Annotated in this window: 23 protein-coding genes (2 of these 23 cut by a window edge); 14 read left to right on the forward strand and 9 right to left on the reverse strand. The window is 62.9% G+C overall.

The window, feature by feature from the left end:
• From CKW11_RS18710 to CKW11_RS18725, 4 genes are all read left to right on the forward strand, one after another.
• A protein-coding gene (locus tag CKW11_RS18710) for a non-ribosomal peptide synthetase (protein WP_095138689.1) crosses the window boundary here: on the forward strand, positions 1 to 11,499 show its 3' portion. It extends 822 nt beyond the left edge of the window; only the last 11,499 of its 12,321 coding nucleotides appear in the window; its start codon lies off the left edge, out of view; its stop codon occupies positions 11,497 to 11,499.
• Positions 11,499 to 26,495 (forward strand): non-ribosomal peptide synthetase, encoded by a 14,997-nt coding sequence (locus CKW11_RS18715; RefSeq protein WP_095138690.1) that lies wholly within the window; start codon positions 11,499 to 11,501, stop codon positions 26,493 to 26,495. Before CKW11_RS18710 ends, CKW11_RS18715 begins: the two co-directional genes overlap by 1 nt.
• Before the next feature lie 67 nt (positions 26,496 to 26,562).
• On the forward strand, positions 26,563 to 27,522 hold the full coding sequence (locus tag CKW11_RS18720) for an alpha/beta hydrolase (protein WP_095138691.1): 960 nt from the start codon (positions 26,563 to 26,565) through the stop codon (positions 27,520 to 27,522).
• 688 nt (positions 27,523 to 28,210) lie between these two features.
• Positions 28,211 to 28,408, forward strand: a complete 198-nt coding sequence (locus CKW11_RS18725; RefSeq protein ID WP_095138692.1) for a hypothetical protein — start codon at positions 28,211 to 28,213, stop codon at positions 28,406 to 28,408.
• A gap of 328 nt (positions 28,409 to 28,736) precedes the next feature.
• Here the strand turns inward: CKW11_RS18725 and CKW11_RS18730 are convergent, their stop codons facing one another.
• From CKW11_RS18730 to pvdM, 5 genes are all read right to left on the reverse strand, one after another.
• Positions 28,737 to 31,199 (reverse strand): TonB-dependent siderophore receptor, encoded by a 2,463-nt coding sequence (locus CKW11_RS18730; protein ID WP_095138693.1) that lies wholly within the window; start codon positions 31,197 to 31,199, stop codon positions 28,737 to 28,739.
• A gap of 116 nt (positions 31,200 to 31,315) precedes the next feature.
• Positions 31,316 to 32,965: a cyclic peptide export ABC transporter gene (locus CKW11_RS18735; protein ID WP_095138694.1), complete on the reverse strand. Its 1,650-nt coding sequence runs from the start codon at positions 32,963 to 32,965 to the stop codon at positions 31,316 to 31,318.
• 147 nt (positions 32,966 to 33,112) lie between these two features.
• Positions 33,113 to 34,021: a formylglycine-generating enzyme family protein gene (locus CKW11_RS18740; protein ID WP_095138695.1), complete on the reverse strand. Its 909-nt coding sequence runs from the start codon at positions 34,019 to 34,021 to the stop codon at positions 33,113 to 33,115.
• 37 nt (positions 34,022 to 34,058) lie between these two features.
• Positions 34,059 to 35,339 (reverse strand): aminotransferase class V-fold PLP-dependent enzyme, encoded by a 1,281-nt coding sequence (locus CKW11_RS18745; protein WP_095138696.1) that lies wholly within the window; start codon positions 35,337 to 35,339, stop codon positions 34,059 to 34,061.
• Positions 35,336 to 36,706: a pyoverdine-tailoring dipeptidase-like protein PvdM gene (gene pvdM / locus CKW11_RS18750; protein ID WP_095138697.1), complete on the reverse strand. Its 1,371-nt coding sequence runs from the start codon at positions 36,704 to 36,706 to the stop codon at positions 35,336 to 35,338. Before pvdM ends, CKW11_RS18745 begins: the two co-directional genes overlap by 4 nt.
• 254 nt (positions 36,707 to 36,960) lie before the next feature.
• Here pvdM and CKW11_RS18755 point away from each other — a divergent pair, with 254 nt between their 5' ends.
• The gene (locus CKW11_RS18755) at positions 36,961 to 38,580 is read left to right on the forward strand and encodes a PvdJ/PvdD/PvdP-like protein (protein WP_095138698.1); all 1,620 of its coding nucleotides are present in this window, start codon (positions 36,961 to 36,963) and stop codon (positions 38,578 to 38,580) included.
• Between the two features lie 163 nt (positions 38,581 to 38,743).
• On the opposite strand, the gene CKW11_RS18760 is transcribed toward CKW11_RS18755, so the two are convergent.
• From CKW11_RS18760 to CKW11_RS18770, 3 genes are read right to left on the reverse strand one after another with little or no spacing between them, the layout of a single operon-like run.
• The gene (locus CKW11_RS18760; RefSeq protein ID WP_095138699.1) at positions 38,744 to 40,135 is read right to left on the reverse strand and encodes an efflux transporter outer membrane subunit; all 1,392 of its coding nucleotides are present in this window, start codon (positions 40,133 to 40,135) and stop codon (positions 38,744 to 38,746) included.
• A 7-nt stretch (positions 40,136 to 40,142) separates the two neighbouring features.
• Positions 40,143 to 42,116 (reverse strand): MacB family efflux pump subunit, encoded by a 1,974-nt coding sequence (locus tag CKW11_RS18765; RefSeq protein ID WP_095138700.1) that lies wholly within the window; start codon positions 42,114 to 42,116, stop codon positions 40,143 to 40,145.
• Entirely contained in the window at positions 42,117 to 43,289 is a 1,173-nt protein-coding gene (locus CKW11_RS18770; protein ID WP_095138701.1) for an efflux RND transporter periplasmic adaptor subunit, read from the reverse strand.
• Between the two features lie 320 nt (positions 43,290 to 43,609).
• Between CKW11_RS18770 and CKW11_RS18775 the strand changes: the two genes are divergently transcribed.
• The 7 genes from CKW11_RS18775 (at position 43,610) to CKW11_RS18805 (ending at position 54,276) form a co-directional block, all read left to right on the forward strand.
• Positions 43,610 to 44,092 (forward strand): sigma-70 family RNA polymerase sigma factor, encoded by a 483-nt coding sequence (locus tag CKW11_RS18775; RefSeq protein ID WP_095138702.1) that lies wholly within the window; start codon positions 43,610 to 43,612, stop codon positions 44,090 to 44,092.
• A gap of 134 nt (positions 44,093 to 44,226) precedes the next feature.
• Positions 44,227 to 45,564, forward strand: coding sequence for a lysine N(6)-hydroxylase/L-ornithine N(5)-oxygenase family protein (locus CKW11_RS18780; protein WP_095138703.1), 1,338 nt, complete (start codon positions 44,227 to 44,229; stop codon positions 45,562 to 45,564).
• 580 nt (positions 45,565 to 46,144) lie between these two features.
• Positions 46,145 to 48,844 (forward strand): magnesium-translocating P-type ATPase, encoded by a 2,700-nt coding sequence (mgtA, locus tag CKW11_RS18785; protein WP_095138704.1) that lies wholly within the window; start codon positions 46,145 to 46,147, stop codon positions 48,842 to 48,844.
• A gap of 142 nt (positions 48,845 to 48,986) precedes the next feature.
• Complete coding sequence (locus tag CKW11_RS18790) at positions 48,987 to 49,703, forward strand: MgtC/SapB family protein (protein ID WP_095138705.1); 717 nt, start codon at positions 48,987 to 48,989, stop codon at positions 49,701 to 49,703.
• A 135-nt stretch (positions 49,704 to 49,838) separates the two neighbouring features.
• Positions 49,839 to 50,273, forward strand: coding sequence for a chemotaxis protein CheY (locus CKW11_RS18795; protein ID WP_095138706.1), 435 nt, complete (start codon positions 49,839 to 49,841; stop codon positions 50,271 to 50,273).
• Positions 50,274 to 50,416: 143 nt separating this feature from the next.
• Entirely contained in the window at positions 50,417 to 51,049 is a 633-nt protein-coding gene (locus tag CKW11_RS18800; protein WP_095138707.1) for a response regulator transcription factor, read from the forward strand.
• Positions 51,050 to 51,057: 8 nt separating this feature from the next.
• Positions 51,058 to 54,276: a transporter substrate-binding domain-containing protein gene (locus CKW11_RS18805; RefSeq protein ID WP_177440017.1), complete on the forward strand. Its 3,219-nt coding sequence runs from the start codon at positions 51,058 to 51,060 to the stop codon at positions 54,274 to 54,276.
• Between the two features lie 4 nt (positions 54,277 to 54,280).
• Here CKW11_RS18805 and dkgB read toward each other — a convergent pair whose 3' ends face one another.
• Positions 54,281 to 55,084 (reverse strand): 2,5-didehydrogluconate reductase DkgB, encoded by an 804-nt coding sequence (dkgB, locus tag CKW11_RS18810; protein WP_095138708.1) that lies wholly within the window; start codon positions 55,082 to 55,084, stop codon positions 54,281 to 54,283.
• Between the two features lie 290 nt (positions 55,085 to 55,374).
• Between dkgB and CKW11_RS18815 the strand changes: the two genes are divergently transcribed.
• Positions 55,375 to 56,241 carry a pirin family protein gene (locus tag CKW11_RS18815; protein ID WP_095138709.1) on the forward strand — a complete coding sequence of 289 codons (867 nt, stop codon included), beginning with the start codon at positions 55,375 to 55,377 and terminating at the stop codon, positions 56,239 to 56,241.
• Positions 56,242 to 56,450: 209 nt separating this feature from the next.
• Positions 56,451 to 57,671, forward strand: partial view of a mechanosensitive ion channel domain-containing protein gene (locus tag CKW11_RS18820; protein ID WP_095138710.1) — the 5' portion only. Its footprint extends 222 nt past the window's final position; the window shows 1,221 of its 1,443 coding nt (coding positions 1-1,221); the start codon lies at positions 56,451 to 56,453; its stop codon lies off the right edge, out of view.

Raw genomic sequence — 57,671 nt, forward strand, 5'->3', positions numbered from 1 at the left:
TTCGCGGTCGACGGCCAATTGGCCGAGCAACTGCGCAGCACCGCGCAACAGCATCAGGTCACCGTGTTCATGTTCCTGCTCGGCGCTTTCAATACGCTGCTGCACCGTTACACCGGGCAGACCGACCTGCGCGTCGGTGTGCCGATCGCCAACCGTAATCGCGGCGAGATCGAAGGCCTGATCGGCTTCTTCGTCAATACCCAGGTGCTGCGCACGCAGCTGCACGGACAGACTCGGGTCGATGAACTGCTGCGGGCGGTCAAGGAAACCGCGCTCGGTGCCCAGGCGCATCAGGATCTGCCGTTCGAGCAACTGGTCGAAGCGCTGAAGCTGGAACGCAGCCTCAGCCACACACCGCTGTTCCAGGTGATGTACAACCATCAGCCGCACGTGGCCGATATCGCCACCATCAGCACCGCATCCGGCCTGCAACTCGACAGCCTCGACTGGCAGAGCCGCACCACCCAGTTCGACCTGACGCTGGACACCTGGGAGAAGGGCGGCAAGCTGCACGCCGCGCTGACCTACGCCAGCGACCTGTTCGATGCACCGACCATCGAGCGCATGGCGCGGCACTGGCTGCGCCTGCTGACGGCGATGGTCGCTGATCCGTCGCAGCGCATTGGTGAGTTGCCGCTGCTGGAGGCTGACGAGCAGCGCACGCTGGTGCACGACTGGAACAACGTCCATGCGCAGTACCCGAGCGACACGCCGATTCATCATCTGATCGAAGCGCAGGTCGCGCGTACGCCGCAGGCACCGGCACTGGTGTTCGGCGAGCAGACCCTGAGTTACGCCGAACTGGATGCCCGGGCCAATCGCCTGGCGCATCTGCTGCGCGAACAAGGTGTGCAAGCGGACAGTCTGGTTGGCGTGTGCGCTCTGCGTTCGGTGGAAATGGTCGTCGCGCTGCTGGCGATTCTCAAGGCCGGCGGCGCCTACGTGCCGCTGGATCCGGAGTACCCGCAGGAGCGTCTGGCCTACATGATCGAGGACAGCGGCATCACCTTGCTGCTGACGCAACAGGCGCTGCTGGCAGCGCTGCCGACTGACGGCGTAAACGTCATCACCCTGGATCAGCCGGGGCTGCTCGACCATTACCGCGATAGCCGTCCGGAGGTCAGCGTCGATCCGTTGAACCTGGCGTACGTGATTTACACCTCCGGTTCCACCGGCAAGCCGAAGGGCGCTGGCAACAGCCACGCGGCGCTGGTCAACCGTTTGTGCTGGATGCAGGAAGCGTATGCGCTGGACGCCAGTGATTCGGTGCTGCAGAAAACTCCGTTCAGTTTCGACGTGTCGGTGTGGGAGTTCTTCTGGCCGCTGCTGACCGGCGCGCGGCTGGTGGTAGCTGCGCCGGGTGCGCACCGTGATCCGCTGCAACTGATCGATAGCATCAACCGCTATGGCATCAGCACGCTGCACTTTGTGCCGTCGATGTTGCAGGCGTTTATTCACGAGACCGGCGTGGAAAGCTGCAGCGGTCTCAAGCGGATTGTCTGCAGCGGTGAAGCGTTGCCGCTGGATGCGCAGCTGCAAGTCTTCGCCAAGCTGCCGAACGCCAGCCTCTACAACTTGTATGGCCCGACCGAAGCGGCCATCGACGTCACCCACTGGACCTGTGTCGATGAAGGCGCGGACAGCGTGCCGATCGGCCGGCCGATCGCCAACCTGCGCACCCACGTCCTCGATGCCGAATTGCTGCCGGTGCCGAGCGGTGTCGCCGGTGAACTGTATCTGGGCGGCGCCGGGCTGGCGCGCAGTTATCACCAGCGCCCGGCGCTGACGGCGGAGCGTTTTGTGCCGTGCCCGTTCCATGACGGCGCGCGCCTGTACCGCACCGGCGACCGTGTGCGGCAGCGTGCCGACGGGGTGATCGAATACCTCGGGCGTCTCGACCACCAGGTTAAGTTGCGCGGTTTGCGCATCGAACTGGGTGAAATCGAAACCCGCCTGATGCAGCACTCGCTGGTGCGTGAGGCGGTGGTGCTGGTGCAGGGCGGCAAGCATCTGGTGGCGTATCTTGTGCTGGAAAAGGCGCAAGTGGACGAACAGTGGCAGCAAGACGTCAAGGCGTGGCTGCTCGGTAGTCTGCCGGAATTCATGGTGCCGACCTACCTGATCACCCTCGACAAATTGCCGGTCACCGCCAACGGCAAGCTCGACCGCAAGGCCTTGCCACAACCGGATGCCGCACCGCAACAGGCGTTCGTGGCGCCACAGGACGCCATGCAGAAAGCCCTCGCGGCGATCTGGGAAGCTGTGCTCGGCCTCGAACGCGTCGGCCTCGAAGACAACTTCTTCGAGCTGGGCGGCGATTCGATCATCTCGATTCAAGTGGTCAGCCGTGCGCGGCAGGCCGGGATCCGTATCAGTCCGCGTGACCTGTTCCAGTACCAGACCGTGCGCAGTCTGGCGCTGGTCGCGAGCCACGATAATCTGTCCTCGGTGGATCAGGGGCCGGTGACCGGCGACGCCGTGCTCGGGCCGATCCAGCAGGATTTCTTCAGTCGGGCGATGCCGGTGCGCGAGCACTGGAACCAGTCGTTGCTGCTGACCCCGCGTGAGGCATTGAACGCGCAATGGCTCGATGCGGCGCTGACGCACCTGATCAATCACCACGACGCCTTGCGCCTGCGTTTTGTCGAAAGCACCGAAGGCTGGCAGCAAAGCCACGGCCCGCTGCTGAGCAGCGCTGAGCTGTGGCAACGCGATGCCGAATCTGCCGAACAGTTGCAGGCACTGTGCAACGAAGCTCAGCGCAGCCTCGACTTGCAAAACGGCCCGCTGCTGCGCGCGTTGCTGGTGACGATGGCCGACGGCTCGCAACGACTGGCGCTGATCATTCATCACCTGGCGGTCGATGGCGTTTCCTGGCGGGTGCTGCTGGAAGATCTGCAGCAGGCTTACGAGCAACTGGCGGCGGGTGGCGGCATTCAGTTGCCGGCCAAGACCAGCGCGTTCCAGAGCTGGACGGCGCGTCTGGCGCAGGAAGCGTCGCTTTTCGATGAGCAATTGAGTTATTGGAAAGCCCAGCATCAGGGCGCCGAAGATCTGCCGTGCGACCGCCCGGATGGCAGCCTGCAAAATTTGCATGGCGAGAAAATCGAATGGCGCCTCGACGCCGAGCGCACCCGCCAGTTGCTGCAACAGGCGCCCGCCGCCTATCGCACCCAAGTCAACGATCTCTTGCTCACCGCACTGGCGCGCACCATCAGCCGCTGGAGCCAGCAGCCGGGCACGCTGATCGAACTGGAAGGCCACGGCCGCGAAGACCTGTTCGATGACATTGACCTGACCCGCACCGTGGGCTGGTTCACCAGCCTGTTCGCGGTCAACCTGACCGCCAGCGCTGATCTCGACGGCTCGATCAAGGCGATCAAGGAGCAACTGCGCGCGGTGCCGGACAAAGGTCTGGGTTACGGCGTGCTACGGCATCTGGCCGCGCCGGCGGTACGCGCCGAACTGGCCGCGCTGCCGCAGCCGCGTATCACCTTCAACTACCTCGGCCAGTTCGATCGCCAGTTCGACGAGACGGCGCTGTTCGTGCCGTCGGTTGAAACCAGCGGCGTGGCGCAGGATCCTTCGGCGCCTCTGGGCAACTGGCTGACCGTGGAAGGTCAGGTGTATGGCGGCGAACTGTCGATGAGCTGGGGCTTCAGCCGCGAGATGTTCGACAGCGCCACGGTGCAGCACCTGGTCGATCAATACGCCAGCGAATTGCAGGCGCTGATCGAACATTGCTGCACGCTACCCATTGCGCAAGCGACGCCATCGGACTTCCCGCTGGCTCGGGTGACCCAGGCGCAACTGGATGCGCTGCCGGTGCCGGCCGGACAGCTCGATGATGTCTACCCACTGTCGCCGATGCAGCAGGGTTTGCTGTTCCACACCCTCTACGAGCAAGCGGCGGGGGAATACATCAACCAGTTGCGCGTGGATGTGCAAGGTCTTGACCCTGAGCGCTTCCACGCCGCATGGCAGGCTACCGTCGATGCGCAGGACATTCTGCGCAGCGGTTTCGTCTGGCAGGGCGAACTGGCGCAACCGCTGCAGATCGTCCACAAACAGGTGCAGTTACCGTTCAGCGTTCTCGACTGGCGTCAGCGCGACGATCAGCCGGCAGCCCTCGCGGCGCTCGCCGATGCCGAGCGTCAGCAAGGATTTGATCTGAGCCATGCACCGTTGCTGCGTCTGGTGCTGGTGCAGACCGCTGCCGAGCAATGGCACCTGATCTACACCCATCACCACATCCTGATGGACGGCTGGAGCAACTCGCAGTTGCTCGGCGAAGTCTTGCAGCGCTACAGCGGTCGCACCCCGGCCCATGGCGGCGGGCGCTATCGCGATTACATCGCCTGGCTGCAACGTCAGGACGGCCAGCTCAGTCAGGACTTCTGGAGCGCTCAGTTGGCCGCGCTGCAAGAGCCGACCCGACTGGCCCGCGCCGCTACTGGCGGCGAGCGCGACAGTGGCCACGGCGACCATTACCTGACGCTGGACGTGCCGCGCACCCAGGCGCTGGAAGCGTTTGCCCGCCAGCAGAAAGTCACCGTCAACACCCTGGTGCAAGCTGCGTGGCTGCTGTTGCTGCAACGCTACACCGGTCACGAAGCCGTGGCGTTCGGTGCGACCGTGGCCGGGCGTCCGGCGGATTTGCCGGGCATCGAGCAACAGGTCGGCCTGTTCATCAACACCCTGCCGGTGATTGGCGCGCCGCGTCCGGATCAAGGCGTTGGCCAATGGCTGCAAGCGGTGCAGGCACAAAACCTCAGCCTGCGCGACTTCGAACACACGCCGCTGGCGGATATCCAGCGCTGGGCCGGGCAGGGCGGGGAAGCGCTGTTCGACAACATTCTGGTGTTTGAAAACTACCCGGTCGCCCAGGCGCTGGGTCAGGCCGGGCAGGGCCTGCAGTTCGGTGATGTCGGCAACCTGGAGCAGACCCACTACGCCCTGAGCGTGGCGGTCACCCTCGGTCAGCAACTGGCGCTGCACTACAGCTTCGACCGCAGCCAGTTTGCCGGTGAGGTGATCGAAGGCATCAGTGCGCATCTGCTGCAATTGCTTGAGCAATTCGCCGTGTCGGCCGAGCGCAACCTTGGCGAAATCGCTCTGGCCAGCGCGCAAGAGCATGCCCGCCAGCAAGCCGAAAACCAGCCGCAGCCGTACCCGGTGGACATCGCTGTGCATCAGCGCATTGCTGCGCTGGCGGTCGAGCGTCCGCAGCGCACCGCGGTGATCTTCAACGGTCAGCACTTCAGTTATGGCGAGATCGAGCAGCGTGCCAATCAACTGGCCCACGCGCTGATCGCCCGTGGTGTCGGCGCCGAGACCCGGGTCGGCGTGGCCCTGCCACGCAGCGAGGCGGTGATCGTCGCGCTGCTGGCGGTGCTCAAGGCCGGCGGTGCCTATGTGCCGCTGGACACCAGTTATCCGCGTGAACGCCTGGCCTATCTGATCGAGGATTCAGGGCTGGCGCTGCTGATCAGCGATTCGTCGGTGTCGGCGCAATTGCCGGTGGCCGAATCGGTGCCATTGCTGGAGCTGGATCGTCTCGACCTGCGCCAGTTGCCGATCACGGCGCCACAGGTGGCAGTCGATCCGCATAACCTCGCGTACGTGATCTACACCTCCGGTTCCACCGGCAATCCGAAAGGCGTCAGCGTTGCCCACGGCCCATTGGCGATGCATTGCCAGGCCATCGGTCAGCGCTACGAAATGCGCGACAGCGACTGCGAATTCCACTTCATGTCGTTCGCCTTCGACGGTGCCCACGAACGCTGGCTGACCAGCCTGACTCACGGTGCTTCGCTGCTGATCCGCGACGACACATTGTGGACGCCGGAGCAGACCTACAACGCGATGATCGAACACGGCGTGAGCGTGGTCGCGTTCCCGCCGGTGTACCTGCAACAACTGGCCGAACACGCCGAGCGTGTCGGCCACCCGCCGAAAGTGCGGATCTATTGCTTCGGCGGCGATGCGGTGCCGAACGCCAGTTTCGAGCGGGTCAAACGCGCGCTCGATCCGGACTACATCATCAACGGCTACGGCCCGACCGAAACCGTGGTCACGCCGTTGATCTGGAAGGCTGGCCGTGAAGAGCCATGCGGTGCCGCTTACGCGCCGATCGGCAGCCGGATCGGCGACCGCAGCGCCTATGTGCTCGACGCCGATCTGAACCTGTTGCCACAAGGTATGGCCGGTGAGCTGTACCTTGGTGGTACCGGGTTGGCGCGGGGTTATCTGAACCGTCCGGGGCTGACCGCCGAGCGTTTTGTCGCCGACCCGTTCAGCGCAAATGGCGGCTTGCTCTATCGCACCGGTGACCTGGTGCGCCAGCGTGTCGACGGCACGTTCGACTATCTGGATCGCATCGACAATCAGGTGAAGATTCGCGGTTTCCGTATTGAACTGGGCGAAGTCGAAGCGGCGCTGCAAGCCCTCGACGGCGTGCGTGAAGCGGTGGTCGTGGCGCAGGAAGGCAGCGCCGGCAGTGGCAAGCGGCTGGTGGCCTACGTGGTCGGTGATTCGGCTCGTGCCGAGTTCACCGAAGACCTGCGCGCGCAGCTCAAGGCCAGCCTGCCGGCGCACATGGTGCCGGCGTATGTCCTGCGTCTTGAGCGCATGCCGCTGACGCCGAATGGCAAGCTCGATCGCAAGAACCTGCCAAAACCGGACGTCAGCCAACTGCAGCAAACCTATGTCGCCCCCCAGAGCGCGCTGGAGCAGCAACTGGCGGCCATCTGGCAGGACGTACTCAAGCTTGAGCAAGTCGGTGTCAGCGACAACTTCTTCGAACTGGGTGGCGATTCGATCATCTCGATTCAAGTGGTCAGCCGGGCGCGGCAGGCCGGGATCCGCTTCAGTCCCAAAGACCTGTTCCAGCACCAGACCATTCAGGCCCTGGCCGCCGTCGCGCAGACCGGCGAAGTCGTGCAGCCCATCGATCAGCGCGCGCAAACCGGCGAAACCGCGCTGCTGCCGATTCATCAGACATTCTTTGCCGAAGCGATTCCCGACCGTCACCACTGGAACCAGTCAGTGATGCTCAAGCCGACGCAGGCGTTGGACGCTCAGGTACTGGAGCAAGCGCTGGATGCGTTGGTCGTGCAGCACGACAGTTTGCGTCTGGACTTTGTCGAGCAGGCTGCGGGTTGGTCGGCGCATTACCGCGACGTCGCCACGCAAGCGGGGGAAACCATTCTCTGGCAAGTCGAGGTCGCTGATCTCGACGCCCTTGAGGCACTGGGCGACAAGGCCCAGCGCAGCCTGCAACTGAGCGGCGGTTCGCTGATCCGCGCGGTGCTGGCGAACCTGGCTGATGGCAGTCAGCGCCTGCTGCTGATCGTCCATCACCTGGTGGTCGATGGCGTGTCGTGGCGGATTCTGTTCGAAGATCTGCAAAACGCCTATCGCCAGCTCCTCGCAGGTAAGCCCGTGCAATTGCCGGCGAAATCCAGTGCGCTCAAAGCCTGGGCAGCGGCGTTGAAGGACTACGCCCAAACCCCGGCGTTGCAGGCCGAACTGGGCTTCTGGCAGCAGCAGTTGCAGGGCGCTTCGGCGGCTTTGCCTTACGACCATCCGAACGGTGGGCAGCAACACGATCAGGCGCTGACCCTGCGCAGCAAACTCGATCAGACCCTGACCCGTCAGCTGTTGCAGGAAGCTCCGGCAGCCTATCGCACCCAGGTCAACGACCTGTTGCTGACCGCGCTGGCGCGGGTGCTGGTGCGCTGGACCGGGGACGACAATGCGTTGGTGTTGCTTGAGGGGCATGGTCGCGAAGACCTGTTCGAACACATCGATCTGACCCGCACCGTGGGCTGGTTTACCAGCGTATTCCCGGCACGCCTGGCACCGGCTGCGGAACTCGGCGCGTCGCTCAAGCAGATCAAGGAACAGCTGCGGGCGATCCCCCACAAAGGCATCGGCTTCGGCGCACTCGCGCACCTTGGTGATGAGCCGGCGCGTGCCACCCTGCAAGCCTTGCCGGCGCCGCGCCTGACTTTCAACTACCTCGGCCAGTTCGACGGCAGCTTCGACGCTGCCAGCGATGCCCTGTTCGTGCCGACCAGCGAGTCCGGCGGCGCAGAGGTCAATCTGCAAGGGCCGCTGGGCAATCCGCTGGCGCTCAACAGCAAGGTGTTCGGCGGCGAGCTGGACCTGAGCTGGACCTACAGCGGCGCGATGTTCGACACCGCCACCATCCAGCGTCTGGCCGACGACTATGTGCAGGAACTGACCACGCTGATCGGCCACTGCTGCGACACTGGCAACCGTGGCGTGACGCCGTCGGACTTCCCGCTGGCGCAACTGTCGCAAGCGCAACTGGATGCGCTGGTGCTGGAGCCGCAAGGCATCGACGACATCTATCCGCTGTCGCCGATGCAGCAGGGCATGCTGTTCCACACCTTGCTCGAACACGGCAATGGCGACTACATCAACCAGATGCGCCTGGACGTCGACGGCGTCGATCCGCAACGCTTCCGCGCGGCGTGGCAGGCGGCGGTAGATGCCCACGACATCCTGCGCAGCGGCTTCTTCTGGCAAGGCGATCTGCCGCAACCGGTGCAAGTGGTGCAGCGTCAGGTCGAGGTGCCGTTCAGCGTGCTCGACTGGCACGGCAGAACTGATCTGGAGGCAGCGCTGCAAACCCTCGCCGATGAGGAGCGCGCCCTGGGTCTGGACCTGAGCTGTGCGCCGCTGATGCGCCTGGTGCTGGTGCGCACTGCAGCCGAGCGTTATCACCTGATCTACACCAACCATCACATCCTGATGGACGGCTGGAGCAGTTCGCAGTTGCTCGGCGAAGTGTTGCAGCACTACAGCGGCGAAGCGGTCGCCCGTGGCGCAGGTCGCTACCGCGATTACATCGCCTGGCTACAACGTCAGGATGGCGCGGCGGCGCAAGCCTACTGGCGGGCGACGCTGGGCAATCTGCAGGAACCGACGCGCCTGGCCAATGCCATCGCACGGCCGCAGGCCGGTTTGCCGAGCGTGGGTTACGGCGATCATTACCAGGTGCTGGACGCTGAGCTGAGCCAGCGTCTGGGCGAGTTTGCCCGGGCCGCGAAAGTCACCGTCAACACCGTGGTGCAAGCGGCGTGGCTGCTGCTGTTGCAGCGCTACACCGGCAAGGATTGCGTGGCGTTCGGCGCCACCGTCGCCGGGCGCCCGGCGGATCTGCCGGGAGCCGAAGCGCAGATCGGCCTGTTCATCAACACGTTGCCGGTGATCGCCGCACCGCCCGCGCAGCAGAGCGTGATCGCCTGGCTGCAAGCGGTGCAGGCGCAGAACCTCGCCTCGCGCGAGTTCGAACACACGCCGCTGGCGGATATTCAGCGCTGGGCCGGGCAGGGCGGTGACGCGCTGTTCGACAGCCTGATGGTGTTCGAGAACTACCCGATCGGCGAAGCACTGGAACGCGGTGCGCCGCAAGGTCTGCGCTTCGGCGCGGTGGCCAATCAGGAGCAGACCAACTATCCGCTGACCCTGCTGGTGAACATGGGCGTGCAACTGTCGGTGCATTTCAGTTATCAGCGCGACAGCTTCGCTGCGGCCAGCGTGGCGCAGTTGGGCGCGCATCTGCAGCGTCTGCTGAGCCAGATGGCGGATGGCGGGGAACGTTCGCTCAGTGAACTGAACCTGATTGAACACGGCTCGCAAGTGAACAGCGATTTCGTTACCGAGCAGTGCATCCATCAAGCCATCGCCAATCAGGTGGCGACGACCCCGGATGCCTTGGCGGTGACCTTTGCCCATACGCAACTGACCTACGCCGAACTGGATGCCCACGCCAACCGTCTGGCGCATAAACTGGTCGAGCTGGGTGTCGGCCCGGAAGTGCGCGTGGGCGTGGCGATGCCGCGTTCCGAGCAGTTGCTGATTGCCTTGCTTGCGGTGCTCAAGGCCGGTGGTGCCTATGTGCCGCTGGACCCGGATTACCCGGCGGATCGCGTTGCCTACATGCTGGAGGACAGCCGGGCGCGGGTGTTGCTGACCGAACAGGCGGTTGCCGCGACCCTGAGCGTGCCAAGCGAAACCCAAGTGCTGCTGTTGGATCAGCTGTCGCTGATTGGTTATTCGGCCGTTGCGCCACAGACCACAGTGCAACCGGACAACCTTGCCTACGTGATCTACACCTCAGGCTCCACCGGCAAACCGAAAGGCGTGGCGATTGCCCATCGCAACGTCATGGCGCTGATCGACTGGTCGGCCAAGGTCTACAGCCGCGAGGACATTCAAGGCGTGCTGGCCTCGACGTCGGTGTGCTTCGACCTGTCGGTCTGGGAGCTGTTTGTCACCCTCGCCAACGGCGGCTCGCTGATCATCGCCCGTAATGCCTTGGAGCTGCCGCAACTGCCGGCCCGCGATCAGGTGCGCCTGATCAACACTGTGCCGTCGGCGATTGCCGCACTGCACCGCGCGGGGCAGATTCCGCCGAGCGTGCGCATCATCAATCTGGCGGGTGAACCGCTGAAACAAGCCTTGGTCGACGCGCTGTATCAGCAATCGACGGTCGAGCACGTCTACGACCTGTACGGCCCGTCGGAAGACACCACTTACTCGACTTGGACCCGTCGCAGTGCTGGCGGTCAGGCGCGGATCGGTCGCGCGCTCGAGCACAGCGCCAGCCATCTGCTCGACGCCGATCTGCACGCGGTGCCGCAAGGCGTTTCGGCCGAGCTGTACCTGTCCGGCGCCGGCATCACTCGCGGTTATCTGGGGCGTGCGGCGATGACCGCCGAGCGCTTCGTACCGAATCCTTTCGTCGGCAGCGGCGAGCGCATGTACCGCACCGGCGACCTGACTCGAGAGCGCGAGGATGGCGAGCTGGAGTACATGGGCCGGATCGACCATCAGGTGAAAATTCGTGGATTCCGCATCGAACTGGGGGAGATCGAGGCGCGATTGCTCGCGCAACCGGCAGTCACCGAGGCGGCGGTGCTGGCCGTCGAGAGCGACACCGGCGCGCAACTGGTGGCGTATGTGGTTGCCCCGTCACTGGAGATGCACGACGGGGACGCGCAGCGGCAACTGCGCGAGGGACTAAAGACTGGCCTCAAGTCTTCGTTACCTGACTACATGATTCCCGCGCACCTGCTGTTCCTTGAGCAGTTGCCACTGACCCCCAACGGCAAACTCGACCGCAAGGCCCTGCCGGCGGTCGATGCCAGCCAGATGCAGGCCGCGTATGTCGCGCCGCACAGTGAGCTTGAGCAGCAGGTCGCGGCGATCTGGCAGCAAGTGCTCGAAGTGCAACGCATCGGTCTGAACGATCACTTCTTCGAACTCGGCGGGCACTCGCTGCTGGCGGTCAACGTGGTGTCGCGCATGGCCCTTGAACTGGGCCTGACGCTGACCCCGCAACTGTTATTCCAGCACCCCGTCCTGAGCGATTTTGTTGCTCGACTCGATACAGGAGGCGGGGCAATCAACGAACAGAAACTGAGCAAGCTGGAAGCCCTGCTTGACGATATGGAGGAAGTCTGATGGACAAGAGTGTTGCTTTGAGGGTAGCCAAGCGCTTTATCACTCTGCCGCTGGACAAACGTAAGCTGTACCTGGAAAAGATGCTCGAAGAGGGCGTCTCTCCGGCCAACCTGCCGATCCCGGAAACACGTTCCGGGTTTGCGGCGATTCCTCTGTCGTACGCTCAGGAACGTCAACTGTTCCTCTGGCAAATGGACCCGCACAGCACCGCGTATCACATCCCCAGCGCCCTGCGCCTCAAGGGGGGGCTGGATGTGGCGGCGCTGGAGCGCAGCTTCAACGCCTTGGCGGCACGCCACGAAAGCCTGCGCACCACTTTCGCCGAGCAGGGTGAAAGCTTTTGCCAGGTGATTCACCCGCAGTTGCCGCTGAGCATCAGCCTGACGCCATTGCCGGAGGGCCTCGATGCCGCCGGGGAAGACGCGGCGATCAAGGCCTTTGTCGAGAGCGAAACCGCACGCCCGTTCAATTTGCAGCAGGGCCCGCTGTTGCGGGTGGCGCTGCTCGAAGTGGCACCGGACGATCATGTACTGGTGCTGATCCAGCACCACATCATCTCCGATGGCTGGTCGATCAAAGTCCTGGTCAACGAGTTGATTCAGCATTACGCCGCCGACACCGCCGGGCAGCCGCTGAGCCTGCCGGAGCTGGAAGTGCAATACGCCGACTACGCGATCTGGCAGCGCCACTGGCTGGAAGCGGGCGAGCGCGAGCGCCAGTTGGCCTACTGGGTCAAGACCCTGGGCGGCGAGCAGCCGGTGCTGGAGCTGCCGATCGATTTCCCGCGTCCGGCCGTGCAAAGCCTGCGCGGTGCGCGGCTGGAACTGAACCTGCCGGCTGACCTCGGTGACGCCCTCAAACAGCTGGCGCAGCGCGAAGGCGCGAGCCTGTTCATGCTGCTGCTGGCGTCGTTCCAGGCGTTGCTGCATCGCTACAGCGGACAGGCGCAGATTCGCGTCGGGGTGCCGACCGCCAACCGCAACCGGGTCGAGACCGAAGGCCTGATCGGCTTCTTCGTCAACACGCAGGTGCTGAATGCCGAGGTCAGCGGGCAGTTGCCGTTCAACCAGTTGCTGGCTCAGGTCAAGCAGGCGGCGATGGCCGCGCAGGCGCATCAGGATCTGCCGTTCGAGCAACTGATCGAAGCTTTGCAACCGGAGCGCAGCCTGAGCCACAGCCCGGTATTCCAGGTGATGTTCAACCACCAGACCAGCCGTGATCAGGGGCGTAGCGCCGCGCAGTTACCGCAGCTGAGTGTCGAGGACGTGCAGTGGGAAGGGCGCACCGCGCAGTTCGACCTGACGCTGAATACCTACGAGTCCAGCGATGGCTTTGCCGCCGAGCTGACCTACGCCACCGATCTGTTCAAAGCTGAAACCGTCGAGCGTCTGGCGCGTCACTGGCAGAACCTGCTGCGCGGTATCGTCGCCGCACCGAGCCAGCGCGTCGGCGAATTGCCGTTGCTGGAAAGCGCCGAGCACGGCGTGCTGTTGCAGGACTGGTTGCGCAGCGCCGACCGCAGCGCGCAAGCCGAATGCGTGCAGCGGGATTTCTCCCGGCGTGCGCAGCAAACGCCGCAGGCCACTGCCCTGATCATCGGCGAAGACGTGCTGAGCTACGGCGAGCTGGATGCCCGCTCCAGTCAACTGGCGCACAAGCTGATCGAGGCCGGTGTCGGCCCGGATCAACTGGTCGGCATCGCCGTCGAACGCAGCGCGGAAATGATCGTCGGCCTGCTGGCGATCCTCAAGGCCGGCGGTGCTTATGTGCCGCTGGATCCGGCGTATCCACAGGATCGCCTGGCCTACATGATCGAGGACAGCGGCCTGCAATTGCTGCTGACCCAAAGCCATCTGCAGGCGCAGTTGCCGATCCCGCCGGGCGTGCAAAGCCTGTTGCTGGATCAGCCAAACGACTGGCTGGCGGCTTATCCACAGACCGCGCCGGAATTGGCAGTCAATGGCGAGCATCTGGCCTACACGATCTACACCTCCGGTTCCACCGGCAAACCGAAAGGCGTGATGGTGCGCCACGCGGCGCTGAGCAATTTTGTCGCGAGCATGATCAAGCAGCCGGGTATCGTGGCCGCCGATCGCATGCTGTCGCTGACCACCTTTTCGTTCGATATTTTCGGCCTGGAAATCTACGGCCCATTGCTGGCCGGCGCCTGTGTGGTGCTGACCGGCAAGGACGTGCATCAAGACCCGCAAGCGGTGCTCGAACTGATCGGGCGTCATGGCGTGACGGCGCTGCAAGCCACGCCCTCGACCTGGCGCATGCTGCTGGACAATGAACAGGCGCCAATCCTGGCGGGCCGCACGTTCCTCTGTGGCGGTGAAGCGCTGCCGCAGGAACTGGCGCAACGCATGCTCGTACTGACGCCGAGGGTGTGGAACCTCTACGGCCCGACCGAAACCACTATCTGGTCGGCGCAGCATGCCTTGAGTGCGGACAACAGCCGTCCATTCCTCGGCACTCCGATCGACAACACCGCGTTGTACATCCTCGGCAGCGACCTTGAGCTCAATCCGCTCGGCGCCCCGGGGGAATTGCTGATCGGCGGCGACGGCCTCGCTCGTGGTTACTTCCAGCGCCCGAGCCTGACCGCCGAACGTTTTGTCCCGGATCCCTTTTCGAAAACCGGCGCGCGCCTGTACCGCACCGGCGACCTGACCCGTTACCGCGCCGAGGGCGTGATCGAGTACATCGGGCGGATCGACCACCAGGTGAAAATCCGTGGTTTCCGGATTGAACTCGGCGAGATCGAAGCGCGTTTGCTCGCCCTCGATAGCGTGCGCGAAACCGTGGTAGTCGCTCAGGACGGCCCGAACGGCCCGCAACTGGTCGGCTATGTGGTGCCGACCGCCGACGCTTTTGATGAAGGCGAACTGCGCGCCGCATTGAAAGCCAGCCTCAAGGCCGAGCTGCCGGAATACATGGTGCCGGCGCACCTGTTGTTCCTCGCGCAACTGCCACTGACGCCGAACGGCAAAGTCGACCGCAAAGCCTTGCCGGCACCTGACGCCAGCCAGTTGCAATCAACTTACATCGCCCCGCAAACCGCCACGCAACACAGCGTTGCCGAGATCTGGCAAGCGGTGCTCAAGCTTGATCGCGTGGGCCTGAGTGACAACTTCTTTGAACTGGGCGGCCACTCGTTGCTGGTCACGCAAGTGGTCTCGCGGGTGCGTCAGGCGCTGAACGTGCAGGTGCCGCTGCGCACGTTGTTCGAACACAGCACGCTGGAAGACTTCGTCGCCGCGCTGGGTGTCGATCAGGCGCACCGGGAGCCGCCGATTGTTGCCTTGCCACGCCAGCAGCCGCTGGCGCTGTCCTATGCCCAGGAGCGTCAATGGTTCCTCTGGCAACTGGAACCGACCAGCACCGCTTATCACGTGCCGGCGGCGCTGCGTCTGCGCGGTGAGCTGGATCTGCCGGCGTTGCAGCGCAGCTTCGACGCGCTGATCGAGCGCCATGAATCCCTGCGCACCTGCTTCGTCGAACAGCAGGGCCAGACCCTGCAAGTGATCCAGGCTCACGGCACGCTCGATCTGCAGGTGCAGGACGTGGCGGCGGATCTCGACGAGGCGGCGCTGCAAGCGCTGGTCGCAGCCGAAACCCTGCACCTGTTCAATCTGCAGCAAGGCCCGTTGCTGCGGGTCAAACTGCTGCGTCTGGCCGCCGACGACCACGCACTGGTCATCACCCTGCATCACATCGTCTCCGATGGCTGGTCGATGAATGTCATGGTTGATGAACTGGTGGCGTTGTATGCCGCCTACAGCCAGGGCCAGAACGTGCAATTGCCGGCGCTGCCGGTGCAATACGCCGACTACGCCGTGTGGCAGAAACAGTGGATGGACGCCGGTGAACGCGAGCGTCAATTGAGCTACTGGACCGCACAACTCGGTGATGGTGATCAACCGCTGCTGGAGTTGCCGACCGACCGTCCGCGTCCAGCCGAGCAGAGCTATCGTGGCGCCCGTCGCGATATCCCGCTGAGCCTCGAACTGGCCACCGCGCTCAAGCACCTGGCGCAACGCGAAAACGTCACGCTGTTTGCGCTGTTGCTGGCGTCGTTCCAGACCCTGCTGCATCGCTACAGCGGTCAGGCCGATATCCGCGTCGGGGTGCCGGTGGCCAACCGCAACCGGGTCGAGACCGAAGGCCTGATCGGCTTCTTCGTCAACACCCAAGTATTGAAGGCCGAGTTCGACAGTCAGCAGACGTTCCGCAGCCTGCTGCAGCAAGTGAAAAACACCGTGCTGGGTGCGCAGGCGCATCAGGATCTGCCGTTCGAACAACTGGTCGACGCGCTGCAACCGGAACGCAGCCTCAGCCACAGCCCATTGTTCCAGGTGATGCACAACCACCAAAGCCAGGTGCGTCAGGCGCAGGGCGCCACGCGTCTGCCAAAACTGGCGATTGAAGGCTTGCCTTGGGCGTCCAGTACCGCGCAGTTCGACCTGACCCTGAACACTTTTGAATCGAGCGCCAACGTCTGGGCCGAGCTGACCTATGCCACTGACCTGTTCGACGTCGAAACCATCGAACGCCTGGCGCAACACTGGACCCGTCTGCTGCAAGGCATCGTCGCCGACAGCGCTCAGCGCATCGCCGAACTGCCGCTGCATGACGCCGCCGAACGCGCGGCGACCTTGCAGCAGTGGAACCCGGCCCTCCGCGATTTCCCGAGCGAGCAGTGCCTGCATCAACGGATCGAACAACAAGCCGCCCGCGCCCCGCAAGCGATTGCCGTGAGCTGTGCCGGGCAGTCCCTGAGCTACGGCGAACTGAACAGTCGCGCCAACCAGTTGGCCCACAAGCTGATTGCCAGCGGAGTCGGCCCTGACGTGCGCGTCGGTCTGGCGGTGGAGCGCAGCCTCGACATGCTGGTCGGCCTGCTGGCGATTCTCAAGGCCGGCGGCGCCTATGTGCCGCTGGACCCGACGTACCCGGAAGAACGCCTGAGCTACATGATCGGCGACAGCGGCATCGCCTTGCTGCTGACCCAGAGTCATCTGCTGGGGCGTCTGCCGGTGCCGGATTCGCTGCGCAGCCTGATGCTCGATCAGGAACGTGACGGTCTGGAAGGCTACAGCGACAGCAATCCGCAGGTACGCATGAGCCCGGACAACCTGGCTTACGTGATCTACACCTCCGGTTCCACCGGTCAGCCGAAGGGTACGTTGCTGGCCCATCGCAACGTGCTGCGCCTGTTTGAGGCCACTGATGCGTGGTTCGATTTCGGCGCCACGGATGTCTGGAGCCTGTTCCATTCCTACGCGTTCGACTTCTCGGTGTGGGAGATTTTCGGGGCGCTGCTGTACGGCGGCAAACTGCTGGTGGTGCCTTATGAGGTCAGCCGCTCGCCGGAAGATTTCTTCGCCTTGCTTTGCCGCGAAGGCGTCACCGTGCTCAACCAGACGCCGTCGGCGTTCAAGCAATTGATGCAAGTGGCCTGCGCCCCGCAGCATACGGCGCAAGCACTGGCGCTGCGTTACGTGGTGTTCGGCGGCGAGGCGCTGGAGGTCAAGAGCCTGCGTCCGTGGTTCGAGCGTTTCGGCGATCAGGCACCGCAACTGATCAACATGTACGGCATCACCGAAACCACCGTGCACGTGACCTACCGGCCGATTTCGCTGGCCGACTTGCAGCGTGATGCCAGCAGCCCGATCGGCGAACCGATTCCCGATCTGTCCTGGTACTTGCTCGACGGTGATCTGAACCCGGTCGCCAAAGGTTGCATCGGTGAGCTGTACGTCGGTCGTGCCGGCCTGGCTCGCGGTTACCTGAACCGCGCCGATCTGACCTGCCTGCGCTTTATTCCCGACCCGTTCGCCGCCGATGGCGGGCGTCTGTACCGTACCGGTGACCTGGCGCGCTATCGCGCCGACGGCGTGATCGAATACATCGGCCGGATCGACCATCAGGTGAAAATTCGCGGTTTCCGTATCGAACTCGGCGAGATCGAAGCGCAACTGCTGGAACAGGCTGCCGTGCGCCAGGCCGTGGTGCTGGCGCAGCCGGGCCTCAGCGGTCAGCAACTGGTGGCGTATCTGGTGCCAGGCGACGCCGCGCTGCTCGACGCAAGCCCGGCCGAACAGGCGCTGTGGCGCGACAGCGTGCGCGCCGAACTCAAGGCCAATCTGCCGGATCACATGGTCCCGGCGCACCTGTTGCTGTTGGCGCAATTGCCGTTGACCGCCAACGGCAAACTCAATCGCAACGCCTTGCCGTCACCGGACGCCAGTCAGGCGCAGCAGACCTATCAGGCGCCGCAAGGCGCGATGGAGCAGGGGCTGGCCACGATCTGGCAAGACGTGTTGAAGCTGCCGCAAGTCGGCATCCACGACAACTTCTTCGAATTGGGCGGCGACTCGATCATCTCGATTCAGGTGGTCAGCCGCGCACGTCAGGCCGGCATTCGCCTCAATCCCAAAGACCTGTTCCAGCACCAGACCGTGCAGCGTCTGGCGCTGGTCGCGCAGTGGGGCGGCGACGAATCGACGATTGATCAGCAAGCCGCGAGTGGTACGGCGTTGCTGCTGCCGATCCAGCAGCAATTCTTCGCCGACGAGATTCCGCAGCGTCATCACTGGAACCAGTCGGTGCTGCTGCAACCGCGGCAGGCGCTGGACGCTGAAAAGCTCGAGCAAGTGTTGCGCGCACTGGTCGCTCATCACGATGCCTTGCGCCTGAGCTTCACCCAGCGCGATGGCGTGTGGCAGGCCGAGCATCGCGCGGTCGAAGCGCTGCCGCAGAACCTGCTCTGGCAGGAACAGGTCGCGGATGCCGCCGCCCTTGAAGCCTTGGGTAATCGCGCCCAGCGCAGCCTCGATCTGCAACACGGGCCGTTGCTGCGTGCGGTGCTGGCAAATCTGGCCGATGGCACTCAGCGTTTGCAGTTGGTGATTCATCACCTGGCGGTGGACGGCGTGTCGTGGCGGATTCTGCTGGAAGACCTGCAGAACGCTTATCAGCAACTGCTCAACGATCAGCCGTTGAGCCTGCCGTCCCGGACCAGTGCCTTCAAGGACTGGGGCGAGCACTTGCAGCGCTACGCCAACAGCCCGGCGTTGCAGGCAGAGCTGGCTTGGTGGCAGGCCTGCCTGAGCGATGTGAGTACCGATCTGCCGTGCAAACGCGTTGACGCCAGTCAGGACAATCGTCTGGCCCAGACCGTACAAACCCGCCTCGGCGCCGAGCTGACACGGCAACTGCTGCAAGAGGCCCCGGCGGCGTACCGCACCCAGGTCAATGACCTGTTGCTGACGGCACTGGCGCGGGTCATCGGCCGTTGGAGCGGGCAGGCGTCGACGCTGATCCAGCTCGAAGGCCATGGCCGCGAAGAACTGTTCGACGGTGTCGATCTGACGCGCACGGTGGGCTGGTTCACCAGCCTGTTCCCGGTGCGCCTGACGCCGGCAGACACGCTTGACGAGTCGATCAAGCAGATCAAGGAACAACTGCGCTCGATCCCCAACAAGGGCATCGGTTTCGGCGCTTTGCGTTACCTCGGTGATGCCCGCGCGCAGCAGAGCCTGCAGGCCTTGCCGAGCCCGCGCATCACCTTCAACTACCTCGGGCAGTTCGACGGCAGTTTCGCCGGCGACGAGGCTGCGCTGTTCGTGCCGTCGCCGGACAACGCCGGCCTCGATCAGAGCCCGGAGGCGCCGCTGGGCAACTGGTTGACCCTCAACGGTCAAGTGTATGGCGGCGAGCTGCGGGTGGGCTGGACGTTCAGCAGTGAGCGTTTCGACAGCGCGGTGATCGAAGCCCTGGCCGCAGATTACGCCGCAGAACTCGCAGCATTGATCGGCCATTGCCTGACCCCGGGCGTCGAAGGCCTGACCCCGTCGGACTTCCCGTTGGCCGGCCTGACACAGGCGCAGCTCGACCAGTTCCCGCTGGCACCGCGCCAGGTCGCCGATGTGTATCCGCTGTCGGCGATGCAGCAGGGCATGTTGTTCCACAGCCTCTACGAGCAGGCCACCGGCGATTACATCAACCAGGTCCGGCTCGATGTCGAAGGCCTCGATCCGCAACGCTTCCAGCAAGCCTGGCAAGCAGCAGTGGACAACCACGACATCCTGCGCAGCAGCTTTGTCTGGCAGGGTGAGCTGGCGCGTCCGGTGCAGGTGGTGCACAAGCAACTGGACATGCCGTTCCGCGTGCTCGACTGGCGTGATCGTGACGATTGCCAGAGTGATCTGAATGCACTGGCCGCAGCCGAACAGGCGCAAGGTTTCGACCTGAGCCAGGGGCCGCTGTTGCGCATGGTCGTGGTGCGTCTGGACGAGCAGCGCTGCCACTTGATCTACACCAACCACCACATCCTGATGGACGGCTGGAGCAACTCGCAGTTGCTTGGTGAAGTCCTGCAGCGTTACAGCGGGGTTGCCCAGCCGCCACTGGCCGGGCATTACCGCGATTACATCGAATGGCTGCAGCGCCAGGACGTGCAGGCCAGCGAGCGTTACTGGACCGCGCAACTGGCTGACCTGCAAGCGCCGACCTTGCTCGCGCAAGCGTTGCAGGCGCAGCGCGGCGATGCACCGCGCGACGGCCACGGCGAACATTTCTGCGTGCTCGACGCTGAGCAGACGCGGAGTCTGGGCGAGTTCGCGCGCCAGCAGAAAGTCACCCTCAACACGCTGATTCAGGCGGCATGGCTGCTGCTCTTGCAGCGCCTGACCGGCCAGCCGTGTGTGGCGTTCGGCGCCACGGTGGCGGGGCGTCCGGCCGAGCTCAAAGGCGTCGAGCAGCAGATCGGTCTGTTCATCAACACCTTGCCGGTCATCGCCAGCCCGCAGTCGCCATCGAGCGTTGGCGAATGGTTGCAGAGCGTGCAGGCGCAGAACCTGGCCTTGCGTGAGCATGAGCACACCCCGTTGTTCGATATTCAGCGCTGGGCCGAGCGCAACGGTGAGGCGCTGTTCGACAACATTCTGGTGTTCGAGAACTACCCGGTGTCCGAGGCGCTGGCGCAGGGCGCACCACAAGAACTGCGCTTCGGTGAAATTCACAATCATGAGCAGACCAACTACCCGCTGACGCTGCTGGTGCACTTGAGCGACGAATTGTCGATGCACTTCAGCTACCAGTGCGAAAGCTTTGCGGCGCACAGCGTGGTGCAACTGGCTGGGTATCTGCAGCGCTTGCTCGGGCAAATGAGCGAGTCGGGGGAGCGCACGCTCAGCGAGCTGAACCTGATCGAACACCGCCCGCTAGTGAGCACCGACTTCTCCACCGATCTGTGCATCCATCAAGCCATCGCCTATCAAGTGGCGGCGACTCCGGATGCCTTGGCGGTGACCTTCGCCCATACGCAACTGACCTACGCCGAACTGGACGCGCAGGCCAACCGTCTGGCGCACAAACTGGTCGAGCTGGGTGTCGGCCCGGAAGTGCGCGTGGGCGTGGCGATGCCGCGTTCCGAGCAATTGCTGATTGCCTTGCTGGCGGTGCTCAAGGCTGGTGGTGCCTATGTGCCGCTGGATCCGGACTATCCGGCGGATCGCGTTGCCTACATGCTGGAGGACAGCCGGGCGCGGGTGTTGCTGACCGAACAGGCGGTTGCCTTGACCCTGAGCGTGCCGGGCGATACGCAAGTGCTGCTGATGGATCAGGTTTCGATGAGCGATTATTCGGCTGTTGCACCACAGACTGCGGTGCAACCGGACAACCTTGCCTACGTGATCTACACCTCCGGCTCCACCGGCAAACCGAAAGGCGTGGCGATTGCCCATCGCAACGTCATGGCGCTGATCGACTGGTCGGCCAAGGTCTACAGCCGCGACGACATCCAAGGCGTGCTGGCCTCGACGTCGGTGTGCTTCGACCTGTCGGTCTGGGAGCTGTTTGTCACTCTCGCCAACGGCGGTTCGCTGATCATCGCGCGTAATGCCTTGGAGCTGGCGCAACTGCCGGCCCGCGATCAGGTGCGCCTGATCAACACTGTGCCTTCGGCGATTGCCGCGCTGCAGCGAGCCGGGCAGATTCCGCCGAGCGTGCGCATCATCAACCTGGCGGGTGAACCGCTGAAACAAGCGCTGGTGGAGGCGTTGTATCAGCAGTCGACGGTCGAGCACGTTTACGACCTGTACGGCCCGTCGGAAGACACCACTTACTCGACCTGGACCCGCCGCAGCGCCGGTGGTCAGGCGCGGATCGGGCGTGCGCTCGATCACAGCGCCAGCCATCTGCTGGATGCTGATCTGCACGCAGTGCCGCAGGGCGTTTCGGCCGAGCTGTACCTGTCCGGCGCCGGCATCACTCGCGGTTATCTGGGGCGTGCGGCGATGACCGCCGAGCGCTTCGTACCGAATCCTTTCGTCGGCAGCGGCGAGCGTATGTACCGCACCGGCGACCTGATTCGTGAGCGCGAGGAGGGCGAACTGGAGTACATGGGCCGGATCGACCATCAGGTGAAAATTCGCGGCTTGCGTATCGAGCTGGGCGAAATTGAAGCGCGTCTGCTGGCGCATGCCGCCGTGCGTGAAGCGGTGGTCGTGGCCAGCGAAGTGTCGGGCAGTCAGCAATTGATTGCTTATCTGGTGCCGAGCGATCCGGCGATCATCGAAGCCAGCGCCGAGCAACAGGCCGCACTGCAGCAAACCCTCGGCAACTGGCTGAGCGCAACCCTGCCGGACTACATGGTGCCGACCCACCGCCTGTGGCTGGCGCAACTGCCGCTGACCCCCAACGGCAAGATCGACCGCAAGCGCCTGCCAGCACTGGAACTGAGTGCCGCGCAGTTGCATGTCGAACCGGTGAACGCCACCGAGCAGGCGCTGGTGGAGATCTGGAAAGAGGTATTGGGCCTTGAGCAGGTCAGCACCCACGACAGTTTCTTTGCCTTGGGCGGCGACTCGATCATCTCGATTCAGGTGGTCAGTCGCGCCCGTCAGCAAGGGCTGGAGCTGAGCCCGAAAGATCTGTTCCAGCAACCGACCATTCAGCAACTGGCCCTGTGTGTGCAGGCTGCCGAAGGGCGTGAGACGCCGGAGCCGGCGCTGATCGATCTGCCACTGCACGGCTTGAGCGAGGCGCAGGTGGCGCAACTGCCACTGCCGGCCGGGCAACTGGACGGGCTCTATCGCTTGTCGCCAATGCAGCAGGGCATGCTGTTCCTTGGCCTGAATTCGCCGGAAGCGGATCTCTACGTCAACCAGTTGAGCGTTCCGGTGCAGGGCCTTGAGCCGCTGCGTCTGCAAGCCGCGTGGGAAACCGTCAGCCGTCGCCACGACATTCTGCGCACCGGTTTCCTCTGGCAGGATATGGCCGAGCCGCTGCAATTTGTGCTCGCCGATCCGCAGTTGCCGTTCAATCTGCTCGACTGGCGTGAGCAGGATCATTGCGCCGAGGCCTTGCAAGGCCTGGCGGATGCCGAGCGGGCCAAGGGCTTCGACCTTGACCAGCCACCGCTGCAACGGCTGACGCTGGTGCAAGTCGGCGAGCACAGCTATCAACTGATCTGGACCTACCACCACATTCTGATCGACGGCTGGAGCAGTTCGCAGTTGATCGGCGAAGTGCTGAGTCAGTATTCCGGACGACCACTGGCCGACGCGGTGCCGTACCGCGGTTACATCAACTGGCTGCAGCAGCAGGACGCGAATGCCAGCGAAGGTTTCTGGCGTCAGCACCTGAGCCTGCTCGACGAGCCGACCTATCTGGCGGACGCGGTGACGCGCACCGGCAGTGGTCGCGGTCACCAGGCGCTGTACAGCCGTTTGGGCGCAACCCGCACCGAGCAGTTGAAAGCCTTTGCCCAGTCGCAGCAGGTCACCCTCAACACCTTGGTGCAGGGCGCGTGGCTGGTGCTGCTGAGCCGGTACAGTGGGCAGCGTTGCGTGGCGTTCGGCGCCACGGTGGCGGGGCGTCCGGCGAGTCTGCCGGCCTCGGAATCAATCCTCGGCCTGTTCATCAACACCTTGCCGGTGATCAAGGACGTGCCGGCCGAGCAGGCCGTGGGCGCCTGGTTGCGCGAGTTGCAGGATTTCAACCTGGAGATGCGCGAGCGCGAATACACCCCGCTGACCGACGTCCAGCGTTGGGGCGGACGTGCCGGGCAATCGTTGTTCGACAGCATCATCGTGTTCGAAAACCACCCGATCGATCAGGCGCTGCGCGAGTGGCGCGATGATTCGCTGAAGTTTGGCGAGATCAATAACTCGGGCCTGACCAACTTCCCGATGGACCTGATGGTCACCCTCGAAGACGGGTTGGTGATCGAGTACATGACCCTGCGCGAACATTTTGATCTGGCGACTGTGGAAGGCATCCGCAGCAACATGGAAGGCCTGCTCACCGCACTGGTTCAGGACGCCGGGCAGGCGCTGGGACGCATCGGTCTGCCGACCGGGCAAGTCGCGCCCGCGCCGGACGTTGTCGCGCAACCGCAGACCACGCTGGTGCACCAGCGCATTGCCGGGTGGGCCGCGCAGTCTGCCGAACAAACCGCAGTGATCTTCAATGAGCAGGCCTTCAGCTACGGCCAGATCGAAGCGCGGGCCAATCGTCTGGCGCATGCGCTGATCGCCGAAGGTGTCGGGCCGGAAGTGCGGGTCGGTGTGGCCCTGCCACGCAGCGAAAACATGATCGTCGCGCTGTTGGCGGTGCTCAAGGCCGGGGGTGCCTACGTGCCGCTGGACGCGACCTATCCGCGCGAACGCTTGAGTTATCTGATGCACGATTCGGGCATCGCCTTGCTGCTCAGCGATTCGAGTCTGCGTCAGGTGCTGCCGACCCAGGCCAACCTGCATGTGCTGGAACTCGATCAGCTGGATCTGCGCACTCAGCCGGATTCGGCGCCGCAGGTCGCGGTGCAGCCGGGCAACCTGGCCTACGTGATCTACACCTCCGGCTCCACCGGTCAGCCGAAAGGTGTCGGCGTGGCGCACGGGCCGCTGGCGATGCACTGCCAGGCGATCGGTCAGCGTTACGAAATGAGCGCGGCCGATTGCGAGTTGCACTTCATGTCGTTCGCCTTCGACGGCGCGCATGAGCGCTGGCTGACCACCCTGACGCATGGCGCGCGTTTGCTGATTCGTGACGACAGCCTGTGGACGGCCGAACAGACCTACGACGCCCTGCATCAGCACGGCGTGACCGTGGCCGCGTTCCCGCCGGTGTACCTGCAGCAACTGGCCGAACACGCTGAGCAGCACGGCAATCCGCCGCCGGTACGGATCTACTGCTTCGGCGGGGATGCGGTGCCGGTGGCGAGTTTCGAACTGGCCAAACGCGCACTGCAACCGCAGTACATCATCAACGGCTACGGCCCTACCGAGACGGTGGTCACGCCGCTGATCTGGAAGGCCGCTGTAGACGATCAATGCGGAGCGGCCTATGCGCCGATCGGCAGCGTGGTCGGCGAGCGCAGCGGTTATGTGCTCGACAGCGATCTCAACCCGCTGCCGGCCGGCATTGCCGGTGAGTTGTACTTGGGTGGCGCGTTGGCGCGCGGTTATCTGGGGAGTGCCGGTGGCACCGCCGAACGTTTCGTCGCCAACCCGTTCAGCGCCGATGGCAGTCGCCTGTACCGCACCGGCGACCTGGTGCGCCAGCGTGCCGACGGCACTGTCGACTATCTCGGGCGGATCGACCATCAGGTGAAAATCCGTGGTTTCCGCATCGAGCTGGGTGAAATCGAAGCGCGCCTCAAGCAGCAGCCGGGCGTGCGTGACGCCGCCGTGGTGGCCCGCGAGGGCGTCAGCGGCAAGCAACTGCTCGGCTATGTACTGGCCGCTGCCGAGACGCCGGCCGACGGTTTGGGCGAGCGTCTGCGCGAGCAACTCAAGGCCAGCCTGCCGGATTACATGGTGCCGGTACACCTGATGGTGCTTGAGCGCATGCCGCTGACGCCGAACGGCAAACTTGACCGCAAGGCCCTGCCGAATCCGGACGCCGAACAGCGGCTGGCCTACGTCGAGCCGCGCACCGAGCTGGAAAAAGCCCTGGCGAAGATCTGGCAGGAGGTGCTGAAAATCGAACGGGTCGGGCTCACCGACAACTTCTTCGAACTGGGTGGCGACTCGATCCTCAGCCTGCAAGTGGTGGCTCGCAGCCGTGTGCTCAAGGCTCAGGGCCTGAGCCTGAAACTGCGCGATCTGATGCAGAAACCGAGCATCGGTGAGCTGGTTGCCAGTGTTCAGGGCGCGGCGGAAAAAGCCTCCGGGTTGCTGGCGATGAACGCCGAGGTCAAGGGCGTGGCGCCGCTGTTCTGCCTCCACGCCGGCTTCGGCACGGTGTTCGACTACGAGCCGCTGGCGCGGCGCTTGAGCGGTCAACGCCAGGTGTTGGCGATTCAGTCGCGGATGCTGCTGGATCCGGCTTTCAACGACACCTCGCTGCAGGAGATGGCCAGTGATTACCTGGCGCAGATTCGTCAGAAACAGCCGCAGGGGCCTTACCACCTGTTGGGCTGGTCGCTGGGCGGTACGCTGGCGATGTTGATCGCCGCGCAACTGGAGCAGGCCGGGCAACAGGTCAAGTTTGTCGGGCTGGTCGACAGCTTCGTGCCTTCGGCGGCGGTCGACGCCGGGGCGGTCGATGACTGGCAAGCCGACCTGCGCGACTTCCTGCAGGTGACGCTGCCGGGCGCCGCACCGGGCCTGTCCATCGACGGTGAAGAAACGCCACACAACCTGCGTGCGCTGTTCAAGCGTGCCATCAGCGCCGAGCGCGGAGCGTCGACCTATGTGGCGCTGGGCGCCGAAGAACTGGCGCATGTGTTCAGCGTGGCGCGCCGGCTCAAGCAGCTGTCGCTCAAGCTTGAGCGCTGTGCGCCGCTGACCGTCAACCCGGTTTGCTGGTGGACCCTGGGGCGCGAAGCCGAGGCACTGGAGCTGGCGGCGCAACTCGACCAGCCGGGCATGGGCGGCGAATGGCTGGATTGCGGGCACTTCCAGATCCCGCGCGATGAAACTTTCCTGTCTGAGGCTGAAGAAATGCTTGGCCAGATCGTTGAATCAGTAGTCATGTCCTGAAACCTGCTGTGAAACCCAAGTAAAACCGATCGGGCGCTGCTGGCGCCCGATCGCTTTGGAGATTTGAATGTCATTGAATCCTGATATCGCCGCATTTCTGCAACTGGTCGGCAACGGCCGGGCCAGTGGCAAACGCGTCGGCATGCACGAGTTGAGCCCGACCGAGGCCCGTGAACAATTCGATCAGTCATCGTTGCTGATGGACGCCGGCGGTGAAGAACTGGCCGTAGTCGATGAGCTGCAATTGCCGGTGCGTGACGGTGCACTGTTGAACGCACGGATCTACAGCAATCATCCATTGCAGGCGGGCGCCAGACGTCCGGCACTGTTGTATTTTCATGGCGGCGGCTATGTGGTCGGCAGCCTCGACTCGCATGATTCGTTGTGCCGTGCGCTGGCCTCGCTGGCCGATTGTGTGGTGCTGTCGGTGGCGTATCGACTGGCGCCGGAACATCTTTTCCCGACGGCGGCCGACGACGCCCGCGATGCCTGGGACTGGCTGGTGGCGAGTGCTGCTGATCTGGGCATCAATGCCGCGCGCCTGGCGATTGCCGGTGACAGCGTCGGTGGCAGCCTGGCCACGGTGCTGGCTGCGCAACTGACGGATGCTGCTGTGCAGCCGCGTTTGCAGGTGCTGATTTATCCGGTCACCGATGCCAGTCGCGAAACACCTTCGATCGAGCGTTTTGCCGAAGGCTATCTGCTGGAAAAGGCTTCGCTGCAGTGGTTCTACGCGCACTATCAGCGTGATGCCAGTGATCGTCTTGATCCGCGTTTCTCGCCGTTGCTCGGCGAAGTCCCGGCCAATGTCGCGCCGGTGTTGATGGTGTTGGCCGAGTGTGATCCGTTGCACGATGAGGGGGTGGCTTATGCCCGGCATTTGCGGGCGGCGGGGGTTGCGGTCGACTTGCAGGTTTACGTGGGCATGACCCATGACTTCATGCGCATGGGGGCGATTGTTGATGAGGCTGAAGAGGCGCTGGGGTTGATTGCTGGGCGCTTGGTGGAGGTGTTTGATTTGGCTTGATGGGGTGGGGGGGTGAATATCCGTTGCTGCGGTAACGGCCGCCTAGGGTTCCGCCCTTACGGCGGGTCACTTTTTCCAGACGCCGAAAAAGTAACCAAAAAGGCTTTACCCTGACGTTCGGCCCTCGCCTAGGCTCGGGTTCCTTCGCTGCGGGATTCATCCGGGGGGCAGCGCCTACGGTTTGCTTCGCTGCACCTCCTCTCGCTGTGTTTGGCTGCGCCAAACGGTCGCTGCGCTCCCACCCCCGGATAAATCCCTCCGCTCAGCCTGCCGACGGGCCCTGAGATCAAAAGCTTTACTCGAGCTAACACTCATCGTGTTGAGTGGGGCGGCTTCGCCGCATGCGGGGCACGCAATCTGAACTGTAGGAGCCAGCCTGCTGGCGATGGCGGCCTGCGAGCCGACCAGTCTCTAACTGACCACACCCCATCCCCCTGTAGGGGTGAGCTTGCTCGCGAAGGCGGCCTGACAGCCGACCAAACTCCAACTGAATGCACTCAATCCAACTGTGGGAGCGGGCTTGCTCGCGAAGGCGGCCTGCCAGTCGACCAAACTCCAACTGAATGCACTCCGTCCAACTGTGGGAGCGGGCTTGCTCGCGAAGGCGGCCTGACAGCCGACCAAACTCCAACTGAACACACCCAATCCCATGTAGGAGCTGCCGAAGGCTGCGATCTTTTGATCTGCTTTGGCTTTGGCTTTGGCTTTGGCTTTGGCTTTGGCTTTGGCTTTGGCTTTGGCTTTGGCTTTGGCTTTGGCTCTTGATGTGGCTCTTGATGTGGCTCTTGATGTGGCTCTTGATGTGGCTCTTGATGTGGCTCTTGATGTGGCTTTTGATCTTTTGCCCCTTCGGCAGGCCGAGCGTAGGTGTCCATCCGGGGGATAGGCGCGCAGCGCCATGCGGCGGAGCCGCATACATCGAGAGGAGGTGCAGCGAAGCAAACCGTAGGCGATGCCCCCGGATGGACACCGTAGCGAGGGAACACTGAGCCTCAGCGAAGTGCCGTACGCCGGGGGAAGCCTTTTTGGTTACTTTTTCGGCGTTTGGAAAAAGTGACCCGCCGTAAGGGCGGAACCATAGGAGGCCGTTACCGAAGCAACGGATATTCACCCAAAACCCCAAGAGCCTGGTCGGCCCAAAGGCCGCCAAGCCCCAATCAGCCCCCCAAAAAAAACGCCAGCAAATGCCGGCGTTTCAGTGAGCGCTAAACGTATTACCAGTTATAGGTCACGTCAGCAGTCATGGTCCGGCCTTCGCCGTAATAGCAGTCGAGGGTACCGTTGCACGCGGCCACGTATTTCTCGTCAGTGAGGTTTTGCAGGTTGGCTTGCAGCTTCACGCCTTTGACATGCAGCGGCGATTTTTCCAGGTCGTAGGAGACCATGGCGTCATACACGGTGTAGGACGGAATCTGGAACGAGTCCGACTCATAATCCGAACCGTAGCTGCTGCGCACGTAGCGGGCGCCCAGGCCCATGCCGAAACCGGCGAGGGCGGTGGAAATGTCGAAGTCGTAGTTGACCCACGCGGAGGCGGTCAGCGGTGGACGCATGGCCAGGGTGCGACCTTCGCGCCCGTCGTTGTCCTTCTCCCACTTGGTCTGGTTACGCGACACCGCCGCCAGCACGCGCAGGTTGCGGGTGACGTTGACCTTGCCTTCCAGCTCGATACCGCGCGAACGCACGGAGCCGCTCTGGGTGCTGAAGCCCGGGTTGTTGAGGTCGGTGGTCAGCATGTTGTCCTGGTCGATCTGGTACGCCGACAGCTGAATGAAGCCGTCGATCGACTTCGGCTCGTACTTGACGCCGACTTCGTACTGCTTGCCGGTGGTCGGTTCGAAGGCGCCGCCGCTCATGTCGGTACCGGTCTGCGGCAGGAACGATTCGGCGTAGCTGACGTACGGCGTGATGCCGTTGTCGAACTCGTAGCCGAGGCCGGCACGACCGGTGAACTTCTCGTCCTTCTGGTTGCTGTGGCCGCCGCTCAGCGGTTGCTTGTTGTCGGTTTCGGCGAAGTCATAACGACCGCCGAGGGTCAGGAACCACTGGTTCCAGCGCAGTTGATCCTGAGCGTACAGGCCGGTCTGAGTAATGGTGTTGTCCCATTTGTACGGCTGACGGAAATTGATCTGGCTGCCATACACCGGGTTGTACAGATCCAGACCTGGAGCGGTGCGGTCGTACAGGCCGAGGAATTTCGAATTGTAGTGGTAGTAGTCCACGCCCAGCAGCACGGTGTGCTCGACGTCGGCGGTGTGGAACTTGGCCTGGGCGATGTTATCGATCCCGTAGACCTTGTTGTGCTGCGACCAGTCCACGCCGTAACGGGTCTGGTAGCTGCCGTCGTTGAGACCGGTGACCGGGTTGGTCGGGAACGCATAACCGTGCAGCGGCGCCACGTACTGGTCGTTGATGTCGGCGTAACGCGCGTTCTGCTTCAGGGTCCAGACGTCGTTGAGTTCGTGGGCGATCTCGTAACCGACCACGAACTGCTCGCGATGGTACTTGTTCACGTCCGGCTCGCCGAGGAACAGGCTGCGGCTGATGCGCCCGGCCTGGCTGCGATGCACCGTGCCGTTGGCCGGCAGGCCCTGGGCTTCCGGTACGTCGTGGTCTTTCTGGTACTGACCGAACACGGTGATGGTGGTCTGGTCGTTGGGCAGCCAGGTCAGGCTTGGCGCCAGCAGCATGCGGTTCTGGCTGGCGTAGTCGATGGCCGAGCCGCTGTCGTTGACCACACCGGTCAGGCGATAGAGGAATTCGCCCTGATCGTCGATCGGGCCGCCGAGGTCGAAGGCACCGTACTTGCGGTCATAGCTGCCGCCACCGAGCTTCACTTCGTGCAGCGGGGTCGCGGTCGGACGCTTGCTGACCATGTTGACGATACCGCCCGGCTGGTTCTGGCCGTACAGCACCGAGGCCGGGCCCTTGAGCACTTCGACGCGCTCCAGGGTGTACGGGTCGATCTGCAGCGAACCGCCGGTGCTGCCGCCGCCGTAAGGCATGTGCAGGCCGTCGAGGTACAGCGGAGTAGGGGAGAAGCCACGGGAGGTCGGTTCGTCGAAGATCTTCACCCGGTCCGAGAAACCGCCGCCGGTCATGCCCGGCGTGTATTGCAGGGCCTCGGTGACGGTCTTCGAGCCGCGCATCTTGATTTCGTCTTGAGTGACGACGTTGATGGTCTGCGGGATTTCCTTGAGCGACGAATCGGTCTTCGAACCGGTGGCGCTGCGCTTGGCGACGATCCCGTCTACCGGGCCCCAGGATGATTCGGCGGTGGCGGAAATGCTGGTCGGGGCCAGATCGAGGCTGGCACCGCCGGTGCTGCGCGAACGCAAGGCGACGTTGTTGCCTTCGACGCTGTAGGCGATGTTGGTGCCTTGCAGCAGTTGCGCGATGGCGGCGGTCGGTTCCAGGTTGCCACTGACGGCGCTGCTGCGCAGGCCGCTGACTTCATCCGGGCTGTAAAGCACCTGGAGGTTGGTCTGGCGACCGAATTCCTGCAACGCGCTCCCCAGCGACTGTGCAGGAATATTGATCGCCACGGCGGCGGCCTGGGCCTGGCCGATCATCGGCACAGTCAGGGCCATGGCGCAGAACGCTGGCAAGGTGCAACGGAAGGAGCGGCGGATCAGCAGGGCCTTGGCGAGCGGGTGGAGTCCGTGCGGTGCGGGCATTGTTCTTCTACTCTTCAAAGTGTTGACTGAGAACTATTTCTATTAACTGTTAGTAAGACGTTGAGCCTTCCGAAAACCGGAAAGCTCAACGCAATTTTTTTACAAATTTTTCACAGTCAGGCGGGTTGCAACTCAGTGACCACTTTGCCGGCGCTCATGCGCACCAGTTGGTCGGCGACATCGAAGTAACGATCGTCGTGGGAAATGACGATGATGGTCTTGCCCAGGCGCTTCAGGTCCGGCAGCAGCTCGGTGTAGAAAATCCGCCGGAAGGTCGGGTCCTGATCGGCGGCCCACTCGTCGAACACCAGCACCGGACGCTCTTCCAGCCAGGCATTGATCAGGGCCAGACGCTTGCGCTGGCCGGTGGACAGGTCGGTGGTGGTGAACGAGCCGTCACGCACGCTGACCTTGTGCGCAATTTCCAGACGCTCCAGGTATTGGTTGGCGTCTTCCGGGATATGCGTATCGCCCTGGACCACGTCGTCGAACAGGTAGTAGTCGGCGAAGATCGTGGTGAACAACTGGCGATAATCGTCGCGGTTGCTGGCGTCGACGAGCTGCTGGTTGAGGCGGATTTCGCCTTGCTGTGGCGCGTACAGGCCCAGCAGCAACTTGATCAGGGTGGTCTTGCCGCAGCCGTTTTCGCCGACGATGAAAATGATGTCGCCCTGTTCGATTTTCAGGTTCACCGGCCCCAGCCGGAACGGCTTGGCGCCTTCTACCGTCGGGAAGCTGTACGAGACATCGGTCAGTTCCAGGCTGTGCACCGGGGTCTTTTGGTGGCCCTGATCGCTGAGCAGCAGGTGCGGCTCTGGCGAGGAAAACTGCTCGGACAGATCGGCGATCCGGCGGAACGCGATTTGCGCGCGACTGACGATCGGCAGGGTGCCGATGATGTGTTCCAGCGGCCCTTTCATGTACAGCAGCACCAGCACAAAACCGCTCATCACCGCTTTGTCGGCACTCGGCCACAGCGATTGCAGGCCCAGCGCCAGGCCGATCACCACGAAGAACAGCATCGAACCCAAGGTCTTGGCGACCACGAAAATGTTCACCGAACGCACCTGCGTGTTGCAGATCTTGTCGGCCGTGCCTTCGATGCCCGAGACGAACATGCGATGCCGGCGCGGGCGGTGGATGCGCAGCTCCTTGGCGCCCTCAGCGACTGCGTGATAGTGCTTTTGCAACTCGTCTTCGTAGTCACGGGCCTTGAGGAAACCCTGCATGCCGCGCCCGCGTGCGATGTATTGAATGACCGTGCCGATCAGGATCGCCACCGCCATCATCAGGAACATCGGCCACGACAGCATCGCCAGGTAGCCCATGCAACCGAGGGTAACAGTCAGGGAAATCGCCAGCGGCGCAAAGGCGAAAGCGAAGTCGCTGATGGTGTCGACGTCGTGGGTCAGCACCGGAATCAGCCGATGGCTGCGATAGCGCTCGATCTGCTCGATCGGCGCCGAAAGGACTTTCTCGCCCAGCTCTTTGCGCAATTTGGCGATGATGTGCTGGCCGACGAAATTGGTGCCGATGTCGGAAAAGATCGAGCTGGTCAGCGCCAGCAGGCACAGGCCGGCGAACACCGCGACCATGGTGCTGGTCAGTGCGCCCTCGGCGTGCAGCACGTTGTTGATGGTCGCCAGCAGTGCGGTGACGCTCAGGCCACCGACCATGCCGAGCAGGATCGACACGCTGACGATCAGTCGAAAGGGTTTGAGCAGGGCGAACAATTCATTGATCACCCCGCGTGTTGGTTTGCTCATGGAGGTTCCCTGCTTGAAGGAGCGGCGAACACCGGCACTGCTCGTGGGGTTCGCCTGGATGACGTAGAGGGCGGTGGGCGCGCCATGGAGGATCGCGCCCACCTGTAGAACGACTGGCAGGACGGCTAATTTAGCCGGGCGATGGCGTTACAGATCGCGGGCGACCCGGAAGCCGATCCAGTCGCCACGGGTGTCGGTGTAGGTGGCGTTGCGATTGCCCGAACGCGAGAACACCGGCGCTTCGCCCCAGTCGTTGCCACGGATGCGCCGCACTTCGCACTTGCCGCTCAGCCAGGCACTGCCATCGCCTGGCGCGCCGACGTAGTTCTCGTTGTAGCAATCGGCGGTCCACTCATAAATATTGCCGTGCATGTCGTAGACGCCGAAGGCGTTGGCCGGGAAGCTGCCGGCCGGGGCGGTGAAGTTGTAGCCATCGGCGGCGCCATAGGTGTTGGCGTGTTTGGCGATGCTGTATTCCTTGCCTTCATCGAACGGGAAGGGGAAGGGCCCCGTGCTGCCGGCGCGGGCGGCGTATTCACGCAGCGACTCGCTGACCAGCCGGTATTGCTGGCCGGTCTTCTTCGACAGCCAGGCCACGTAAGCTTCGACCTCCGGGAAATCCATGCACACCGCCGGGTGCTTGTCGGTGTACTGCTTGCGCGGGTCGCTGCCCTGATAATCCGGGATCCCGGCCTTGCACGCGCGACCGGGGCGCGTGTCGCCGTCGGGCATTTTGTAGCCGCTGTCCTTGAGGTAGGCGTCCCACTCGCCGCGCAGAATCTGGAAACGGCTGATCGCCAGCGGTTTGGCAAACGTCACCGGGTGCAGCGGTCCTTCGTCCGGCTCGCGGCCGACCTCATCTTCCGGAGTGCCCATGGTGAACGTGCCGGTGGGCAGCACGACCATTTCCGGGCAGTCCTTGCAGTCCTTGAACACCTTGCCCGGCGCAGGCGGGGTGGCGGCCTGCGCGGCGCCCGGCAGCAGGCCGACGGCGAGGGCGGTGAGCATCAGCGCCGGCAGCGCCTTCAAGGAAAATCGACGCAGTTCACTGTTCATTGCGAGTCTCGCTAAAAGGAAAAAGGGATCGTTCGGATCAGAGGGCCTGATCGAGCACGGCCAGCAAACGATCGATTTGCTTTTCGTCGTTGAGCAGCCCAGGCGCGGTGCGAATCACCGGGCCGACATCGCGGTGCACGGCATCGGCCACCACGCGGTTGGCCATCAGGTGCGCCGCGATCTTGTCGCTGTCCTTGCCCTTGACCCGGAAGAAGGTGAAACCGGCGGACAGTTCGGGACTCAGTGGCGTGACCAGTTCGATCTGCGGACGCTGCTGCAGACGTTGTTTCAGGTAGCTGTTGAGCGCGTGAATACGCGCCTCGACCTCGGCCTTGCCCAGCTCAAGATGCAATTTGAACGCTTCGTCCAATGCCCAGCGGTGCTCGAACGAGTGGTAGCCGCCGGGCGTCATGGTGGTGGAAAACGCCGTGGCTTCGGAGAACGTCGGAATGATCGGGGTGACGTATCTGACTTCGGCGAAGCGACTGCAGACGATGCCGGTGCCGCGCGGGCCGAACATCCACTTGTGGGTGCCGGCGATGAAGAAGTCGCAGTTCATTTGCGCGAAGTTCAGGTTGTCCACGCCGAAGCCATGCACCCCGTCGACCACGTAAACGATGCGGTCAGCGTCGCTGCGGCCCCGGTTGTGCCGGTCGACGATGGCGCCGATCTCACCGATGGGCAGTTTCATGCCGCTGCCCGAATGCACCCAGCACATGCCCAGCACCCGGGTTTCGGGGCGGATGGCGCCGTCGATGGCAGCAAGGATTTCCGCTTTGGTGGCGCTATACGAATCCTTGAACAGACGAATCTTGCGCACCCGGGTGCTGTCGCGTTCGCTACGCAGGGCGAGGATGGTGTGGGTCGCGTAGTGCTCGTGCTCGGTGGTGAGGATTTCCTGATCGGGGCGCACGCGCACGCCGCCGTAAATCATCGCCAGACCTTCGGTGGTGCTGCCGGTCAGGGCGATCTGTTTGGCATCGGCTTGCAGGTAGCGTCCGGCCCAGACGCGGACGTTCTCTTCGCGCTGTTCGATCACGCCGAGGTCCCAATCCATGGCCAGTCCGGGATTTTTGTCGAGGGCGGCGCGGTGCCGCTCAATCGCGTCGCGCACAGGTTTCGGGTGCGAGGTGATCAGGAAATTGGAGAAGTGCAGATACGCCGGATCCTGATCGAACAGCTGCTGCAACCGCGTCCACTTGTTGCCGGTTGCGGGCGCGGCGTTCGCGGCACCGGCGACATTCGGCAGGCTCGCGCCCAGTGGCAGCGCCGCCGCGAGAATCCCCGCCTGCTTCAAGAACTCACGACGATTGCTCATGGCTTGGCAGTTCCCGGCGCTGCGGCCAGTGCCGGTTTCGCGGCTTTCTCGACCTGATCCCAGACCCGCAGGAAGTTGCCGCCCCAGAGCTTGGCGATGTCCGCTTCGGAGTAACCGCGCGAGATCAGCTCGGCGGTGACGTTGCGGATTTCGCCGACGTTCTCGAAGCCTTTGACGCCACCACCTTCGTTGAAGTCGGAGCTGATGCCGACATGGTCGATGCCGATCTTGCGCACCGCGTAATCGATGGCGTCACCCAGATCCTTGAGGCTGGCTTTCGGTTCTTCTTCGAGGATGCCGTAGAGGCGACTGGCGTACTGGCCGAACTTCTGCTCGGACCACGCCGCAATGATCGGGTCGCCGGGCATCAGCGCCATCGCGAGGTTCGGTAGCGGCGGCAGGTCGAAGTCCTTGCGCATCTCGTTGAGCTTGTCCTGGGTCTGCTGGGTGAGCGGACGCAGGTACTGCGAGAACGCGACGATCTGCACCACGCCGCCGCTGTTTTTGATCAGTTGCATTTCCTTGTCGCTGAGGTTGCGCGGAATGTCGACCATCGCACGCGGTGCCGAATGCGAGGCCACCAGCGGCGTGCGGCTCAGTTGCGCGACTTGCTCGAGGGCCTTGGTCGACATTTGCGAGACGTCGATGATCACGCCCAGATCGTTGAGGCGCTTGACCGCTTGCTTGCCCAGATCCGAGAGGCCGTCGAGGGCGTCCGGCGAATCGTTGAGAAATGGCAGCGGCCGCGACGAATCCGCCCAGTCGTTGTTGCCGATGTAGCTGAAACCGAACATGCGCATGCCGCGCGCCGTCCACAGGTCCAGCAGGTTCAGATCGTGGCCCAGTGGATAGGCGTTGAGCATGCTGATGAAAATCGCGAATTTGCCTTCGCCGTGCAAGCGCCGGAAGTCGTCGGGGGTGTAGGCGATGGCCACCTGATTGGGGTAGTCGCGAACCATCCCGGAGATGATCTTGAAACGGATTTCCTGCTGGTTGCGCGCCTCGTCGACGAAGCCGGGTGTCGGCTTGTGCGGAGCGTTCGGGCCGTTCCACATTTCCGGCCAGCCGAAGATGGTCAGGGCGGCGCCGGACAGGCGCCCGCGGTTGGCCTTGGCGAGGTCGAACTGGCCGTCGCCGTCCTTGTCGGCTTCGTGACCGGCGGTGCCGAAATTTTGTGTCAGGCTGACATGACTGTCGAAGGAGAGCATGCGTTCGTGCAGCTCATCGGCCTGCTTCATGACTTTGACCGGATAGCCGAGGTCGTCCTTGAACCAGTGGTGCCACACGGCAAAGCCTGCGCCGGCGCTGATCGCCAGGGCCAACGGCAGGCCGATGAATAGAGCCTTTTTCGAACGTGGTTTTGTCATTGCCATCTCAGTCAGGTTCGCCATCGAGGTGCAGGCGCGGGGGCCTTCGCTATCTGGGAAGAACGAGTGGTTGGCCGTGGAATTTAGGTTGCCAGGTTAAAAGATCGCAGCCTTCGGCAGCTCCTACATTGGAACGCGATCACTGTAGGAGCTGCCGCAGGCTGCGATCTTTTCAGGTACCCCCATAAATTTGTGCATGGAGCAAACGTTCTAGCTTGGATAAAGCCTGCTTCATGGCTGACACAGGTAGGGCAATGAAGATTTCTCGACGATGGTTCATGGCGGGTCTGGCGCTGACCGGCGCTGCCGTGCCTGCGGCGTATTTCGGGCATCGTGAATGGACGAAGCCGGACCCGACGATCACCCCGGGCGAAGCGTCTTTCGACGTCGCCGACATGGCCGGACAGCGCCTGGCGAATGCATTGCGCGGGGTGTGGGATATCCGTTTCGAAGGTACCGATGCCGGCCTCGAAGGCTTGCCGCTCAAGGGCCTGCAAGTGTTTCTCGACATCGGCCAGAAGGGGCGCGGCGTGTGCGGTTTTCTCGACACGCCCGAGCGCCTGCGTTCCGCTGAAACACCGCGTTATCGAATTCTTGGCGACCTCGCGAAAGCCGATGCGGCGAAGCTGAGCTGGCGCCTGATCGGCGCCGATGGCCAGATCAGTTACGAGCTGGAGATGATCCTCGATGAGGTCTGGGCCGACTTCGGCAATGCCGGCAGTGGCACCCTCAGCGGCAAGGCTTTGCGTCTGGACCGGTCGCTGGCCTTGCCGGCGCAGGACAATCGCTTCGTCGCCGTCAAGCGGCTGTTTCCCGAAGCGCGCGAGCGCACGCCGCTCAACCCGACGTTGCTGGCGTGGTTGATCTCTCCCGAGCATCGCCTGTTTCACCAGTTGTGGCATGCGACCCGGGACAAGTGGCACAAATTGCCCGAGGACAAACGCGAGGCCTTGCGCGGCATCGGTTGGCAGCCTGGCCCGCGCGACAAGGAGCGTGATGCCCGTGGCCCGCGCAAGGATCGCAATGGCTCGGGCGTGGACTTTTTCTTCATGCACCGGCACATGCTCGGGACGGCGCGCTCGATGCAGGATCTGCCGTCCTGGGCGTTTTTCCCGCTGCCGCAACCGGAGCTGATCCGCGACCGCGTCGGCTTCGCCCGCTATTTCGATAACCACGACGGCACGGCCTTGCCGCCGACCTGGACGGCGGCGGGCGATGACGAATTCAGCCAGTGGGTCAGCGACATCAAGACTGCCGAAACCTACGAAAGCAACTTCCAGGTCTGGGAGTCGCAGTACCGCGATCCGGCGTATCTGGCCCGGCTCACCCTCGGCCAGTTCGGCTCCGAAGTCGAGTTGGGCCTGCATGACTGGCTGCACATGCGTTGGGCCTCCGTGCCGCGCGATCCGTCCAACGGTCAGCCGGTGCCGTTTGCCCGCGATCCGGCGGACTTCGCGGCCCGCTGGTACAACGCCGAAAATGATTTCCTCGGCGATCCGTTTTCTTCCCACGTCAACCCGACGTTCTGGCATTTCCATGGCTGGATCGATGATCGCATCGAGGACTGGTTCCGCGCCCACGAGCGTTTCCATCCGGGTGAGGTCACGCGCCTGCAAGTCAATGGCGTGCCATGGTTTGCTCCGGGGCGCTGGGTGGAAGTCGACGACCCGTGGCTCGGGCCGATCACCCATGGCTGCAGCACCACGCCGGGATTGCAGGTGGGCAAGTCAGTGGAGATGGATCCGGAAACCATGAAGCTGGCGCTGCGCATCACCTTCATCACCGACGAGGAAAAACTCGCCGGCCTGTTCCGCCGCGTGCCGCAACGGCCATGGTATGCGCGCAATCTGAAGGCTAAAACCAGCCCGGCTTGAGCACCGCGTTATCGTTATTCGCGAGCAAGCCCGCTCCCACAGGGTTATGTGTCAGACAATAATGTCCGGGCTGACTCCTGTATGAGAACGCATTCTTACTGATGGAACGCGTTCAAATGTGGGAGCGGGCTTGCTCGCGAAAGCAATCTGTCAAACGCTGCAATTACCGAGCCTGCCAACCCCCACCCAGCGCCTTGTACAGCGCAATGCTCGCCTGCATTCGCGCCAGGCGCAGTTGCACGCTCTGGTCCTGCGCGGCATACAAGGTGCGCTGGGTTTCGAGCACAGTCAGCAAGTCTTCGGCGCCGGCCTGGTAACGGCTCTGGGCGATGTCGAATGCGGTCTGCGCCTGATTCAGTTCTTCGCTTTGCCACTGCCGCTGGCGATCCAGCCCGCGAATGCTGTTCAGGGCCTTTTCCACGTCGGCGAAACCATTGATGATCGCGCCACGATAGGTTTCCAGCAGTTCCTCCTGACGCGCCCTGGCCTTGTCGCGTTCGGCGCTCAAGCGACCGTTGTTGAAGACCGGTGCGACCAGTCCAGCCGTGAGGTTGTAGAACGGGTTGCGCAGCAGATCATCGAACTGATTGGCGCCCGAGCCGAGCTGGGCGGTCAGGGTCAGCTTCGGCAGCATGGCGGCGCGAGCGACCTTGACGTCCGCTTCGGCGGCGGCCAGTTGCGCCTCGGCGCGGGCGATGTCCGGCCGACGGTTGAGCAATTCACTGGGCACTCCGGCATCAATCTGTGGCCATTGCAGTTGCGCGAAGGACGCCTGCGGTGCCACCTGCTGCACCGGTCGGCCGAGCAGGGCGGCGAGGCCGATCAGCGCGTCCTCGGCCTGTTGTTGCACCCGTGGCAGTTGCCATTGCTGGGCGGCGACCAGGCTTTTCTGCTGGGCCAGTTCCAGCGCAGTAGCGGAGCCTGCATCGAAGCGGGTCTGCACCAGTTTCAACACGCTCTGCGCGTTGGCCAGGTTCAATTCGGCGATGCGGCTTTGTTCGCGCAGGGACAAGGTTTGCGCATAGCTGTTGGCGACGCCGCTGAGCAGCGTCAGCTCAACCGTCGCCCGATCGAACTCGCTGGCCTGCAGGCTGAACTGCGCACTGTCGCGCGCGGCGCGATTGCCGCCCCAGAAATCCACTTCGTAAGTGGCGCTGAGGTTGCTGTCGAAATAGTCCACGGCGTTGTTGCTGCTGTTGGTATCGAGTTGGCTATAGCCGCTGCCGCGCAGCAGTTTCTGCCGGTTGGCATTGAGGCCGGCCTTGACCTCGGGCAGCAGTGAACCACCGGCAATCACCGTCTCGGCCTGGGCCTGACGCACGCGAGCGACAGCCGCCGCGAGGTCGAAGCTGCCGACTTGCGCCTGTTCGATCAAGCGGTCGAGTTCGGGGCTGCCGAACTGTGTCCACCATTGCGGATCGATGCGTGCGACGCTGGCGGCATGAGGCGATTGCCAGACAGCAGGCGCCTGCACACCGCTGTCGGGGCGTTGAACGGGACTGCCGCAGGCACTGAGGATCAGGCACACGGTCAACAGGCTGAGGCGCGGTTTCATAGATCGATCATTCACTGGTAAGGGCCGTGACCGGGTCGAGCCGGGCAGCTTTGCGGGCAGGCATGAAGCCGAAGACAACACCGGTGACCAGGGCGCAGCCGAACGCGCCGAGTACCGCCATCAAGGAAAAGGCCACGGCCACTTCGCTGAGGATCAGCACGCCACCGACGATCAGCGCCAGGGCGATCCCGGCAATGCCGCCGACCACCGAGAGCATCACCGCTTCGGTGAGGAACTGGCGGAGGATGTCGCGCTGGCGGGCGCCGGTGGCCATGCGAATGCCGATCTCGCGAGTCCGCTCGCGCACGGTCATGAGCATGATGTTCATCACGCCGATGCCGCCGACCAGCAGCGAAATCGCCGCAATCGAACCGAGCATCAGCGACAGGGTGTTCTGGGTGCGCGCCTCGGCCTGAATCATCGCGGCATTGTTGGTCAGTTCGAAATCCTTCTTGCCGTTGTGCAGGCGCAGCATTAGTTGCTCGATGGCCTGCTCGGTGTCCTTGACCTTGCGCGCGTCGGCGGCGGCGATGGCCACGTATTCCGGATTGCGCGTGCCGAACAGCCGAACGCTGGCCGCCGAATAGGGGATGGCGATGCGATTGTCGCTGTCGGAGTCGCCGGAGCTGGCGCCCTTTTCGGCGAGCACGCCGACCACCTGGAACGGTACATTCTCGATCAGGATGAATTGGCCGATCGGGTTCGGCACATCCTCGAGCAGTTTGCTGCGCACCTTGTGGCCGATCACCGCAACGGCTGCAGCGTTCTGCTCATCGGCTTCGGTGAAGTAGCTGCCTTGCACCACCGGCCAATTGAAGATCGCCGGGAAGTTGGTGTCGTTGCCGCCGACGTAACTCAGGTGGTCGGCATTGCCGTAACGCACGCCGGCCTCGGCACCGTTGACCGGCATGATCCGCTGCACTTGCGGCAGGCTGGCCAGCGCGTGCACATCGTCGAGGGTGATGATCCCCGGCGGCGTGCGTGGGTTGGGCGCCGAGCCGCTGAGGTAAATAATATTCGAACCGAAGGCGCCCATCTGCGCCATCACCTGGCGTTTGCTGCCTTCACCGACCGCCAGCATGACCACCACCGACGCCACGCCGATGATGATCCCGAGCAGGGTCAGTGCGGTGCGAAAGCGGTTGATCCACATCACCCGCCACGCGGCATGCAGAGCGTCCACCAGTTCACCTTTCCACGCGCCAGTGGCTTCGGCGCCTTCGATCAGGCGTTTGCGCAGATCCACCGCTTGCAGGGCGCCGGGGTTGGCGCTGGGCTGGGCTTCTGGGTTGTCGCGGGCGCTGTCGCTGATGATCAGGCCGTCGCGGATTTCGATGATGCGTTTGGCTCGGGCCGCGACTTCGCGGTCGTGGGTGATGAGGATCACCACGTGGCCCTGGCTCGCCAGTTCGTCGAGCAGCGCCATCACCTCTTTGCCGCTGTGGCTGTCGAGGGCGCCGGTGGGTTCGTCGGCGAGGATGATGTGGCCGCCGTTCATCAACGCCCGGGCAATCGACACCCGTTGCTGTTGGCCACCGGACAACTGATGCGGGCGGTTGCCGGTGCGCGAGGCCAGGCCGAGTCGGTCGAGCAGGGCGGCGGCGCGGGCGTGACGCTCGGCGGCCGGGGTACCGGCATAGATCGCTGGCATCTCGACGTTTTCCTGGGCCGAGCCGGACGGAATCAGGTGATAGCCCTGGAACACAAATCCAAAGGCTTCGCGGCGCAGCCAGGCCAGCTCGTCGCTGTCGAGGCCGGCGACGTTTTCCCCGGCAAAGCGGTACTCGCCGGAGGTCGGCCGGTCGAGGCAGCCGAGGATATTCATCAGGGTCGATTTGCCGGAGCCGGATGCGCCGACAATCGCCACGAATTCACCAGCGTGAATCGACAGGTCGATGCCGCGCAACACGTGAACTTCAGGCGCGTCACCGCCGCCGTAGGATTTGCGAATGTCCTGCAGGTCGATCAGAGGCGTTTGCATTCAGCCTCCGCTGCCGTCGACCGGGCCGATCAACAGGTGATCGCCTTCGTTGAGGCCGTCGACGATCTGCACCTTGAGCCGGTCGCTGATGCCGGTGCGCACCTCACGCTGCTGAATTTCGCCGTTGGCCGCCACCACCTGAGCGGTTTGCAGGTTGGCGCTGGTGCTGCCGTGCAGCGCGGCGACCGGCGCGGTGAGCACGCCTTTGGCCTGATTGGCGACGAAAAACACCTGGGTGGTCATCTCGGCCATCAAGGCGTTGTCGGCGTTATCGACGTCGAGCAAAACCGTGTACAGCACAACGCGGGCGCTGCCGCTTTTGCTGGTGCTGGCCGGGCTGCCGCCGCCCTGGCTGGTCTGATCCAGTGGCTTGGGCGGCACTGGCAGAATCTGCCGCACGGTGCTGCTCCAGCGCCGCTGGCCGCCGCTGAGGGTGGTGAAGTAGGCGGTCATGCCCGGTTTGACGTGACCGATGTCAGCCTCGGAGACTTCGGCCCACACGGTCATCGGTGACAGTTTGGCGATGCGCAGGATCAGCGGCGTCTGCTGTTGCGCGTTGAGGGTCTGGCCTTCGCGGGCGTCGAGGGCAACCACGGTGCCGGCCATCGGCGCGTAGATCCGCGTGTAGCCGAGTTCGGCCTGATCGCTGCGCAGGCTGGCCTCGGCCTGGCGGATCTGCGCCTGGAACATGTCGATGCGCGCCTGAGTGGCTTTCAGTTCGGCGCGGGCGGTCTGCACGTCTTCTTCACGGGTGGCGCCGCCGGCGACGAGATTCTGCTGCCGCTGATACTTTTGCCGCGCCAGTTCATGCTGGGCGCGCTGCTCCTGCAATTGCGCCTTGAGGTTTTCGATCGAGAAGCGCCCGGCGTCGAGTTTGGCCTTCTGCGTGGACGGATCAATCTCCACCAGCAGTTGACCTTCCTTGACCACGTCGCCGACTTCGACATGGATTTTCTGGATCTGCCCGGAGGCCTGCGCACCGACATCGACATATCGGCGCGGTTGCAGGGTGCCCAGTGCGGTGACGCTGCTTTCGATGTCACCACGGCTGACTTGCACGGTGGCGAAGCGGTCGCGACCCGGCGGCATGATTTGCCACGCGGCGTAGGCAACAACGGGAATCAGACAAAGGACTGCGAGCAGGGCGCGTCGAGCGGGGCGGGGACGTTTCATGCAGGGTTCCGGCCAGTGGAATTCGGCCCGTCGTCCGGCTGCACGCCACAGCGCGCAGCCGCAGAACGCTGTCGCAGGACGCGACAGACACGGGGAGCTGTCCTGTAAACGATGAATGCACAGGGGAATTTAAGCGAAGACACAGGATGTTACAGGTATAGAACGGCACTATTTAGCGGGCAACGACAAACGCCACTTTAAATCTATATGAGAATTACTATAAATTACGCACCTCAGTTGCCACTATCTTGCTACCCGTGTTCGCGGGCCGTCGATCAGTGTGCTCAAGGATCGAATCCGCATCGATGCGGCCGGGAGTCATGTTGGAAAACTACTATCGCGAGCTGGTGTGTTTCCTGAACGCCAAGCTCGGCAACCGTCAGGTCGCCGAAGATGTGGTGCATGACGCTTATGTGCGCGTACTGGAACGCTCCAGCGACACGCCCATCGAGCAGCCGCGGGCGTTTCTTTATCGCACGGCGCTAAATCTGGTGATCGACGATCATCGGCGCAACGCCTTGCGTCAGGTCGAACCGCTGGAAGTGCTCGACAACGAAGAGCGCTATTTCACCCCGTCGCCCCACGGCACCCTCGATCACGGCCAGCGTCTGGAGATGCTCCAGCGCGCACTGGCGGAATTGTCGCCGCTGTGTCGCGACAGTTTTCTGCTGCGCAAGATCGAAGGCCTGTCGCACCCGCAGATCGCCGAACATCTGGGGATTTCCAAGGCACTGGTGGAAAAACACATCGTCAACGCGATGAAGCATTGCCGCCTGCGCATCAAGCAATGGGATGCCCATTGAGCCGCCATCGCTAAATTTTATTTCACTGTCCTCGTTCCTACTCAACAGACGACCTGCTGTCCTGCTCAAGGCCAGTCGGGTCACTTAGGCTCTCCTTTCCCCTTGTTGAGGGGTTCATCCAGAGGACACTGGAAATGACTCAGGCAATTGCATCGCCCATCGTTCACGACCTGATCGGCGTCGGTTTCGGCCCTTCGAACCTGGCGCTGGCCATCGCTCTGCAAGAGCGCGGCCCGACCCACGGCGAGCTGGATGTGCTGTTCCTCGACAAGCAGGCCGACTACAGCTGGCACGGCAACACTCTTTCGACCCAAAGCGAATTGCAGATTTCCTTCCTCAAGGATCTGGTGACCCTGCGCAACCCGACCAGCCCGTACTCGTTCGTCAATTACCTGAAGGCCCACGGCCGTCTGGTCGACTTCATCAACCTCGGCACCTTCTACCCGTGCCGCATGGAGTACAACGACTACTTGCGCTGGGTCGCCGGGCAGTTCACCGAGCAGAGCCGCTATGGCGAAGAAGTGCTGACCATCGAACCGGTGCTGCACAACCATCAAGTTGAAGCGCTGCGCGTGATCTCCCGCGACAGCGAAGGCCAGCAGTTCGTGCGCACTGCGCGTTCGGTGGTGGTCAGTGCCGGTGGCACGCCGCGTATTCCTGAAGCGTTCAAGGCACTGAAGGGCGACAGCCGCGTGTTCCACCACTCGCAGTACCTGTCGCAGATGGCCAAGCAGCCGTGCGTGAACAATCAACCGATGAGCATCGCAATCATCGGCGGCGGGCAGAGCGCGGCGGAAGCCTTTATCGATCTGAACGATTCGTTCCCGTCGGTGCAGGTCGACATGATCCTGCGCGGCTCGGCCCTCAAGCCTGCGGACGACAGCCCGTTCGTCAACGAAGTGTTCTCGCCGGAGTTCACCGATCTGGTGTTCCAGCAAAACAGCGCCGAACGTGAGCGGCTGGTCAACGAGTACCACAACACCAACTACTCGGTGGTCGACATCGACCTGATCGAGCGCATCTACGGCATCTTCTATCGGCAGAAAGTCTCGGGCATTGCCCGTCATGCGTTCCGTACCCTGACCACCGTCGAGAGCGCCACCGCCACCGAACGCGGCATCGAACTGGCGGTGCGCAACAACGCCACCGGCGAAGTCACCGTTCGCACCTACGACGCCGTGGTTCTGGCCACCGGTTACGAGCGGCAGATGCACCGCAAACTGCTGGCGCCACTGGAAGAATACCTTGGTGATTTCGAGGTCGATCGCAACTACAAACTGATCACCGACGAACGCTGCAAGGCCGGCCTGTACATGCAGGGCTTCTGCCAAGCCAGCCATGGTCTGAGCGATACGCTGCTCTCGGTGTTGCCGGTGCGTGCCGACGAGATTGCCGGGTCGCTGTATGAGCATGGCAAGAACCGTGGGCACAGCCGTTCGATGGCGGATCTGTTGTTGGCGACTGCCAGCTGATTTTGTAGCGCCTCACATACCGCTTTCGCGAGCAAGCTCGCTCCCACATTGGATCTCTGTCGACCACAAAATCTGTGTTCAATGAAGATCCCCTGTGGGAGCGGGCTTGCTCGCGAAGGGGCCCTTCAGCAATACCGCAAAACTCATTCCTGAACCCTTCCTGAACATCCCCGACACACCTTCTTTCACGGGTTTACTCTCAAATCATCGAGGCGTAAGCTTCGCGCGTTTTCATCAATAGCGGAGACCCACAGTGGGTACTTGTTCGAGTGACAGTTGTCGGCCGGTCTCGGTAACCGGCAGATTCTCGGCAAGATAACGCGCAGCCTTTCTCTGCCGTTGTCTCGCCGTAAAGCGAGCAGCGGCATCCCGATCATGGTCAGTTGAGACCATGTCCCGACGTCCTTCTCATCGACACTGAACGTATGTGATTTCGACCGTGTGGTCGCGATCGCAAACCTATCGACACGCCTGTCTTTTCTGACCGGCGCGCCAAGCCTTGCCGTGCCGGATTTTCCGGTGAACGAGGCATGGTCGTACCTGCTCGACGGTTTCCCGGCTGACCATAGGGGCAACAGCCATGAAACTTACGCTCAAGGAATTTTTCGCAGGCTTTCTGCGCACACGCCACATCGCCCGGCACTTCCGTCGTCTGGCGCTGCTGGAATCGATCACCGACACCACGGTCAGCCGTGAAGTGCCGCCAACCCTGGCCAATACCCTGGTTGATGCGGCCCAGCGCGACAGCGGCGAACTGCTGTCGTCACTGGGTACCCACGCCGATGGCCTGACCGACTTTGAGGTCGATGCACTGCGCGCGCAGCACGGCCTCAACGAAGTCGAACACGAGCAGCCGCTGCCGTGGTGGACTCACCTGTGGCACTGCTACAAAAACCCGTTCAACCTGCTGCTGACGTTGTTGGCGGTGATCTCGTGGCTGACCGAAGACCTGAAAGCCGCCACGGTGATTTTCTCCATGGTGGTGCTGTCGACGCTGCTGCGCTTCTGGCAGGAAAGCAAATCCAACCAGGCCGCCGACGCGCTCAAGGCGATGGTCAGCAACACCGCCACGGTGATGCGCCGCGACGAGCCGCGCATCGAACTGCCGATCAAGCAACTGGTGCCGGGCGATCTGATCGTGCTGTCCGCTGGCGACATGATTCCCGCCGACTGCCGGGTGCTCAGCGCCAAGGATTTGTTCGTCAGCCAGGCGGCGATGACCGGAGAATCGATGCCGGTGGAAAAATTCGCCCGGCAGGCCGACCGCGACACGCGCAACCCGCTGGAGCTGGAGAACATCCTGTTCATGGGCACCAACGTGGTGTCCGGCACGGCGGTGGCAGTGATTCTCACCACGGGCAACAGCACCTATTTCGGCGCGTTGGCGCAGCGGGTCGGTGCCACTGACCGCGCAGTGACCTCGTTCCAGCTGGGCGTGAACAAAGTCAGCTGGCTGCTGATCCGTTTCATGTTCGTGATGGCGCCGCTGGTGCTGTTCATCAACGGTTTCACCAAGGGCGACTGGACCGAAGCGCTGCTGTTCGCGCTGTCGATTGCCGTGGGCCTGACCCCGGAAATGCTGCCGATGATCGTCACCTCGACGCTGGCCAAAGGTGCGGTGTTCCTGTCGCGCAAGAAGGTCATCGTCAAACGTCTGGACGCGATCCAGAACTTCGGCGCCATGGACGTGCTGTGCACGGACAAGACCGGCACCCTGACCCAGGACAAGATCTTCCTCGCGCGCAATGTCGATGTCTGGGGTGAAGACTCCGACGATGTGCTGGAAAAGGCCTACCTCAACAGCTACTACCAGACCGGGCTGAAAAACCTGCTCGACGTGGCGGTGCTGGAACACGTGGAAATCCATCGTGAACTGAAGGTCGGCACGGCATTTCGCAAGGTCGATGAGATCCCGTTCGACTTCAACCGCCGGCGCATGTCGGTGGTAGTGGAGGGGCGTGGCGAACCGCATCTGCTGATCTGCAAAGGCGCGGTGGAAGAAGTGTTGGCGGTGTGCACCCGCGTGCAGCACGGCGAAGTCGAAGAAGCCTTGAGCGATGAATTGCTGACCCGGATTCGTCAGGTCACCGCAGCATTCAACGCTGAGGGCTTGCGCGTGGTGGCGGTGGCTGCCCGCTCGATGCCGGAAGGTCGCGACACTTACAGCCTGGCGGATGAACAGGAACTGACGCTGATCGGTTACGTGGCATTCCTCGATCCACCGAAGGAAAGCACCGCGCCGGCGCTCAAGGCTCTGGCCGAACACGGCGTGGCGGTCAAAGTGCTGACCGGTGACAACGAACTGGTGACCGCGAAGATCTGCCGCGAAGTCGGTCTGGCACAACAGGGCTTGCTGCTGGGCAACGACATCGAGCGCATGAGCGACGCCGAGCTGGCGGTGGCGGTGGAGAAAACCAACGTGTTCGCCAAGCTGACGCCGTCGCACAAGGAGCGCATCGTGCGCATCCTCAAAGGCAACGGGCATGTGGTCGGCTTCATGGGCGACGGCATCAACGACGCGCCGGCGCTGCGCACTGCCGACATCGGGATCTCGGTAGACAGCGCGGTGGACATCGCCAAGGAAGCCGCAGACATCATCCTCCTGGAAAAGAGCCTGATGGTGCTGGAGGAGGGCGTACTCGAAGGGCGCCGCACCTTCGCCAACATGCTCAAGTACATCAAGATGACCGCCAGCTCGAACTTCGGCAACGTGTTCTCGGTGCTGGTCGCCAGTGCGTTCATTCCGTTCCTGCCGATGCTGCCGATGCACCTGCTGGTACAGAACCTGCTCTACGACATTTCGCAGATCGCGATTCCGTTCGACAACGTCGATGACGAGATGCTGAAAAAGCCGCAACGCTGGCAGCCGGCGGATGTCGGACGCTTCATGCTGTTCTTCGGGCCGATCAGTTCGATCTTTGACATCACCACGTTCGCCTTGATGTGGTACGTGTTCGATGCCAACACCCCGGATCACCAGACGCTGTTCCAGTCCGGCTGGTTCGTGGTGGGCTTGCTGACCCAGACGTTGATCGTGCACATGATCCGCACGCCGAAGATTCCGTTCCTGCAAAGCCGTGCAGCCATGCCGCTGCTGGTGATGACCGGAATCATCATGGCGGTCGGGATCTTCCTGCCGATGGGGCCGCTGGCCAACTACTTCAAACTGCAGGCACTGCCGTCGCTGTACTTCGTGTTCCTGCCGATGATCCTGCTGGCGTACATGGCGCTGACCCAGGCGGTGAAAGGCTTCTACATCCGCCGGTTCGGCTGGCAATAACAGCAGGATAACGCTGTTCCCTCTGTAGGAGTGAGCCTGCTCGCGATGGCAATCCGTCAGTCAAAATTTCAACGACTGACACACCGCTATCGCGAGCAGGCTCACTCCTACAGGGGATTCGGATGTTTTCAAGGACAAGACTATGCAAGCCATCAACAACCTCAACCTGACCTCACTGCTCGACACGCTGGTCAGCCTCAGCGCAGCGTTCATCCTCGGTGGCCTGATCGGTTTCGAGCGCCAGTACCGGCAACGCACCGCCGGCCTGCGCACCAACGTGCTGGTGGCGGTCGGCGCGGCGATTTTTGTCGACATGGCCAACCGTCTCGGCGGTGCTGAAGGCGCGGTGCGGGTGGTCGCCTACGTGGTTTCCGGCATCGGCTTTCTCGGCGCCGGGGTGATCATGCGCGAAGAAGGCAACGTGCGCGGCCTCAACACCGCCGCGACCCTGTGGACGTCAGCTGCCGTTGGCGCCTGCGCCGGTGCCGACCTGCTGGCCGAAGCGCTGCTCGGCACGCTGTTCATCCTCGCCGCCAACACCTTGCTGCGGCCGATCGTCAACAACATCAACCGCCAGCCACTGGACGTGGTCTCGGCCGAAGTCACCAACATTGTCTATGTCATCGCCCGGCGCTCACAGCAGAAAGCCGTGTTCGCCCTGCTCGAAGCCGAGCTGGAACGCAGCAACTACCCGGCCAGCGACGTCGATGTACACGCCTTCGGTGCCGACGAAATCGAGATCGAAGCCACACTTGCAACCACCTCGGTGGACGGTGACGAGCTGGATGCCCTGGTGGCACGGATCTCGACTTCAGCGTTGGTGGTGCAGGCGTTCTGGAGTCCGAGTACCACCGAATAAGGCAACAACGTCGGGCAGCCATTCGGCATGGCTCATGAGTGCGGATGAATGACCGGTTTTTTAAGAAAAGTCCTACAGAACTGCTCCTGAGGCTTGCGTAGTCTTGGCGCACCCATCCACCTCATGAGATCGAGCATGATCAATAAAGCCCTGCGTATCCTGATTGCCGATTCGCAGCATTTTCACCGGATGAAAATCGAGCGCCTGTTCAATGGTCTCGAATACTTCCGGGTTGCTCCGGTACAGAGTCTGTTTGAGCTGCTGACCCTGGTGGACTACGGCTGTGCACCGTTCGACGTCGTGGTCATCAACGCCGAGCTGGCGGCCGGATCGCTGGACCTGCCGGGGTTTTTCCTCAACAACCCGCAGGTGCGCCACGCCCTGATCTATAACGAGCCCTCGGCACCTGCGCTGACACCCGCAGGCTTCGCTCAGGAAAACCTGCAGATCAGCCATGTCGGCCTGCCCAATGCGGCCGCGATCAAGCACCTGATGGCGCGGGTCGACGTTGCCCCGGTGTGTGCTGCCAATGCCTGGAACCCGGCGCCAGCCTTGCAACGCCGGGCTTGAGCACGAATTACACTTTTGCGCAACTGTCAGATCTGACAGGTAGATACGGCTGGCTTCCCGTGTAACAGTTCTTGCGCAGCCACCCCGGCCGGAACAGCCGATACCGGTGGCGCCATCGTCTTGTTTTTGCCCTGGGAGCGGTCATGAAGTCAGCGCTGATCGTCGACGATCATCCGGTGGTGCGGGCTGCCGTGAAACTTGTGCTCGAAGCCGAAAGGTTCAGGGTGATTCATGAAGCGTCGAGCGCCAGCGAAGCCCTGGAGCTTAGCCGTGAGCAAAAACCGGAACTGGTGATACTCGATCTCAAGTTGCCGGGGGTGGGTGGACTGGAAGCGCTGGAGCGGCTCAAGGCCAACGACCCCGACTGCAGAGTGCTGATCTTTACTTCTCAGGATCCGCTGCACTACCAGGATCGCTGTCTGCGTGGCGGCGCCATGGGTTACGTGGCTAAAACCAACCAGTTGCTGCAATTGCACAAGGCTGTCCAGGCCCTGATGTCGGGCTACTCCTATTTTGCTGCGCTGACGGGTGACGGCCTTGTGTCGACCCCGTCGCACCGCAGCGAAAAACAGCTGATCGACGAGCTCTCCAACCGAGAACTGAACATTCTCGTGCAGTTGGCTCTGGGCAAGCCCAACAAGAAAATCGCCGCTGAAATGTTCCTCAGCCACAAAACCGTCAGCACCTACAAAACCCGCTTGATAAAAAAGCTGGGGCTGCACTCAAAGTCAGCGGTGTACTTGCGCGAATTCGCCAAGCGCAACCATCTGATGTGATTAGAAAATTGAACCTGCGACGCTGGTGGTGCGTGCTGTGGTTGAGCCTCACGGCCACCTGCTGGGCTGGTGAACCGCCACAGCCACTGGAGTTGTTGAGCCAGGCGGCACTGGAAAATATCCGGGTTCCGCTCGACGAGCAGGATCGCCAATGGCTGCGCGAGCACCCACGGTTGCGCATGGGCATTTCCGGCGCCGATTACCCACCGTTTGAAACCACCCGCAATCGGTTGGAGCTGGAAGGTCTGACCGCCGATTACGCGGAGCTGCTGGCGCAACTGCTCGGGGTGCGGATCGAGGTGCAACGCTACGCCAACCGCGACGCGGTGATGAGCGCACTCAAGCGCGGCGAACTCGATCTGCTGGGCACCTCGAACAATTTCGAGCTGGCCGACCCGGATTTCATCCTGTCGCGCCCTTATGCCGAAGACCAACCGATGCTGGTGACCCGGCTCGACGAAACGTTGCCGGCCGACCTGGCAGGCAAACGCATCGCCATGGTCGAGGACTATCTGCCGCTGGCCAGTGTGCAAGCGTTGTATCCCGAGGCGAACGTGCAGCGTTACTCCTCGGCAATGGATGCGCTGGGTGCGGTGGCATTCGGAGTCGATGACGGCTATCTCGGCGACCTGATCAGCGCCAACTACCTGATCAACACCAATTACCGCAATGACCTGCAACTGGCCGGGCCATCGGGCCTGGATGCCAATCCCTTCGGTTTCGCCCTGCTGCGCAGTGAGGTGCGCCTCAAACGCATCATCGACAAGGCGCTGGCGGCCATTCCCATGGAGCGCCGACAGCTTATCGAGCAGCGCTGGAGTGCGGGGGGCGCGCACATGGCCGCGCAGTCACGGGTACGCCTCAGTGTCAGCGAGCAGCAGTGGCTGGAGCAACATCCTCGGGTGCGGGTCGGGGTGATCGAGGATTTCGCCCCGCTGACATTTTTTGATGCCGACGGGCGATTCAACGGGTTGTCGGCGCAATTGCTCAACCTGATCAGTCAGCGTAGCGGGCTGCAATTCGAAGTGGTTCGGGGGCGTTCGCTGGACCGCCAGATCGAGCAGCTCAAGGCCGGTGAACTCGACGTGTTGCCGGTGGTGACCCCGAGCAGCGAACGGGAAACCGAGCTGCAATTCACCCGTGCCTACCTGAACAATCCGTTTGTGCTGGTCAGCGCGACGACGGCCGGCAGCCCGCGCAGCCTCGCCGATCTGCCGGGCAAACGGCTGGCGATTTATCGCGGTCATCCATTGCGCGACTTTATTCTGCAGCAGGTGCCCGGGATCCGTCTGGTGGAGGTGCGCAGCCCGGCCGAGGGCATGGAGCAGATCGCCAAAGGCCAGGCCGACGTGACCGTCAGCTCGCTGCTGGTGGCGCGGTTTCTGATTGCCCGTCATTACCGCGAGCGCCTGCGCATCACCAATACCATCGGCGATCAGCCGGCACGTATTGCCCTGGCCACCGCAGCGCAGGATACGGCGCTGCACACGATTCTGAACAAGGCGCTGCTGAGCATCGCGCCACAACAGATGGACGAACTGGTCGAGCGCTGGAGCCATGACGTGGTCGTGGAAGAGAGCTATTGGCAGCGTCATCGCCGCGAAATCCTGCTGGCGTTTGCCGCTGCGACAGGGTTGCTGTTGCTGGCCTTGGCCTGGATCGGTTTTCAGCGCTCGCAACTGCGCCAGCGTCAGCAGTGGCTGCAGCAGTTGCAGCAAGCCAAGGATGCCGCCGACGACGCCAATCGGGCCAAGACTACGTTTCTGGCGACCATGAGCCATGAAATCCGCACGCCCATGAATGCCCTGATCGGCATGCTCGAAATGGCCCACAAACGTGCCGAGGAGGGCGTCATCGACAAGCTGGCAATCGAGGTCGCGTCCGCTGCCGGCCAGCAATTACTGGCGTTGATCGGTGACATTCTCGATATCGCACGCATCGAGTCCGGGCATTTGTCCCTCGCGCCGGAGCGGGCCAATCTGCGCGAACAAGTGATCGCGGTGTGCCGCGTATTCGAGGGGTTGGCGCGGGAGAAACGCCTGCTGTGGCAGGTCGAACTGGATGCGCACAGTGACGTTGAGGTTCTGCTCGATCCGACACGCTTCAAGCAAGTGCTGTCAAACCTGTTGAGCAACGCTATCAAGTTCACCGAGCACGGGCAGGTCAGTCTGCAACTGGCGGTAACCAGGGCGGCGCTTGGCCAGCTGGCCGTGAAACTAGCGATTGCAGACAGCGGAATCGGCATCAGTGCCGATGACCGCAAACGCCTGTTCAGTCCGTTCGTCCAGGCCGCTAATCAAGGCCAGTCAGCGCGTAGCGGTTCGGGGCTGGGCCTGGTGATCAGCCGTAACCTCTGCGAAATGATGGGTGGCACTCTGCGCCTGGACAGCGAGCCGGGGCATGGAACGCGGGTTGAGGTAAATCTGCAACTGCCGCTGTTGACCGCGCTCGAACCCGAGACGGCAGGCCCGCAAGTGGCGGATACGCCAGCGCGTTCGCTGAGCGTGCTGGTGGTGGACGATCATCCGGTCAACCGCTTGCTCCTGTGCCGGCAATTGAGTGAACTGGGCCACTCCACGGTCGATGTCGAGGATGGTGAACTGGGCTTGCAGCGCTGGCGAACACAGGCTTTCGATGTGCTGATCACCGATTGCAACATGCCCAGGCGCAACGGTTACGAACTCGCTCGGACACTTCGTGAAGAAGAGGCGGCGAGCGGTCGGGCACGCTGCGTGATCCTCGGCTTTACCGCCAACGCGCAGGTCGAGGAGAAAATCCGTTGTCTTGAGGCCGGCATGGACGATTGTCTGTTGAAGCCGATTCGCTTGCACGATCTGCAACAGGCATTGAAGTCGGCCAGCCGCGGCGACAGAGATCACCTCTCGAACCCGACACCGCCGCTGCCCGAGATCGACCTGAGCGCGCTTGAGCAGATGGCCGGGGACAATCCTGTAGTGATGCAACGCCTGCGCGAACAAGTGCTGCGCAGTCTGCACGAGGATCTGCAACGGCTGGACGCTGCGCGCCAGCCACAGGATCTGAGCGAATTAACCACCCTGGCGCACCACATCAAGGGTGGTGCGCAAATGGTCGGTGCCGCGCGGGTGGCGGCGGCGTGTGCGGAGCTCGAACAGGCGTGTCGCGACGCCGAAACCCTGGCGGTCCACCGCTCGGCGGATGCGCTGCGCAGGGCCATGCTCTGCCTCGCGCAGCGGCTTCAGGACTGAGCGATCAATCCCACTGCGGCGCAATGCCTTTCGGGCTGGTCAGGCGCTGGCCGCGCTCCAGACCGGCGATCAGCGCCATGTCGGACTCGCTCAGGGTCAGCGCGGTGGCGCCGAGGTTGCTCTGCAGGTTGGCGCGTTTGGTCGACGATGGAATCACGGCGTACCCCGACTGCATCGCCCAGGCCAGAGTGACCTGCGCCGGGGTCGCTTGCAGGCGTTCCGCGATCTGCTGGATCACCGGATCCTTCAGCACTTCGCCATAGGCGAGGGTCATGTAGGAGGTGATCTGGATGCCCTGGCTGCGGGCGAACTCGACCACTTTGCGGTTTTGCAGGTACGGGTGCAGTTCGATCTGGTTGGTGGCGATGTTGTCTGCGCCAACCGCTGCGATGGCCTGTTGCATCAGCTCGATGGTGAAGTTCGACACCCCGATCTGCCGGGTCAGGCCCAGACGCCTGGCTTCGAGCAGCGCGCCCATGAATTCGGCGACTGGCACCTGATCTTCCGGCGACGGCCAGTGGATCAGCGTCAGGTCGAGGTAGTCGGTCTGCAGCTTCTGCAGGCTTTCCTTGAGGCTCTCGATCAGACGATCCTTGGCGAAGTTGGCGATCCAGATCTTGCTGGTGATGAACAACTCTTCGCGAGCAATGCCGCTGGCGGCGATGGCCTGGCCGACCTCGGCTTCGTTCTCGTAGATCTGCGCGGTGTCGATGGCGCGGTAACCGAGTTCAAGGCCGGTGCGCACCGAATCGATGACCACCTGACCTTTCAGGCGAAACGTACCCAGACCAAAAGCGGGAACAGACATTGATGACTCCAGGGTTGCAGTGGGAATGGGCAGTAGTATCCGCGTCTGTGTCCTTGGGAAAAACCGCTGGTGGGGCAAAGCACTGTTGAGCAGAAGTCATGAATCTTTCCCGATAGTTGTGTTGTCCGGACTGGCACCTTCGCGAGCAAGCCCGCTCCCACAAGGGATCGAGATTCAAAAGTGGGACTGTTCTAAATATGGAACACTAAAGCCGGTTTTTGCCGGCTAGTCCTCCAGCCGTCATGGATTTAAGCTCAATCCATTGCGTCACCCACCTTTTGGAGGCAACCATGAAAAACATCATCGGTATCTACACCAGCCCTCGCGGCCATTGGGTCGGCGATGGCTTCCCGGTTCGCACCCTGTTTTCCTACGACAACCTGGGCAAACACATCAGCCCGTTTCTGCTGCTCGATCACGCAGGACCTGCCGAATTCACTCCGACCACCGAGCGCCGTGGCGTCGGCCAGCACCCGCACCGTGGTTTTGAAACGGTGACCATCGTCTACGACGGCGAAGTGCAGCACCGCGACTCCACCGGCAGCGGCGGCACCATCGGCCCCGGCGATGTGCAGTGGATGACCGCCGCGTCCGGGATCCTTCACGAGGAGTTCCACTCGGATGATTTCGCCAGAACCGGCGGCAAGCTGGAAATGGTGCAGCTGTGGGTCAACCTGCCGGCCAAGGACAAAATGGCTGCGCCCGGCTACCAGACCATTCTCGACGGCGATATTCCGAATATCGCGCTGAAGGACGATGCCGGCCGGCTGCGGCTGATCGCTGGTGAGTTCGATGGGCATAAAGGCCCGTCGCACACTTTCACGCCGATCGACGTCTGGGATCTGCGGCTCAATGCCGGCAAGTTGCTGACGCTCGATCTGCACGAAGGGCGCAACACCGCGCTGGTGCTGTTGAAAGGTTCGGTGCAGATCAACGGTGTGGAAACTGCGTGTGTCGGGCAGTTGGTGCTGTTCGAGCGCGACGGTCGTCAGTTGACCCTTGAGGCCAGTGAAGATGCAGTGGTGCTGCTGCTCAGCGGCGAGCCGATTGACGAACCGATTGTCGGCCACGGCCCGTTCGTGATGAACACCGAGCAGGAGATTCATCAGGCATTCGCCGACTTCCAGTCCGGGCGTTTTGGCCAAATGCGCGGGTAAATTCTCACCCCTGTGGGAGCGGGCTTGCTCGCGAAGGCGGAGGGTCAGTCAATGCATGTTTGACTGACCCTCCGCCTTCGCGAGCAAGCCCGCTCCCACATTGGTTTCCGGATGTTTTTGCGCGGGCGTTGTTCCTCTGAAATCAATTACTCCTACACTTGCCCAATCTGTGCGATCTTCTCGCGATTGGGCCCTGTCGGAGTGCGTTGATGTTGTCTTTTTTGACCGAACATCCGTTGTTTTGCGCGTTGATCCTGATCCTCCTCGATTTGGGGCTGTGGCGCTTGATCAGCTCCCGTGGCAGCGAGTGGAAGCTGCTGGTGCGGGTGCTGATTTTCATCCTGTTCAGTGCGGTATTGTTCAACGAAGGCCTCAACCCGATGGAGCCGGCGCCGTGGGCTGACAACGTGCCGCTGCACCTGGCGGCGACGGGGTTGCAGATCGGCTGGTGGCTGTTTGGCGCGCGCACCCTGACGGTGCTGATCGGCGCAGTGATGATGCAGCGCGTCGGGCACACCGGGCGGCTGTTGCAGGATCTGCTCGGTGCGGTGATTTTCCTGATCGCGATTATCGCGGCGCTGGCCTATGTGCTGGATCTGCCGGTCAAAGGTGTGCTGGCGACGTCCGGCGCCTTGGCGATCATCGTCGGTCTGGCGTTGCAGAGTACTCTGAGCGACGTGTTCTCCGGGATCGTGCTCAACACCACCAAGCCGTATCAGATCGATGACTGGATCTCGATCGATGGCACCGAAGGCCGGGTCATCGACATCGACTGGCGCGCCACGCGTCTGCAGACCAGTCAGGGCAGCATGGCGGTGATTCCCAACTCGCTGGCGGCCAAGGCCAAGATCATCAACTTCAGCCGACCGAGCAACATGTTCGGGGTGGCCGTCAGTGTGCAGGTCAGCCCGCATGCGCGACCGACCACCGTGATCGACGCATTGGAGCGGGCAATGCAGGGCTGCCGCCCGCTGCTGGACAATCCCTCGCCAAGCGTCGCGCTCAAGAGCTCCAGCAGCGCCGGCGCGGAATATGAGATCAGCGGTTTTGTCTCGTCGATGGATCAGAAACGCTCGGTGCGCAATCAGCTGTTCGATCTGGCTTACCGGCACTTGCAGGCGTCCGGGGTCAATCTGTTGTCGAGCGTGGAACCGAATGCGCCAAGCGGCCTGTCGCGGCCACGGGCGCTGCTCGACAGTTCGCCGATTTTCTCCACCCTGCGCCAGGAAGAGAAAGACACCTTCAGCCAGAACATGACCCTGCAAACCTTCCGCGCCGGGGAAACGATCCTGGAGGCCGGGGAGGTCAGCGATCATTTGTTCATCATCGAGTCGGGTGTGGTCAGCGTGACCTTGACCCGCCATGGCAGCCCGTTTGAATCCGGGCGCATGGGGCCAGGAGAGGTGATCGGCGAGGCCGGGATCCTCTCC

It is taken from the genome of Pseudomonas sp. Irchel s3a10 (genome assembly GCF_900187525.1).
GTDB classification, from domain to species: Bacteria; Pseudomonadota; Gammaproteobacteria; order Pseudomonadales; family Pseudomonadaceae; genus Aquipseudomonas; species Aquipseudomonas koreensis_G.

Excerpts from the sequence above, each read along its gene's own strand:
- dkgB (WP_095138708.1), bottom strand. The coding sequence starts at position 55,084 with ATGTCTGTTCCCGCTTTTGGTCTGGGTACGTTTCGCCTGAAAGGTCAG.
- CKW11_RS18735 (WP_095138694.1), bottom strand. The coding sequence starts at position 32,965 with ATGAGCAAACCAACACGCGGGGTGATCAATGAATTGTTCGCCCTGCTC.
- CKW11_RS18745 (WP_095138696.1), bottom strand. The coding sequence starts at position 35,339 with ATGAGCAATCGTCGTGAGTTCTTGAAGCAGGCGGGGATTCTCGCGGCG.
- CKW11_RS18765 (WP_095138700.1), bottom strand. The coding sequence starts at position 42,116 with ATGCAAACGCCTCTGATCGACCTGCAGGACATTCGCAAATCCTACGGC.
- CKW11_RS18720 (WP_095138691.1), top strand. The coding sequence starts at position 26,563 with ATGTCATTGAATCCTGATATCGCCGCATTTCTGCAACTGGTCGGCAAC.
- CKW11_RS18715 (WP_095138690.1), top strand. The coding sequence starts at position 11,499 with ATGGACAAGAGTGTTGCTTTGAGGGTAGCCAAGCGCTTTATCACTCTG.
- CKW11_RS18755 (WP_095138698.1), top strand. The coding sequence starts at position 36,961 with ATGAAGATTTCTCGACGATGGTTCATGGCGGGTCTGGCGCTGACCGGC.
- CKW11_RS18730 (WP_095138693.1), bottom strand. The coding sequence starts at position 31,199 with ATGCCCGCACCGCACGGACTCCACCCGCTCGCCAAGGCCCTGCTGATC.
- CKW11_RS18795 (WP_095138706.1), top strand. The coding sequence starts at position 49,839 with ATGATCAATAAAGCCCTGCGTATCCTGATTGCCGATTCGCAGCATTTT.
- CKW11_RS18770 (WP_095138701.1), bottom strand. The coding sequence starts at position 43,289 with ATGAAACGTCCCCGCCCCGCTCGACGCGCCCTGCTCGCAGTCCTTTGT.
- CKW11_RS18790 (WP_095138705.1), top strand. The coding sequence starts at position 48,987 with ATGCAAGCCATCAACAACCTCAACCTGACCTCACTGCTCGACACGCTG.
- pvdM (WP_095138697.1), bottom strand. The coding sequence starts at position 36,706 with ATGACAAAACCACGTTCGAAAAAGGCTCTATTCATCGGCCTGCCGTTG.
- CKW11_RS18760 (WP_095138699.1), bottom strand. The coding sequence starts at position 40,135 with ATGAAACCGCGCCTCAGCCTGTTGACCGTGTGCCTGATCCTCAGTGCC.
- CKW11_RS18780 (WP_095138703.1), top strand. The coding sequence starts at position 44,227 with ATGACTCAGGCAATTGCATCGCCCATCGTTCACGACCTGATCGGCGTC.
- CKW11_RS18800 (WP_095138707.1), top strand. The coding sequence starts at position 50,417 with ATGAAGTCAGCGCTGATCGTCGACGATCATCCGGTGGTGCGGGCTGCC.
- CKW11_RS18775 (WP_095138702.1), top strand. The coding sequence starts at position 43,610 with ATGTTGGAAAACTACTATCGCGAGCTGGTGTGTTTCCTGAACGCCAAG.
- mgtA (WP_095138704.1), top strand. The coding sequence starts at position 46,145 with ATGAAACTTACGCTCAAGGAATTTTTCGCAGGCTTTCTGCGCACACGC.
- CKW11_RS18740 (WP_095138695.1), bottom strand. The coding sequence starts at position 34,021 with ATGAACAGTGAACTGCGTCGATTTTCCTTGAAGGCGCTGCCGGCGCTG.
- CKW11_RS18815 (WP_095138709.1), top strand. The coding sequence starts at position 55,375 with ATGAAAAACATCATCGGTATCTACACCAGCCCTCGCGGCCATTGGGTC.